The 57,671-nt window shown below is 55.6% G+C and carries 54 protein-coding genes and 1 tRNA gene (1 of these 55 running past the window's edge); 13 read left to right on the forward strand and 42 right to left on the reverse strand.

Annotation, left to right across the window (positions count from 1 at the left end; translation table 11 throughout):
- Positions 1-1,181: 1,181 nt before the first annotated feature.
- The gene (locus tag PHC90_01855; GenBank protein MDD3845086.1) at positions 1,182-4,310 is read right to left on the reverse strand and encodes a DUF3427 domain-containing protein; all 3,129 of its coding nucleotides are present in this window, start codon (positions 4,308-4,310) and stop codon (positions 1,182-1,184) included.
- Between the two features lie 1,023 nt (positions 4,311-5,333).
- On the opposite strand from PHC90_01855, the gene PHC90_01860 reads away from it, so the two are divergent.
- From PHC90_01860 to PHC90_01870, 3 genes are all read left to right on the forward strand, one after another.
- Positions 5,334-5,615: a BrnT family toxin gene (locus PHC90_01860; protein MDD3845087.1), complete on the forward strand. Its 282-nt coding sequence runs from the start codon at positions 5,334-5,336 to the stop codon at positions 5,613-5,615.
- On the forward strand, positions 5,602-5,859 hold the full coding sequence (locus tag PHC90_01865; GenBank protein ID MDD3845088.1) for a hypothetical protein: 258 nt from the start codon (positions 5,602-5,604) through the stop codon (positions 5,857-5,859). Before PHC90_01860 ends, PHC90_01865 begins: the two co-directional genes overlap by 14 nt.
- Positions 5,860-6,159: 300 nt before the next feature.
- Positions 6,160-7,182: a hypothetical protein gene (locus PHC90_01870; GenBank protein ID MDD3845089.1), complete on the forward strand. Its 1,023-nt coding sequence runs from the start codon at positions 6,160-6,162 to the stop codon at positions 7,180-7,182.
- Between the two features lie 181 nt (positions 7,183-7,363).
- Here the strand turns inward: PHC90_01870 and PHC90_01875 are convergent, their stop codons facing one another.
- The 13 genes from PHC90_01875 to ppcB all read right to left on the reverse strand — a co-directional run bounded on the left by PHC90_01875 (position 7,364) and on the right by ppcB (position 22,016).
- A complete protein-coding gene (locus PHC90_01875) occupies positions 7,364-7,822 on the reverse strand; it encodes a nuclear transport factor 2 family protein (protein MDD3845090.1) in 459 nt (152 codons plus the stop codon).
- A gap of 145 nt (positions 7,823-7,967) precedes the next feature.
- Entirely contained in the window at positions 7,968-8,528 is a 561-nt protein-coding gene (locus tag PHC90_01880) for a UbiX family flavin prenyltransferase (protein MDD3845091.1), read from the reverse strand.
- The gene (locus PHC90_01885; GenBank protein MDD3845092.1) at positions 8,525-8,911 is read right to left on the reverse strand and encodes a hypothetical protein; all 387 of its coding nucleotides are present in this window, start codon (positions 8,909-8,911) and stop codon (positions 8,525-8,527) included. The genes PHC90_01880 and PHC90_01885 overlap by 4 nt, the downstream gene beginning before the upstream one ends.
- Positions 8,912-8,927: 16 nt before the next feature.
- Positions 8,928-10,157, reverse strand: a complete 1,230-nt coding sequence (locus tag PHC90_01890) for a Tm-1-like ATP-binding domain-containing protein (protein MDD3845093.1) — start codon at positions 10,155-10,157, stop codon at positions 8,928-8,930.
- A 20-nt stretch (positions 10,158-10,177) separates the two neighbouring features.
- Positions 10,178-11,242: a PEP/pyruvate-binding domain-containing protein gene (locus PHC90_01895; GenBank protein ID MDD3845094.1), complete on the reverse strand. Its 1,065-nt coding sequence runs from the start codon at positions 11,240-11,242 to the stop codon at positions 10,178-10,180.
- Between the two features lie 93 nt (positions 11,243-11,335).
- Positions 11,336-13,177, reverse strand: a complete 1,842-nt coding sequence (locus PHC90_01900) for a PEP-utilizing enzyme (GenBank protein MDD3845095.1) — start codon at positions 13,175-13,177, stop codon at positions 11,336-11,338.
- 23 nt (positions 13,178-13,200) lie between these two features.
- The gene (locus tag PHC90_01905) at positions 13,201-13,848 is read right to left on the reverse strand and encodes a hypothetical protein (GenBank protein MDD3845096.1); all 648 of its coding nucleotides are present in this window, start codon (positions 13,846-13,848) and stop codon (positions 13,201-13,203) included.
- 16 nt (positions 13,849-13,864) lie between these two features.
- Positions 13,865-16,216, reverse strand: a complete 2,352-nt coding sequence (locus tag PHC90_01910) for a molybdopterin-dependent oxidoreductase (protein MDD3845097.1) — start codon at positions 16,214-16,216, stop codon at positions 13,865-13,867.
- Between the two features lie 17 nt (positions 16,217-16,233).
- Positions 16,234-16,704 (reverse strand): (2Fe-2S)-binding protein, encoded by a 471-nt coding sequence (locus PHC90_01915; protein ID MDD3845098.1) that lies wholly within the window; start codon positions 16,702-16,704, stop codon positions 16,234-16,236.
- On the reverse strand, positions 16,701-17,648 hold the full coding sequence (locus PHC90_01920) for a xanthine dehydrogenase family protein subunit M (GenBank protein ID MDD3845099.1): 948 nt from the start codon (positions 17,646-17,648) through the stop codon (positions 16,701-16,703). Before PHC90_01920 ends, PHC90_01915 begins: the two co-directional genes overlap by 4 nt.
- A 37-nt stretch (positions 17,649-17,685) precedes the next feature.
- Positions 17,686-18,933: a Tm-1-like ATP-binding domain-containing protein gene (locus PHC90_01925; GenBank protein MDD3845100.1), complete on the reverse strand. Its 1,248-nt coding sequence runs from the start codon at positions 18,931-18,933 to the stop codon at positions 17,686-17,688.
- A 2-nt stretch (positions 18,934-18,935) separates the two neighbouring features.
- Entirely contained in the window at positions 18,936-20,582 is a 1,647-nt protein-coding gene (locus PHC90_01930) for an AMP-binding protein (protein MDD3845101.1), read from the reverse strand.
- 27 nt (positions 20,583-20,609) lie between these two features.
- On the reverse strand, positions 20,610-22,016 hold the full coding sequence (gene ppcB / locus PHC90_01935; GenBank protein MDD3845102.1) for a phenylphosphate carboxylase subunit beta: 1,407 nt from the start codon (positions 22,014-22,016) through the stop codon (positions 20,610-20,612).
- 288 nt (positions 22,017-22,304) lie between these two features.
- Between ppcB and PHC90_01940 the strand changes: the two genes are divergently transcribed.
- Positions 22,305-23,201 carry a LysR substrate-binding domain-containing protein gene (locus tag PHC90_01940; GenBank protein MDD3845103.1) on the forward strand — a complete coding sequence of 299 codons (897 nt, stop codon included), beginning with the start codon at positions 22,305-22,307 and terminating at the stop codon, positions 23,199-23,201.
- 163 nt (positions 23,202-23,364) lie between these two features.
- On the opposite strand, the gene PHC90_01945 is transcribed toward PHC90_01940, so the two are convergent.
- Positions 23,365-24,483 carry an NADH:flavin oxidoreductase gene (locus tag PHC90_01945; GenBank protein MDD3845104.1) on the reverse strand — a complete coding sequence of 373 codons (1,119 nt, stop codon included), beginning with the start codon at positions 24,481-24,483 and terminating at the stop codon, positions 23,365-23,367.
- Between the two features lie 384 nt (positions 24,484-24,867).
- On the opposite strand from PHC90_01945, the gene PHC90_01950 reads away from it, so the two are divergent.
- Entirely contained in the window at positions 24,868-25,314 is a 447-nt protein-coding gene (locus PHC90_01950; GenBank protein MDD3845105.1) for a hypothetical protein, read from the forward strand.
- A 44-nt stretch (positions 25,315-25,358) separates the two neighbouring features.
- On the opposite strand, the gene PHC90_01955 is transcribed toward PHC90_01950, so the two are convergent.
- The 4 genes from PHC90_01955 to PHC90_01970 all read right to left on the reverse strand — a co-directional run bounded on the left by PHC90_01955 (position 25,359) and on the right by PHC90_01970 (position 28,109).
- On the reverse strand, positions 25,359-25,622 hold the full coding sequence (locus PHC90_01955; protein ID MDD3845106.1) for a SemiSWEET transporter: 264 nt from the start codon (positions 25,620-25,622) through the stop codon (positions 25,359-25,361).
- A 46-nt stretch (positions 25,623-25,668) separates the two neighbouring features.
- The gene (locus PHC90_01960; GenBank protein MDD3845107.1) at positions 25,669-26,649 is read right to left on the reverse strand and encodes an ADP-ribosylglycohydrolase family protein; all 981 of its coding nucleotides are present in this window, start codon (positions 26,647-26,649) and stop codon (positions 25,669-25,671) included.
- Positions 26,625-27,182: a dual specificity protein phosphatase family protein gene (locus PHC90_01965; protein MDD3845108.1), complete on the reverse strand. Its 558-nt coding sequence runs from the start codon at positions 27,180-27,182 to the stop codon at positions 26,625-26,627. The genes PHC90_01960 and PHC90_01965 overlap by 25 nt, the downstream gene beginning before the upstream one ends.
- A 108-nt stretch (positions 27,183-27,290) precedes the next feature.
- The gene (locus PHC90_01970; protein MDD3845109.1) at positions 27,291-28,109 is read right to left on the reverse strand and encodes an alpha/beta hydrolase; all 819 of its coding nucleotides are present in this window, start codon (positions 28,107-28,109) and stop codon (positions 27,291-27,293) included.
- Positions 28,110-28,145: 36 nt separating this feature from the next.
- On the opposite strand from PHC90_01970, the gene PHC90_01975 reads away from it, so the two are divergent.
- A complete protein-coding gene (locus PHC90_01975) occupies positions 28,146-29,816 on the forward strand; it encodes an AAA family ATPase (protein MDD3845110.1) in 1,671 nt (556 codons plus the stop codon).
- A gap of 16 nt (positions 29,817-29,832) precedes the next feature.
- Here PHC90_01975 and PHC90_01980 read toward each other — a convergent pair whose 3' ends face one another.
- The 7 genes from PHC90_01980 to PHC90_02010 form a co-directional block, all read right to left on the reverse strand.
- The gene (locus PHC90_01980; GenBank protein MDD3845111.1) at positions 29,833-32,715 is read right to left on the reverse strand and encodes a PAS domain S-box protein; all 2,883 of its coding nucleotides are present in this window, start codon (positions 32,713-32,715) and stop codon (positions 29,833-29,835) included.
- A 161-nt stretch (positions 32,716-32,876) separates the two neighbouring features.
- Positions 32,877-33,602 (reverse strand): flagellar brake protein, encoded by a 726-nt coding sequence (locus PHC90_01985; protein MDD3845112.1) that lies wholly within the window; start codon positions 33,600-33,602, stop codon positions 32,877-32,879.
- Positions 33,603-33,895: 293 nt separating this feature from the next.
- Entirely contained in the window at positions 33,896-34,417 is a 522-nt protein-coding gene (locus tag PHC90_01990) for a hypothetical protein (protein ID MDD3845113.1), read from the reverse strand.
- A 99-nt stretch (positions 34,418-34,516) separates the two neighbouring features.
- On the reverse strand, positions 34,517-34,816 hold the full coding sequence (locus PHC90_01995) for a hypothetical protein (GenBank protein MDD3845114.1): 300 nt from the start codon (positions 34,814-34,816) through the stop codon (positions 34,517-34,519).
- 270 nt (positions 34,817-35,086) lie between these two features.
- Complete coding sequence (locus PHC90_02000; GenBank protein ID MDD3845115.1) at positions 35,087-36,388, reverse strand: type II toxin-antitoxin system HipA family toxin; 1,302 nt, start codon at positions 36,386-36,388, stop codon at positions 35,087-35,089.
- Entirely contained in the window at positions 36,381-36,698 is a 318-nt protein-coding gene (locus PHC90_02005) for a helix-turn-helix domain-containing protein (protein MDD3845116.1), read from the reverse strand. The genes PHC90_02000 and PHC90_02005 overlap by 8 nt, the downstream gene beginning before the upstream one ends.
- Before the next feature lie 416 nt (positions 36,699-37,114).
- Positions 37,115-37,188: transfer RNA gene (locus tag PHC90_02010), tRNA-Arg, on the reverse strand.
- Between the two features lie 184 nt (positions 37,189-37,372).
- Between PHC90_02010 and PHC90_02015 the strand changes: the two genes are divergently transcribed.
- The gene (locus PHC90_02015; GenBank protein MDD3845117.1) at positions 37,373-37,465 is read left to right on the forward strand and encodes an AURKAIP1/COX24 domain-containing protein; all 93 of its coding nucleotides are present in this window, start codon (positions 37,373-37,375) and stop codon (positions 37,463-37,465) included.
- On the opposite strand, the gene PHC90_02020 is transcribed toward PHC90_02015, so the two are convergent.
- Complete coding sequence (locus tag PHC90_02020) at positions 37,430-38,263, reverse strand: deoxyribonuclease IV (protein MDD3845118.1); 834 nt, start codon at positions 38,261-38,263, stop codon at positions 37,430-37,432. The two genes, PHC90_02015 and PHC90_02020, sit on opposite strands and share 36 nt — an antisense overlap.
- 63 nt (positions 38,264-38,326) lie before the next feature.
- Here PHC90_02020 and pfp point away from each other — a divergent pair, with 63 nt between their 5' ends.
- Complete coding sequence (gene pfp / locus PHC90_02025; GenBank protein ID MDD3845119.1) at positions 38,327-39,589, forward strand: diphosphate--fructose-6-phosphate 1-phosphotransferase; 1,263 nt, start codon at positions 38,327-38,329, stop codon at positions 39,587-39,589.
- Between the two features lie 43 nt (positions 39,590-39,632).
- Positions 39,633-40,871, forward strand: a complete 1,239-nt coding sequence (locus PHC90_02030; GenBank protein MDD3845120.1) for a GAF domain-containing protein — start codon at positions 39,633-39,635, stop codon at positions 40,869-40,871.
- Between the two features lie 41 nt (positions 40,872-40,912).
- Here PHC90_02030 and alr read toward each other — a convergent pair whose 3' ends face one another.
- Genes alr through PHC90_02045 form a run of 3 tightly spaced genes read right to left on the reverse strand, consistent with a single transcriptional unit; the run spans position 40,913 to position 43,801 of the window.
- Positions 40,913-42,037, reverse strand: coding sequence for an alanine racemase (alr, locus tag PHC90_02035; GenBank protein MDD3845121.1), 1,125 nt, complete (start codon positions 42,035-42,037; stop codon positions 40,913-40,915).
- Positions 42,038-42,053: 16 nt separating this feature from the next.
- The gene (hemL, locus tag PHC90_02040) at positions 42,054-43,352 is read right to left on the reverse strand and encodes a glutamate-1-semialdehyde 2,1-aminomutase (protein ID MDD3845122.1); all 1,299 of its coding nucleotides are present in this window, start codon (positions 43,350-43,352) and stop codon (positions 42,054-42,056) included.
- Positions 43,349-43,801: a hypothetical protein gene (locus PHC90_02045; GenBank protein ID MDD3845123.1), complete on the reverse strand. Its 453-nt coding sequence runs from the start codon at positions 43,799-43,801 to the stop codon at positions 43,349-43,351. The genes hemL and PHC90_02045 overlap by 4 nt, the downstream gene beginning before the upstream one ends.
- 172 nt (positions 43,802-43,973) lie before the next feature.
- Between PHC90_02045 and PHC90_02050 the strand changes: the two genes are divergently transcribed.
- Positions 43,974-45,137, forward strand: a complete 1,164-nt coding sequence (locus PHC90_02050) for an LL-diaminopimelate aminotransferase (GenBank protein MDD3845124.1) — start codon at positions 43,974-43,976, stop codon at positions 45,135-45,137.
- A gap of 32 nt (positions 45,138-45,169) precedes the next feature.
- Here the strand turns inward: PHC90_02050 and PHC90_02055 are convergent, their stop codons facing one another.
- The 10 genes from PHC90_02055 to PHC90_02100 all read right to left on the reverse strand — a co-directional run bounded on the left by PHC90_02055 (position 45,170) and on the right by PHC90_02100 (position 53,359).
- Entirely contained in the window at positions 45,170-46,087 is a 918-nt protein-coding gene (locus tag PHC90_02055; GenBank protein MDD3845125.1) for a GGDEF domain-containing protein, read from the reverse strand.
- A 2-nt stretch (positions 46,088-46,089) separates the two neighbouring features.
- Positions 46,090-47,469, reverse strand: a complete 1,380-nt coding sequence (locus PHC90_02060; protein ID MDD3845126.1) for a TldD/PmbA family protein — start codon at positions 47,467-47,469, stop codon at positions 46,090-46,092.
- A complete protein-coding gene (locus tag PHC90_02065; protein MDD3845127.1) occupies positions 47,459-47,686 on the reverse strand; it encodes a DUF4911 domain-containing protein in 228 nt (75 codons plus the stop codon). Before PHC90_02065 ends, PHC90_02060 begins: the two co-directional genes overlap by 11 nt.
- Positions 47,687-47,715: 29 nt before the next feature.
- A complete protein-coding gene (locus PHC90_02070) occupies positions 47,716-48,720 on the reverse strand; it encodes a 2-hydroxyacyl-CoA dehydratase (protein MDD3845128.1) in 1,005 nt (334 codons plus the stop codon).
- A gap of 168 nt (positions 48,721-48,888) precedes the next feature.
- On the reverse strand, positions 48,889-50,019 hold the full coding sequence (locus tag PHC90_02075) for an AAA family ATPase (GenBank protein MDD3845129.1): 1,131 nt from the start codon (positions 50,017-50,019) through the stop codon (positions 48,889-48,891).
- Positions 50,020-50,202: 183 nt separating this feature from the next.
- Positions 50,203-51,258, reverse strand: a complete 1,056-nt coding sequence (gene thiH / locus PHC90_02080) for a 2-iminoacetate synthase ThiH (GenBank protein ID MDD3845130.1) — start codon at positions 51,256-51,258, stop codon at positions 50,203-50,205.
- The gene (locus tag PHC90_02085) at positions 51,248-52,024 is read right to left on the reverse strand and encodes a thiazole synthase (GenBank protein ID MDD3845131.1); all 777 of its coding nucleotides are present in this window, start codon (positions 52,022-52,024) and stop codon (positions 51,248-51,250) included. The genes thiH and PHC90_02085 overlap by 11 nt, the downstream gene beginning before the upstream one ends.
- A gap of 1 nt (position 52,025) precedes the next feature.
- Positions 52,026-52,226 (reverse strand): sulfur carrier protein ThiS, encoded by a 201-nt coding sequence (gene thiS, locus PHC90_02090; protein MDD3845132.1) that lies wholly within the window; start codon positions 52,224-52,226, stop codon positions 52,026-52,028.
- Positions 52,223-52,816 (reverse strand): thiamine phosphate synthase, encoded by a 594-nt coding sequence (gene thiE / locus PHC90_02095; GenBank protein MDD3845133.1) that lies wholly within the window; start codon positions 52,814-52,816, stop codon positions 52,223-52,225. Before thiE ends, thiS begins: the two co-directional genes overlap by 4 nt.
- A gap of 96 nt (positions 52,817-52,912) precedes the next feature.
- A complete protein-coding gene (locus tag PHC90_02100) occupies positions 52,913-53,359 on the reverse strand; it encodes an Rrf2 family transcriptional regulator (GenBank protein MDD3845134.1) in 447 nt (148 codons plus the stop codon).
- 201 nt (positions 53,360-53,560) lie between these two features.
- Here PHC90_02100 and nifU point away from each other — a divergent pair, with 201 nt between their 5' ends.
- From nifU to PHC90_02115, 3 genes are read left to right on the forward strand one after another with little or no spacing between them, the layout of a single operon-like run.
- Positions 53,561-54,397: a Fe-S cluster assembly protein NifU gene (gene nifU / locus PHC90_02105; GenBank protein ID MDD3845135.1), complete on the forward strand. Its 837-nt coding sequence runs from the start codon at positions 53,561-53,563 to the stop codon at positions 54,395-54,397.
- A complete protein-coding gene (gene nifS / locus PHC90_02110) occupies positions 54,394-55,575 on the forward strand; it encodes a cysteine desulfurase NifS (GenBank protein ID MDD3845136.1) in 1,182 nt (393 codons plus the stop codon). Before nifU ends, nifS begins: the two co-directional genes overlap by 4 nt.
- A gap of 12 nt (positions 55,576-55,587) precedes the next feature.
- On the forward strand, positions 55,588-56,541 hold the full coding sequence (locus PHC90_02115) for a hypothetical protein (protein ID MDD3845137.1): 954 nt from the start codon (positions 55,588-55,590) through the stop codon (positions 56,539-56,541).
- A 25-nt stretch (positions 56,542-56,566) separates the two neighbouring features.
- Here PHC90_02115 and larE read toward each other — a convergent pair whose 3' ends face one another.
- Entirely contained in the window at positions 56,567-57,376 is an 810-nt protein-coding gene (gene larE, locus PHC90_02120) for an ATP-dependent sacrificial sulfur transferase LarE (GenBank protein MDD3845138.1), read from the reverse strand.
- Between the two features lie 54 nt (positions 57,377-57,430).
- A protein-coding gene (cysK, locus tag PHC90_02125) for a cysteine synthase A (protein ID MDD3845139.1) crosses the window boundary here: on the reverse strand, positions 57,431-57,671 show its final stretch. It continues 755 nt past the right edge of the window; only the last 241 of its 996 coding nucleotides appear in the window; its start codon lies beyond the right edge, outside the window; the stop codon is at positions 57,431-57,433.

Consider the following 57,671-nt stretch of genomic DNA (forward strand, 5'->3'; position numbering starts at 1 on the left):
TCGCAGACACAGGAAGTGGGGGAAACCCGCAGATCTTAACGCAGCAAAGAAAGGCAGGAACAAGGAGGGAACCGACGGCCTATTGACAGATGAGGAAATCTTTATTGTTGACTTTGGTTAAACCGGAACGTCCCCTCCACGCCTCCAATTAGGGAAACTACGATCATTAGGGGGGTCTTATTGGGTATCAGGTACATCACTATCGCCCAAACCCCAAGTCCGCATGCTAGCAGCAGGTCAATACGCATAATATGCTATAACACTAGTCTACATTATCACGTTATGTCAAGCTAACAATCACCAAATTATCGACGGCATTTCGCTGTCCTGTCACTAATTCACTGCATTCCTGTATGTTTCAACTGAGGAAGAAATCAGAAACACGGGAAGCATACACAAGAGGGTTGTGATCCCGCAGTGGCGGATGGATGGCTTGTGAAATCTTCGGACCTCTTTATGAGCTTTTCGGAGGCCACAATTTGAATATTCCTCCAGCCCCCCCCTCAGCCATTATGTGACATTTCTCAACATATTTAAGGCTAACGGGAGATACTTAACTACTTGTTATTGTTAAATAACTGTCCTATGTCCCATAATCTTGTCTTGTCGCATAATCACCTGTCCCATTATTGTCCCACTATCCATTGACTATCAATTGTGCATAACAGCCACCATCAATGCTCTACAGATACACAACTGTCTTCAACTTTTCCAATTCCTCTGATAACGAACCCCACTTTTCAACCAAATTTTCCAAACCTCTCTTAAATGGGTTTTTCATCCAAGCCCAAGCGGCCCAAAATCCTAAACCCTTCTAAACCCCTTGTATTGTGAGGTATTTGTAAAGCAACCGTAAGATTAGTAAAGATCCAGTTCTTTAGAAATCAGGGATTTAGAAATTTTCCAACCCCCCCTGAGAAGATAAAGTGGGGCGGGTTTGTATGGAATATATTCTTTATCATCCCCCTTGCGGGATTGAAGGTTCCCGGGGATCCCTGCAGTCTCACGGAACCCCGGGAAGGTCTTTGCCTTCCTCGTTATGCTCTCTGTTATGCCTCCAGTGAGGAGCATAGCGACGAACGGGCGTGAGACAGGTCTTTTGTTTTTGGAACGGGGGGTTTGGGCAACAGGCCGTGAAAGATCTGACCGCAACTCAACCGTACAGTGGGGACCCCTGAAAACTATCCTCCTCTCTTGTTTTCCTCAAACATCTCAACCGGCATTGAATATCGTAATCGCCACACTATTCTGATTGGCCGTTCAGCTTCGTAACTTACCAACTCAGCTGGACCAAGATAGGTAAACGGAACCGTGAGGTTGTTTCGCTTTTTCTGATCGCGGGCAAAAACCAAAATCGTATAACCTTTTTCCTTATGATTGATAAGATTTTGTCCCGTCTCGGATTCTTGAGATGTGTTTGATTGCGATTCCCAATGAAGAAGCTCCCTGCTGATGGGGTAGTCCGCATACATGGTGCTCGGCGAAAATTCCCTTTCGGTTTTCTGATACGTAATGAGCAGCGCATAAGCCTTTATTTCCGGAAGATGAATAAGGCCCACTCCACGCAATCCTGCCGTTTGCAGCGTCGCTTTCCCCATATTGGCCTGAATGTCTTTCATACCATACTGCGCGTGCAACTCCATGGAACATAGAAATGGCAGTTCAGGGATTTCTCCTAAGACTCCAGTTCCTGACTCGGCCCATTCAGCGATTTCATTCAAGTCCTTTAGAATGGTGGCATTAAGAGTCATGCGTCTAAATGAGTCCTCAAATGTATCCATACCAAGAAGCGGCCCAGGTTTTCCCCAGATACGATAATGCATGGATAGGGCGGCATTGCCCACGAATGCGAGTGCACCCGCAGCATCACCTTCGGACAGCCTCTCTACAGTCTTACGCACGACCAACAGTTCCCTTGGTCCCGAAATGGAAAGTACCCGGATCAAAGCTGGTTTGAGCTGTGCGAGATCCGGATCGTTAGGAACCGGACAAAGCCGCGCTCTTGCCTTCCAACCAGACCACGTGTCTCTCGAGAGAAGAACCTCGGGCTCATAATCGTGATAGCGCACAAAATTACCAAACGTAAGTGGCAGGTTACTATCGTGTTCGAAAGTCTGAATTCGCTCGGGAACTGCAATTGCTATCTTTCGTAAATTGAAACGAATGTTCTCTAGAACATATTCACGCGCGATACGATCAAGTTGTATTGAACATCCTGGCGGAAGATGAGGAAAACCAAGTTCAACTTCCCGATCAACTCCGAAACGGCGCTTTGGCAGAAGCGCTTTCAGTTTCGTGTCAACCCGATAGCGGCGGTGCGCTTGGCCCACAAAATCGAGCACCGTAAGACACTCTTTTTTAGGTGCGTGCCTAAGACCCCGGCCTAGTTGTTGAAGAAAAACCGTAAGACTCTCTGTTGGCCGCAAAAAGAGAACAGTGTTTATGTCCGGGACATCAAGTCCTTCGTTGAACACATCTCGTGCGAAAAGAAACGTGATGTTTCCATCACGGAAATTACGCAATAAATTCGTTCTTCTTTCACTGCCCGTATCCCCTGTTATTACGTCTGATGGAATGTTTCTTTCATTAAACATCCGCGCCATATATTCTGCATGCTTTACCGAAACACAAAAGCCAATACCTTTTACCCGCGCAAGGTCTGGCTCGTAGCGCAACAGCGAATCTATAACCGTTTCGACGCGCTTCAACGCCAATGCATGGGCACCCGTATACACATTCTCCAGTTCTTGAATATCATACTTGCCGCCCTTCCAGAATCGATCGGCATTAAGGGCTACAGGATCGGCAACACCAAAGTAGTGAAATGGACAAAGCAATTTTTCTTCAAGGGCTTCCGGCAGGCGGATTTCGGCCGCAAAACGATTCTCGAAGTCGGCAGCAACGCTCTTTCCGTCCATGCGTTCTGGTGTGGCAGTCAGACCAAGAAGGATGCCCGGTTTGAAGTGATCAAAAATAGGTCGATAGCTGTCCGATGGACCATGGTGAACTTCGTCAACGACTATGAAGTCATAAAAACTAGGCCCTGTCTGTCGCCACAACTGACGAGAGGAGAGCATGTCCACTGAACAAAAAAGATGGTCGTTGCGAGAAGCCTCATAAGGCCCGACAAGTAGTTCACCGAAATCTCCTATGCGTAGAACATTTCTGAAAGTTCCCAATGCCTGTTCCAGGATTTCCTTCCTGTGGGCAACAAAAAGAAGCCTCGCTTGCCTGTGGTTCTCTTCAAAGAATCTCTTAAAATCGAAAGCTGCTACAACGGTCTTTCCTGTGCCGGTTGCAGCGATCACCAGATTTCGCCAACACCCATGAATTCGCCTTTCTACCGTTAGCAAATCCAAAATTCTTTCTTGAAAAGGATGCGGCCGCAGGTCAAAAAAAGTAGCAACCATAGACTTTTGCGGGTTTCGAGCATAACGTATTGCATCACGAAGAACCTGTGGAGTCTCTGGATCAAAAACAACGAATTCCGGACTGTTCCAATATGTTTCAAACTCGGCAGAAAACTTCTCCAGAATATGCGGCATATCTTGAGCGGTGACTTTAAGGTTCCATTCTAGACCACTAGTCATTGCCGCATTGGACATATTTGCCGAGCCAATATAGGCCGTTGAAAAACCTGAGTCTCGTTGATAATGATACGCCTTGGCATGAAGGCGTGTTCTTTCCGTATCGTAAGATACCTTGACTCTAATATTTGGCCTTTGTGCGAGCCACTCAATCGCACTTGCATCAGAGGCACCCATGTAGGAGGTCGTTATTAGCCTCACTGGGACATTTCTCCCTCTGAGTTCCTCAAAAGCGGCCATGAGAAGTCGTAAGCCCGACCACTTAATAAACGAAACCAGTATGTCCACCCTATCCGCCGATCGCATCTCCCTCTCCAACTCGTGAACTAGCTGGGGCTCGCGTGGTGAACCGGTAAACAAACTGCTTTCTACGATAGACGTTTCGGGGCGTGGAACGCCTTGTCTAGCATAGTGAGGCGGCGTTATTTCGGATAAAATCTGCTTTTCTGCAGACACAAGTTTATGCTTCTCAAGATAGGTTAGCCTAGAATCATCAGAGAGAAGGGTGGTTATACGATTACATAGACGAAGCCGCTCATCTGGTTCAGTCACCTGTCTCAAGGCGCTTTCAACAATCTTGGCTACAAACGCCGCGTAACGTGCCGGCTGTTCCTCAACGTCGAGTTTTGACAGAACTGCTCGGAGGTCTGGATTACGCCGAAGAACGCCAAGTAGTCTCTCGTCAAGCAACGCATCGTAAAGCCCATAGGAAAGATTGTCCATATTACGTGGCGCCTGTGGCATCAACATATTCCTTGTTGCGCAGCTTGCGGAATAGATCTGGAGGTCCTATCCGGCATTTGATTATTGAAAGCTTTTCTGCTCCACGATACAACACGCTGATTGTGGTTGCCATAGTGCTTCATCGAATCCTTCTCATCTAATGTGAAGGCTCGGATGTCTATCTTACGTTGAAATAACTGGCGAGCTCTTGTTTATATGGTACACAAACCGTGCACGAAATGCATCTCTATTTTGCCATGGGAGGGTGACAACAGTATGGCATACCAGCAGGCTCGTGTGGTCACCCATTAGAGGGCACTCTGTCGAGAATAATATTCCCCCGCTGCAAATAACTCTCGTTTTTGCAGGTTCTTTGGTTTTGTTCCAACGCACTGTCATTCCCATCCGTCGCTCCTTCCCTGCGCCCGCTTTCTCGAATGTTTCATGCTCATGGCCGGCAATCCGGTCTGCGTCAGTCACCCATCGGGATCAGGGTCCATCAGTGAACCCCTGTCGTTTCTCAACGACGCAGAGAATCGTCGGTTCCCTGCCGTGTCCAGGCGCTCCTGGGGTCAGGTCTTGTATTTGACCATTTCTGTTTTCTCTGCGGGGTCGGAGGGGACGTCCTGAACAATTAAGAAGCTCCTAATCCTTTCCACTTCTTTACGGCAAGCTGTGCAAAAGGATAGATGCTCTGTCCAGGGTAAAACCTGTAACTGCCTTCATCTAGTGCCGAAAGGACTTTTCGCGAACCGTGACTTCGAGCATGGCCAAAAGGCCACGCGCAGGGAGCAGGAAGGGAAATTAGTGTTTCGGCGGAGATGAAGGCCATGTTCTTTCCTTCCCGATTGACCACAGCTTCGAGCATCACCGAAGGCTGCATGCAGGAGCCGAGAAGACAAGAGGACGTCAAAAGGGAAACTCTCCAGGTACCTTTTTTTGCGTTTCGGAAGTAATACCCAAACAGGCAGGTGAGGTAGTCCTGCCAGTTGCCTATTTCACATATGATGGAGCCATGATATAATGAACGGCGTAACTTTTGAATGGGACCCAGGAAAAGCCATGTCGAACCTGCGCAAACATAACGTATCCTTCGATGAGGCCTCTACCGTATTTGGGGATCCTCTGGCAATAACATTCCATGATCCCGACCATTCTCTCGACGAGAATCGTTGTGTCACGTTCGGGCTGTCCGAGCACAACAGGCTGATCGTAGTAGCCCATGCAGAACGGGGACGAAGAACGAGGATTATCAGTGCCCGGCCGATGAACCGCAAAGAAAGGGAGATATATGAAGAAGGCTAAGAGCGATGACGAGCTTCGTCCACTATATACTCGTGAGGATTTTGGCAAAGGCATCCGCGGCAAACGTTTCGAAGCTTACCGCAAAGGCAGTAACCTCGTTCTCCTCAGTCCCGATGTGGCGAAAGTCTTCCCCACCGATGAGGCTGTCAACGAGGCATTGCGGTCACTGATCGACCTTGCCCGGAAATCGACAGGCCTCAAGAAACGCGCTCCCCGGACAACCAGGGATAAGACCACGGCATAACTCCGTCTAATTAAGAACCGTTCACGTCTTTTCTCGGGCGGAGGGGACGTTCTTGTCTTTCGTCGTTAACCCTCAAGCCATTCAAGCGATTCAAGCCGTCTTTTCGCCATCATCCTCTTAAGTTATGCCCGATGAAGGCGATACACGTTTTAATAGCGTTTCACCAAGAACAATGAAATAATACAGTGGAGCATGAACTTCGGAGGCGTTGGCGGGTCATCGACCGGGAGAACTGACTTATGCCTGTTCTGCCGGCAACAATGCTACCTTCATAGAATACACTTGTAATCCCGCCGGGACATGAAAAGCCAACTTCTCATACTGATCTCTGAAGCAATGATCGTCTATTTCCTGGTGCTGTGGGCGCATTCCTTGCGTGATCGATTCGGGCTGGCCCATTTTTACGCCCTGATGGGAGGGATCACCGCGGTCATGTCATGGGTGACCGATGCCGGCGTCACGGTGCAGGTTTCCGGTATCACTTTCATGGTCGGGTCCACCGTCTTTTACACGTCGCTGCTGCTGGGCGTATTTGCCGTGTACATATTCGACGGGCCCCACGCCACCCGCATCGCCATATCTACCGTCGCCGGGGTGTCCGCAATGGTGCCGCTGATTGCGCTCACGCTTCATCTGCAGACGAAGGTCATCGGCAGCAATGCCCTGGTATATGTTCCGATACCGAGTTTCAGGATCAATGCCGCTTCGGTGGCCACCACCGTGGCGGACCTGATCTTCCTGGCGATGGCATGGGAGTTTCTCGGCAAGACCAGGTTCAACCGGCTCTGGCTGAGGGCCTTCATCACCCTGCTCGGCGTGATGTGGCTGGACGTGCTCCTCTTCGCCACGGGTGCATTCCTCGGCAGTCCGGACTATGTGAACATCATGAAGGGCACACTGCTCAGCCGCCTCATCATCGCGGTCTTCGCCTTTCCCTTCCTGTACCTCTATCTGAACTGGCAGAACTCAAAGAAAGGCAACCCCATAGAGAACCGGCCCGTGCTCGCCATCCTCAAGGAGGTGGCTGAGGTAAGAATGGAACTGAACCTTGCACAGAAGGAGATCCAGCGGCGGCAGGAGGCTGAAAGGAAGAACGAGGAATTGGTCCGGGAGCTTAAGCAGACGCTCTCGGAGGTCAAAACCCTGCGCGGTTACCTGCCGATCTGCTCCCACTGCAAGAAGATCCGCGACGATCAGGGATACTGGCAGCAGATCGAGATATACATGCGCGACCACACCGAGGCCGAGTTCTCCCACAGCATCTGCCCCGACTGTGCAAAGAAGCTCTATCCCAATCTGGCCAGGAGAAAGCCAAAGAAATGATGCCACATAAACCTCACCCTTGATCGTCATTCCCGCGAAGGCGGAAACCCAGGAAAGTCGAAGGAGGGGAGAATAGCTCTGGATCCCGGACCAAACCCGGGGTGACGGCATGGGAAGGCTCGTGGGGTGCCCTCTGGGTGATTATCAGGTCTTGTATTTGGTCATTTTCATCCAGCGCGCATCACTCCCCGTCTCCGATCCGCTCCCATCTGGCCGAGGTGACTTTCCATCCGCCCGATTCCTTCTCCAGCGACACATCGAAGCGATAGACACCGAGCGATTCCGGGATCACGTCGGTCGGGGAACCGGTCTTCTTCCCGCTGGTCAGAACGGTCTGAAACGCGGCCCTGGCCGATGGGCCATCGACGGATATTTTCAGATACGTGATATATGCGGTTATCTTCGGATGCCCCAGAAAATATCCGAGCAGCACCCTCCTGACGGCGTCGCGATCGAACCCCTGAGGATCATTGTACGTATCCGCCAGATGATTGATGATCTTCTTGACGTCCTTCTCCTCAGCCGCCGCCTGCACGTCCGTGATGACCTTCCCGACCTTCTCCTCCTCGCTCTCCTTGCTGCAGCCAGGGACGGCAACAACCATAAAGAAAACAAGGCAGACCATCGCAAGACGTTTCATGGCACCACTCCTTACAATAGGGATACCTCACCTCATTATTCATCACAACATTTTTCTGCCAATGTGCCACGTGTGGCGCGTCTCCCGGGCTCCTGCAATCATACGTTTTGGCGGAAGACGATGAGGACTGTTGCTGTTGCCGTTCTTACTCTCCCTGCCACCTCTTGAACAGGCGGTGGTCGATATCCATAAGGTCCAGCATCTTCCCCACGGAGTGGTCGATAAGGTCTTCGATCGTGTGGGGATGGAAGTAAAAGGCCGGTATCGGCGGCAGGATGATCCCGCCAAGGTCCGCCACCTTTGCCATCAGTTCAAGATGTCCCTTGTGCAGGGGGGTCTCGCGGACCGCGAGGACAAGCCTTCTGCGCTCCTTGAGCACCACGTCCGCCGCCCTGACGACTAGATTGTCGTTGTATGAATTGGCTATGGCGGAGAGGGTCTTTATCGTGCAGGGGGCTATGACCATCCCATCGGTCCTGAAAGAACCGCTCGACACCGACGCCGCCAGATTGGTCGCGTCGTGGACCCTGGAGGCAAGCTTCTCCACGTCTTCCACGTTGCGGTCTGTCTCACATTTGATGTTCGCCTTCGCCTGTGCGGACAGAATGAGGTGACTCTCGATATTGAAATCCCTCAAGACCTCGAGGAGTCTGATCCCGTAGATCACCCCCGTCGCGCCCGTTATCGCCACGATGATCCGCTTCATTTCTTTCGCGCCTCCTCCATGATCCTTGCCGTCAGACCCCGGCACATCCCGATCACCTCTTCTATGCCTTCCGGCGTTATCCGGTCCCAGTGAAGACCTGCGATCACGACGACCCTGCATTCCAGGCCGCGGGACAACTCCTGCGCCATGGTCTTCGCAACATCGTCCTCTCTGTGTCCGGGGAACGTGTAAACAGAGGACGTGGCGCTCACCTTGCCGGCGTCGGCAAGGCTCGGCCTCGGTTGTGCCATGCCTACGGCCCCGATGTGCGGCTTGCCTCCCTCGAGGACAACGACCATGTCGTCTCCCATCCTTCGCAGGGCGGCCGATACCCTGAAGCCGCCCCTCTCTTCGACGAGATCCGTCATTGCCGTGCCTGTCATGCTTCCCCCTTACGTTTCAGACCGCCGTGCCGCGCCGCGCCCGGATCATCCCGTCGATGATATCAACGGCGCGGCGCGCAAAGGCGGGATCGCTGATGTGGACATCCATCTCTTCGAGGGCAATGTCCTCTCTGAGGCGTCTTTTCAATTCCCCGGAGAAGATCCTGTCCACCCCGGGATCGTAGAGTTCCTCTCCGGGCCTGTCCGCCTCCGAAAAACCGCCCAGCGGTATGAGCACAAAGGCCGGGCCCCTGGAATCGTTTAATCTTTCGGCGATGATCCCGGCAAATGCAATCATCTCTTCCCCTTCCATGCGAACGCAGAACCTGTCGTCGTGATCGCGGCGCCTTCTGCCCTTGAGCCTGTCGGGCATTGGATAGAATGGGCTGAAGACCGCGTTGTCAAGACCACCGGGGGCCACAAGGAGCGGCACGCCAGCCTCGCCCGCAGCCCGGAACCTCTTCTGTCCCATCCCCCTGCAATAGCCGCCGAACATTTCATCCGCTATCTCGTGGGACGTGAGATCAAGCACGCCCTCTATGAGGCCTTCGCCTGTCATCTCCTCCATGGCCATTCCACCCACACCGTTTGCGTGAAAACCGATCATCTCGTAACCCTTTTCCTCGAGAAGGGGTTCCACGTTCATGGCGCAGCGCGAGTTTATCCCATAGGCGGTCACGGCCACCATCGGCGCAGGCTTTTCCTTTGCGTCACCTGCTCCCACCATGCCGCATACGGCGCGGGCGGCCTGTTCAAGGATGCGGCGGATAAAATGGTTCCACCCCAGAAGGTCCGCGACACTGTGGAACATGACAATGTCTTTCGTCCCCACATACTGCCTTACGTCGCGTGAGGCAACGGTGGAAACCATCACCTTCGGCATTCCGAAGGGCAATGACCGCATGACGGCGGTGGCAATGGCGGTACCGGTACCGCCTCCAAGACCAAGGATGCCGTCTATCCTTCCTTCTTTGCAGAGCCCGCGGACAATGGCAATGCTGCCCCTTTGCATGGCCTCCACCGCCTCCGAGCGACCGAGTGAGGCGGATGTCCCTGCGGCCGTGCCCGAACCCGCCGCCGCCAGAACATCTTCGGAGGGAATATCGGCCTGCATCGGCGGCCCGGCCGTCGTTCCCACGTCCATTACGAGAGTATCCACCCCGGCAGACCGGACGCATTCCCTCACGCAGTCCGCCTCTTTTCCTTTCGTGTCCAGAGTGGCCATTATAAGCACAGTCTTTTTCACCGCCCCTCCGGCGTTCCTTCCTACTTCAGCTTGACACCTGTCAGCAGCTGGCCCAGGATCCTCTCCATGGGGTCTTTCTTCCTTTCCGTCCGGGCTGTCACTTCCTTCTTGCTCCAGACGGATTCGGGCCTCACCTGCAGTATGATGATGTTGTCCGGAAATTGCATATCCGCATCGATGCCAAATTCGATGTCGTATGCCTTCCCGTAGTAGTCTTCTATCAACTTGCCCAGGCGGCAGAGTTCCCGCACCTCCTCCGGGGAGACGCAAAGTCTCTGGCGCATGTCATCGGGCACATCCGCCTTTATGATATCGCTCCCGTCCCGGCGGTAGATGCACCTGACCTCCTTGCTCCCCACCGTCGTCTTCACCGGGTCGAGGGTGATCTTGTCCACAAGAAATGTGTCAGGGGTAACAAGGCCGCTCACCACCGCCTCGCCCAGGCCGTAGCTCGCGTCGATGGAGATCTTCGACGGATCTCCGTTAACTGGATTTATGGTGAATATGATGCCGGACACCCTGGAATTGACCATCTTGGGGATGCCAACCCCTATGTTGAAAAGAAAGCCCATTCCCTTGTTGGCGCGGTACATTATGGCTTCCACGTTGTAGGCGCTGCTCCAGCACTTCTTCACGTAGTCGATCAGGTCCCTCTCTCCCCGGATATTCAGGTAGGTCTCCATCTGACCCGGCATTGATATGGCCCCGCTGCTCCTCACCGCAACGGGAACATCGGTACCCCCCGACATTTCACGGAGCCTCCCGTAGGCGGCCAGTATCTCATCTTCGATCTGTGCCGGTATCGATGCCGGTTCAATGAGGCCTATGGCGTATTCACTCGCCTTTTTCGTCGTTTCGAAGGTCACGGGGCCAAGGTCCTTCAGGCGTGCCTCGATCTTTTCCTTTATCCCCGTATCGGTGATGAACCTGTCGTTGGCGTATATGGTAATGGAGAAGCCGGGGCTCACCCTGATGCCCGCCTTGATCATCTCGCCCAGGTTGGCATTTTTCTTCCCCACAAAGTTGAAATCCTCTCCCTGCGTTTCTTCATACCACAGCGTGTATCTCGTTTCTTTGCCTGACATCCTTTTCCTCCTTGTCAGATCCCCCCATGCGGGGCGGGAACCGGATGGTTTACGGCCGCCCCGCACAAAGGGAGAGGAAACAATAACAGCCGGTTAAGTCTTCTCGAGAATGGTCACAAGGCCGCTGTCGCCGTCTATCCTGATGAGGTCTCCCGTCTTGATGAGATGGGTCGCCTTTCCTGTCCCCACCACCGTGGGGAGACCATATTCCCTGCAGACTATGGCGGCGTGGCACATGGGCCCTCCAACGTCGGTCACGGCCCCCGCTATCTTTACAAAGGCCGGCGCCCAGCTTGGCGATGTGGTGGTGGCGATGAGGATCTCCCCTTCCTTGAGATCGGAAAGTTCCGAAACATTCCTGAGAACCCTCGCCCTTCCCTCCACAATCCCCGAGGAACCGGGCGAACCCTGGAGCTCTCTTTGTTCTCCTTCTCCATCGCCTCCGCCCTTGAGCCATTCACTCAGCACGTCGGTGGTAACCCCCCAGAGCACTATGGTGAAAGGCTCCGTCACGACATCGGGCGGCACCCCGAGTGCCGGAGGCGGCGCCCAGTCCCTGAACTTCTTGTAGATCTCCTTCCTCCACGAGATCTCCTTCGGCCAGTACGAAGGCCCCCGTGCCTTGACGCCGGTGGCCCATGCCGTGCAATAATCCCACAGCGCCTGCTTCACCTCATCCCTTTTCAGGTACCAGATGTCCTCGACGTCCTCAATGAAGCCTTCCTTCTGCAGAATCCTGCCGATCTGCCGCACTTTGTTCCAGAAGATGCTGTGGAACCAGTGCTCTATGTAGAAGAGGTGATCCTCAACATAGGGGAAAACGGTCCGTGCCACCGCCAGGGACTGCTCGAAAGCCTCCCGGTCATCGTCCGTCTTGATTAGCTTCCTGTATTCCTCAACGATCCTGTCACGCTCTTTCACGAGCTTTTCCGTGGGGCGCCCGACCTCTTTGCCTTCCTTAAGGCTCCTGATATGCATCCTTATGGCATCGAATGGGATGTCCAGATTGTCGTTCCAGCTGATATGGTGGTGGTACCAACCCGTTCCTGTCGATATGTAGAACCAGGGGTAGCGGGCTTTCTCCATCTCGGCGAGCCAATCCTTGCCTGCGGGAGACTTCTCCAGTTCCGCCGTCAGCCCGGCAGCGTCAAGCGGCCTCATGAACAGCTCTTCAAGTCCTGTGCCGATGGCAAGCCTCGCCAGCCTGATCAACTCCGAATCAGGCTTGTACATGACAACATCGATACCGGACACCATCTTGGTCAGGGTCGATATGGGGATGCCCGGAAAGATCTGGTTCGTGGTGTTGATGAAGGTCACGTACGCCGCATACCCGAGATTGAGGAACTCAAAATGGTATTGCCAGTTAAGGAGCCCCATATTGATGAGATCATCATACCTCTTGAGCAGATCGAAGCCGCTGCCCTTGCCTACGCCTTCGGTAATGACGGAGATGTCCTCCATTTCGGGCAGTTCGCTGAAGCCAAGCGCGTCCAGCTCCGCGATCAGCGCCGTCACCTTCTTCTTCCAGTTCTCGTAGAGCCTGTCCCAGTTCTGGTAATAGTACCCGGCCCTTTCAAGGAAATGGGGCACCCTCTTGGCCACCACGTCCTGGTCGGGTATGCCGACGGGGGTGATATACACATAGCCGTTGACGATGCGGTGGTCGATCCCGAGCGCCGGCGGGATTATGAAATGTCTCGTGTTGTACTGGGACAGCGCCAGGGACCACGCCTCGTCCCATATGAGGTCGAACGGGTAGTGCGGCTCAGGGTAATGAAGACCGTCATAATACCAGATCTGGCTGCTTTCGAACGACTCCCTTTCCGGATCATCCTTCGAGAACTGATACTGGTAAGGATACATCCTTTCCCATCCCTGCGTACCCTCAATAACCGGCACGTCATGGGGATCCATAAATCTTGATCCAGCCATAGCTTCCCCTCCCCTTTTTCGTGTTAAAGTCTGAACCATTTCGGTTCATCAAAGCGTTCCGTACAACGCAGGATCCTGCTCCTGTAGTTGATAACGTATTCCCCGCGCAGCTTGAGGGTGACTCTCCTGAAGTCCTCATTGTTGAGGAGCCTCCCGATGTCGATGGGGTCCATGAAGGTAAATTCCGCTATGATCTCGGAAAACCCCCCGAAGAGAACGTTCCACCCGCCGGTCACTTCCAGGTAGTCGAGCTTCTTCATCGCAGGAATGTGCTCGTTGACGATAAAATCCGCGTACTCCTTCATCACCCCCGGTTTCAGATCATAGTACTGGTTGAACTTCCATACCCCTTTCTGAATGGAATACTTCTCGTGTTTCACGTTCCCCGTGGGTTCGTAGACACCGGAGACATAATTGTACACGAGCGATTTCAGGGCCCTGGTCAATTCCTTGAACTTTGGAGCGGTCACAACCTCCGTGAGATGCGCGAGGCTTTCCGCCACATATACGGCAACGACCTTCGGCCCGAAACCAACCTCCACGTAATAGCCTCCCACGGGATAAAAACCCTTCTCCTCGGTCTCCGGTATATACCTGTCCGTGATGAATTGCGCGTATTCGCTCTCACTGCCGGGGATCAGGTCCCAGTGCTGGGTAAACAGGATCGACATAACGTCACACCTCCTTTCATTTTTGTTTCTTTGCCTTCATCGCGTTGAAGAGCCGCTCCGATGTGATCGGCAACTCCGATATACGCACCCCTGTCGCATCGCAGACGGCGTTCAGTATGGCGGGAATGGTGGGCATGATCGCTCCCTCACCGACCTCCTTCGCCCCGAAGGGACCATTCGGCTCATTGCTCTCAATGATAATGGTCTCCACATTGGGCATATCCAGGCAGGTTGGTATGCGGTATTCTCCGAGGGTGGGGTTCGCGACACGCCCGCCGGCGTCGAACTTTATCTCTTCGAAAAGGGCCTCACCAAGCCCCATGGACAGGGAACCCTGCATCTGACCCTCCACGTTGGTACGGTTGATGGCAAAGCCGCAATCATGGGCGTCGGTCATCCTGTCAACGGTCACCTGCCCCGTTTCCATGTCCACCGTCACCTCCACCACCTGGGCGGAACAGCCGTAGGCTGGAGACGTCCCCACCGCCGCCCCCTTGTACTTGCCTCCAAGTTCGCCCGGCTTGTAGGCCCCCGTACCCACGATCGTCCCCCGTGACAGGTACGCCATGCGCGCCGCCTCGACAAAGGTAAGGTGATCACCCGTCGGGGGATCGGCCCATCCTCGATGTTCCTTGACATAGCCGGTCCTGATCACTGAAAAATCCACACCGTCCCTTTTAAAAAGGACCAGGCCATCCTTGATATCCATTTCATCCACGGGTATATCCATTCTCTCCGACAACACCTCGAGCACCTGTCTCTTCGCATCCTCCGCCGCCTGTTTGACGGCATGGCCCGACATGAGCGTCTGCCGTGACGAATACGCGCCCAGGTCCACGCCGAAGTCAGTATCGCCGGATGCTATCTTCACGTCGCCATACCTGACCCCCAGAGCCTCGGCGGCCATCTGAGTCAGGACCGTGTCCGACCCCTGCCCGATCTCCGCCGCGGGGGTATAGACATTCACGGTACCCCCGTCCTCTGAAAGCTTGATCATCGCGGTGGAATGGAACGTCTCGGACCGATATATGGGAAAACCGGCGCCGGAGACAAAGAAACCGCAGGCAACCCCTATTCCCTTCCCTCTCTGGAGCTTCCCCTTCTTTCGTTCCCACCCCGAACCATCCCGCACCGCATCCAGGCATTCCTTCATTCCCAGGCTGCTCATGTTGAAATCGTTGCAGGTGACATCCCCCCTTTGCATGATATTCCTCAGCCGCATCTCGATGGGGTCCATCCCCAGTTCCTGCGCGATCATGTCAAGCTGCTGCTCCCATGCGGCGCGGGCCGCAACACCGCCGTGGCCCCTCTGCGCGCCGTTGGCCGGCTTGTTGGTATAAATACGGTACCCATCGTACTTCATGTTCGGCAGTTTGTAAGGAGCCCCCAGAAGTGACCCGGCGTAATAGACCGTGGCGATGCCGAAGCTGGAATATGCACCGCCGTCAAGATAACAGGTGTTCTTCAGGGCCATCAGGGTGCCGTCCTTTTTTACTCCCGTCGTCAATTCGTGGAAGAACTGGTGGCGTGCGCGGCTGTGAAGGAAGACCTGCTCCCTGGTGAAGGTCATCTTCACCGGCTTTCCCGTCCTCATGGCCATAAGGCATGCCGTCAGCTCGAGGGTGCTCGCAGACGCCTTTGGCCCGAAACCGCCGCCCACATACGGCTGCGTCACCCTCACCTTCCCCACGGGCAGACCGAGCACCATGGCAAGGGTCCTCTGGACATAGTGCGGCACCTGTGTGGACGAATGAAGCGTGAGACCATCGCCGGGATCATAGACGGCAAGGCACGCCTGAGGCTCGAGAAACGCCCCGTCCTGTTTCTTGTTCACGAATTTATCGGTCCTGATATAATCACATTCCTTGAAGGCCTCTTCCGTGTTGCCGAACTCCTGATGGACCTCGGCCCCTATGTTGTTGGGATAGTCTTCATGTATTGCCGGGGCCCCTTCCCGTATTGCCTCAAAAGGATCGAGAACCAGGGGCAGTTCCTCGTATTCCACCTCGATCAACGCGGCTGCCTCCATGGCCGTCTCAAGATCCTCGGCGGCAACCGCCGCGACCTCGTCCCCGACATATCTGACCTTGTCGACACAAAAAATGGTCTCGTCGTATCGCGCCGGGCTCACTCCGAATTTCACAGTCCCGGCCTCCCGCGCTGTTACCACATCTTTCACGCCGGGAACTCTTTTCGCCTTCGACGTGTCGATCTTCTTTATCCTCGCGTGGGCCACAGGACTCTGGAGAAGCACTCCGTAGAGCATCCCCGTCATGGAAAGATCGTCAGCGTAGCGTGCCGCGCCCGTCACCTTGTCACGGGCGTCCACCCGTGGGAGCCTCGTATTGATGACACTGTATTCCTTCATGGTCAGCTCTCCTCCTCCTATTTCTTCATCAGTTCAGCCGCAAGACCGACCGCTTCGACGATCTTCTGGTACCCCGTGCACCTGCAGAGATTTCCCGACAGCGCCGACCTGACCTCCGCTTCGGAAGGGTCCGAGCGCCTCTCGAGCAGCGTCTTCGCTGAAAGGACCATTCCGGGAGTGCAGAAACCGCACTGGATCGCCCCGTGCTCCACAAATGCCTGCTGGACGGGATGCAGATCCTTGCCCGCAGAGACACCTTCTATTGTCACAATCTCGCTGCCGCTGACCTGGACGGCAAGGACCAGGCAGGAATTGACACACCGGCCATCAAGAACGACCGTGCAGGCGCCGCAGTCCCCGATCCCGCAGCCTATCTTCGTTCCCAGGAGACCAAGGTCTTCCCTGAGCACCTGCGCCAGCGTCCTGTTCGGCTCCACCGCTATTTCATAGGCCTTCTTATTCACAACAAGGGTTACCAGTTTCTTCATTCTCCACCCCTTTCACCGGATTGACCGATTGCCTCGTTGAGGGCGCTCCGCAGCGTTCGCCTGGTCAGCACCTCCACCATGTCACAGCGGTACTGCGCGCCGCCGCGGATATCGTCTATCGGCTTGCACTCCTTTGAGGCGATCTTCGCCGCGTGGTCAAAGAGTTTTTCCGTCGGCCTTTCTCCTATCAACGCCTTCTCTGCACGAACGGCATGAATGGCCTTCGGGGCCACGGAACTCAAAATGATCCTTGCGTCCTTGATGGCTCCTTCGGGGCCGTCAAGGGTGATCCTCGATGCCACCGCCACGATGGCGATCTCCAATGACCTGCGGTGCATCAGCTTCAGGTAATCTCCGCCGGTAAAGGGAGGCGGCCCATCTATCACGATCTGCGTCAGTACCTCCGCCGGCCTGATCACCGTCTCACCGGGACCTTTGAAGAATTTGTCCAGGGACACCTCCCTCTCCTGCCTCCTGCTTTTCAGTATCACTCGCGCGCCCATGGCCATAAGCGGCGGCGGCAGGTCCGCGGCGGGTCTCGCACTCACGATGTTCCCTCCTATCGTCGCCCGATTCCTGACGAGGGGAGAGCCGAGCACCGAGGCCGCCCTGGACAGTATGTTGAACTTTTTCCTGATAAGATCGAACTCAACGAGCTTTTCGACGATAAGGTGAGCGCCTATGGAAACTCCCCCGTTCACAGGCTGGATCTCGGACATGCCGGGTATCTTTCCAATGCCCACCAGGCACCCGGGAGCGATCAGGCCCTTCTTCATGTTCACCAGGATGTCGGTGCCGCCCGCGATTATCTTCGCGGACGTCGCGGACGTCTTGAACTGGTAGAGCAGCTTGCATGCCTCGGCAATGTCCCTGGGTTCGTAATAATCAAATTTCGGCAGCACGTGCATCATCGATACCTCCTTCTTCGTCCCCGTCGTTCGCATCGTTCCCCATGAAAGACACCGGGCCTTCCAATGTTCGTCAGGCGCACTTGAGCCCCCCGCCGGATTGGCCAAGAATCTCCATCCCGGCGCTTATGACGGATCTTGCGAACGCCGGCTCCTCCATGTTGGCGTCTATCTCCATTATCTCGATCTTCGCCGTCGCGTGCTTTCTGAACTCATCTACAAAACTCCTGTCTTCTTCGGGATCATAGGTGGCGCTTCCCGGCACGTCGACGGACGACCAGCCCCTCATGGGTATGATGACCTTAACCGGGCCGCCCGCCGCGTTCAGTTTTTCCGCAAAGGCGCGTCCAGCGGCCCGAAGTTCATCGGGCGAAGCCCTCAGCCACGTTCTGAACCTGTCGATGTCGTATTTCCTTCGCGCCTTGTGGTCCTCGGTGTATTTTGATTTCGGCGGCGTTATGTGGTTGACACCGCAGGTGGAAATGATCTGCGGTATGCCTGCCTTGCCCGCGGCCTCCATCCTGTTCGGCCCCGCATCCCTCATTCCGCCCACGAGGTGCTCCATCACCGCGCCCGGTGCAAGGTCAATGACCGCGTCGAAGAGACCCTGGGACACCATGGTCTCCATCGCCCGATCGCCGATACCTGCTGCAGAAAAACCCGTCACCTGGTGCCCCTTCTCTTCGAGGGCAAGCCTCACGGCGCTGGCGCATTTATCACAGGGCCCCAGCATGGTAATGGCAACCGCTTTCGCGCCCCTGCTTTTCTCTCTCGATGAAAGCGGCGCCGCGTCGGCCATTGCGCATATCCCCCGTGCCGCCCTGTCGATGACGTTTCTGAGCACATCGCCAAGTCCGGCTATCTCCACCACCGAGTGCATCAGCGCGATATCTCCGGTATCGATGTACTTTGTGGACATGCCGGGCAGGGCCGCCGTGGACGACACCATCAGCTTGGGAACACCGAAAGGCAGTGCCCGCATCACGTCCGTCGCCATCAGGGAACCGGTGGACCCTCCTATACCTATGATCCCGTCAAGCCTTTTCTCCTTGAACATGCCAAGCGCTGTTATCGCCGCCCCCTTTGTCATTATGGCGGTGTTCTTCGCCCTCTCGCCGGACGCGGCGATCTCCTCCATGGTGCTTCCCGCTGCCCGAGCCACCTCGTCGGGGGTGATATCGGCGGAGGCCTCTCCTCCGCCCGGCCTCATCGAGATGTCAAGCACGACAGGAGATCCACCGAGGCGACGTATCATATCGCGCAGGTAAAATGTCTCCACGCCCTTGGTGTTCAGGGTGGAGATGATAAGGATCGTCTTCATTGTTATCCCCCGGAAACCTTTCTTTCCATCTCGGCCTTGAGCACTTTCTTGTCCACCTTGCCGGAATCACCGACGGTGGGAAGAGAATCGACCGTCTCGAGCCTCTCGGGCAGCTTGAAAGCCGCCAGTTTTTTCTCTTTGAGGAAGGTGACCATCTCGTCTTTTGTGAAGGTCTGACCCGCCTTGAGCACCACGCAGGCACACGCGCGCTCGCCCATTTCCCTGTCGGGATACCCGACGATGGCCACGCTCGCCACCTTCGGGTGTTCGTTGAGGATGCCCTCTATCTCGGCGGGATATATGTTCTGTCCTCCCCTGATGATCATGTCCTTCGATCTGCCCATTATCCACAGGCAGCCGTCCCCGGATTTCACAATATCGCCGGTCGTCGTCCACCCGTTCTTGTCGAAGACCGGCGCCGTCGATCCGGGGTCGCGATAATACCCGGCCGGTGCATGCGGCCCACGGAACCAGAGCTGCCCGGGTTCTCCGTCGGGCACCTCATTGCCCTCATCGTCAAGGAGCCTCAATTTGTTGCCTGGCAGCATCCTTCCCACCGTCCTGCGGCGTATCTCACCCGGGTCATCGATTGAACAGCCCGACACGGAACCGACGTCCTGGGTACCCAGATCGCTCGTTATCGTCGCCTTGAACCTTCTCTCCGCCTCTTCGGCAACCTGGGGAGGCAGATAGCCGCCCGCGCTCCTGATGAACCTCAGCGAGCTCAGGTCATACCGGGTCTCGTCCACCTCGAGCATGCGCACCAGATGGGTGGGCACGACCCCTATGGCGGTGGCCTTCTCTTTCTCTATAAGCTTCAAGGCCCCTTCCGGGTCGAACTCCTCCATCATGACCGTTTTCGCTCCCACCAGCGGGGCGGCGAAATAGGTGAGGGTCCCCGCGGCACCGCCTGCATGGGGGGCAATGGCCACCGTGATATCATCCCTGGTCAGGCGCCATATATCGACCCTCGCCTTTGACGTGCAGACCCTTGAAGCGATGGGCCATTCCACCAGCTTGGGCAGTCCCGTGGTGCCCGTCGTGCTCGTCAGAAGGCCTACATCGTAATAGGCGCTGAACTTCCTCTCATCGAGCCTTGCGTATTTCGACTCGTCGACGTTCTCGTTCGCCAGTTTGAAAAGGGAATAGGAACCGTCGGGAGCACCCTCGGGCACCTCTTCGTCGAAAAGGAAGAAATACTTCAGGTAGGGTGACGTCTTCTGCAGTTCCCTGTACATCTCAAGGTAATTGAACTTGCGGTAGATATGGGGAATGGCCACGGCAACCGCCTGGGTCCTCTCCACCATGTAGACGAGTTCCTTCTCTCTCAGGTAGGGATAGACCGTGAGCGATATGAGCCCGGCCCTGTCCGCCGCTATCCTGGAAATGAAGCCATAGACGCTGTTGGGTGCCTGGATTATTATCCTGGAATCTTTGGGTATCCCCATGTCGACCCACGCGCAGGCAAGGTTGTTGAGCATCTTCCATGCCTGTTTCCATGTCACCCGGTACCTTGAGTCGATAAGGGCCTCACGGTCTCCCAGCTCCATGGCATTGCGCCTCCAGAAATCGGAGAAGACCTCATCCGTCCAGTAGCCGTCACGTTTGAATTCGTCGATCATTTCATCGGTGTATCTGATTGGCCTCATGATAACCCCCCTGATCTTAAAAGTACTTTACAGCCCCAGTTCCTCCCACCTTCCCTGGATCTTCTTCACCATCTCCGGGTCCAGTTCCACCGGCAGGGGCTTCTCCTTCCATTCATAGGGAATGGTCGCATCCATGATGATCCTGCCCGTGATGTCCCTGGAATCTATGGGAAGCGAAGGGTCAAGGGGTGTCGAACGGCCCCGTCTGATGATCTGGCAGCGGTTGGGCTGGAACCTGAAACTGAGCGCGTAGAGCACCCTCGGGATGTCCCAGGGATCGATGTCCTCATCGACAACGATGACCGTCTTCAGACCGTACGCACCCATCTCCGTGGAGATTGCGGCGGTGCCGACCTGGTCGGCGTGCCCGGGATACATCTGCTTCACGGATATGATGGCAAGGAACCTGCCCGAACCCTCCGGGGGGCAGTACACAGCCTTGATGCCGGGGATTTTCATGTCCGTCAACTGCTGCCACAGCGTTGCGCCGTAGGTGAGGGCCATGGTCATGTGTGTGTCCGTAACGGCACGCCCAACGGTTGTCCCCCAAAAGACGGGGTTGTTCCTGTACGTTACGCATGTCACCTGTTCGAAGTTCCGCTTGTCCGTCCCCACACCGGAGTAGTAGCCGGTGTACTCACCGAAGGGACCCTCGTCCATGAAGGTCTCGGGGTCCACGAAGCCTTCGATGACGATCTCCGCCGTTGCGGGAATGGGAAGGTCGACCGTCTCGCCCTGCACCACCTCGATGGGTCTGCCCCGTACGGCCCCCGCAAAGTCGTACTCGCTCACGAAGGCGGAAAGCCGCGCGGCGCCGGTGAGAAAGAGGAGCGGGTCGCAGCCGACGATGGATGCCACCGGCATAGGCTTCTTCAAGGCGGCATATTTTTTCAGCATGATATCGGAATGCTTGCCCTTGATGAACTGGGTGCCGATCTTGTCTTTCCCAAGAAGCTGCGCCCGGTATGTCCCGAGGTTGACCCAACCCGAATCGGGGTCTTTTGTGATGAAAAAGTGGGCGGTACCCATGAACCTGCCCCCATCCCTGGGGTAGTAATGGGGCGCAGGGAACTTGAAAAGATCGATGTCGTCACCCTTCATGATATTTTCCTTGCAGGGCGCCCGCGACCTGTCCACGAATTTAGGCGGAACAAGCGTCTTTCCTTTTTCTACCCAGTACCGCATAAGGTCCACGAGACTGGATTCCGAGGGCGCACCCATGATCAGGGCAAGCCTCTGCGTCGTGGTGCAGACGCTGGTGATGACCGGCGAGGTATAGCCCTTGACGTTCTCGAACAGAAGCGCCGGTCCGCTTTTTTCTTCGTTCAGTTTGGCAATATGGGAGAGCTCGAGGTTCCAGTCAACTTCGGCCTTCACCCTTTTGAGCTGGCCCACATTTTCGGCATCATGGATAAAATCTCTCATGTCCTTCATGGGTGGCCCTCCTGATCGTTTTTTCACATCATGGAAAGATAACGGAATAATGTCAAATACATATAAATTATGTTGCGCATAAGAAAAACTTATGTATACTTGTTCATATAGCACTCAATAGAGGTTGCCGCCCGCAGCGAACAGACATAAAGACTGACGTTGCGAACCACTCTTCCTGAAACCACCGGCCCCTGAAGCGATCCTGAACGGGCGGACATGGATTATTCAACTGATATCTGAAAAGCAGCCTTTCTTCTGTCCGATCGCAACGACTGCAGGATGGTGGTCATGAACCTGAACCAGTTGAGAATATTCTACGAGTCGGCAAGACAGCACAGCTTCACCAGGGCGGCGGAACACCTTTGCGTAAGCCAGCCGGCCGTCTCGTCCCAGATCAAGCAGTTGGAGGCGATAACACGCCTGAAACTCTTCACCAAGGTGGGAAGAAAAATATACCTCACCGAAGCGGGTGAGGTGCTCTTCGGTTATGCACAGAAGATCTTTCAGCTTGAACTCGAGGCCGAAGACACCCTCGACAGGATAAGAAGGGTACAGACGGGGGCGCTGCATGTCGGGACAACAAAGACATACGCACGTTTCCTGATGCCCAACTACATTTCCATGTTCCATGCACTCTATCCCGGGATCAGTATTCATCTCAGCGAAGGGAGTTCAATGGAGATGATGCAGAGTCTTCTCCACATGAAGAACGAACTTGCCATCGTCGCCAGTGATGAGAACCCGAGATTCCTCAACAGCATCATTTTCCGGAAGGAGAATATTCTTCTCGTCATCTCACCGGACCACCCCCTTGCGAAAAAGGGGTCCGTCAACCTTGAAGATGTTTCGAAGGTACCGCTCATCATGAGGGAAGAAGGGTCGGGAACAAGGAAGATCGTCATGGAGGCGTTCAGGAACAAGGGATTGACACCCACAATCCTCTACGAGGCAAGCAACCTCGAGTTTACCAAGGAACTGCTCAAGCGGGGAGAAGGCGCGTCGTTCATCGTCGAGCCCGTCGTGCACAATGAACTGAAACAGGGTGTCCTGAGGGAAGTGAAGATAACGGACACACCGCTTTCAATGGATGCCTACATCGTTTTCCTCAGCGAAAAGAACCTGTCAAGGACGGCGAGCTGTTTCATGGACATGCTGGTAAAGAGATCGCAGGAAACAGTTCACTGACCCATGCCCTTTCGGTTGCTGGGATCAGGTCCTGCAATCACACATTTTCGCGGAAGATCATAACGTCTGCGAGCCTATCGCTCCACGGGAAGATATTGTGTGCTTATTGTTATCAAATACTCCTTTTTCCGGAGGCGTGGAATGGGTAATTTGAACAACGCATTCAATCCGGAAAGCGCTCTTTGTATCTTTCTATCTTCTTCTGCGGCCATTGCATACAGACGGCGGGTTTTGCCTTCATGACCTGGCGCATGCAGGCGTCGTTGCATGATGGATCGCAATGGATCATGTCACTTTCCCTTCCCTCCCTCAGCTTGTTCGGCCACTCGGGGTCTGCCCAGAGAACTCTTGCAAGGCCTAACAGGTCGGCTTTGCCCGTTGCCAGTATCTCCTCGGCCGTCTTTCCGGAAGCGATCCTGCCTGCGGTTACGACCGGCACCGCGACATTCTTCCTGACAGCTTCCGACAGGTCGGCCATGTAACCTTCCGTCTTTGACCTCGCTACGATCTCGGGTAGGGTAAAGGATTCGTAGGTACCGCCCATCACGGAGATATAGGCGATGCCGGACTCGGACAGGACCTTTGCGAATTGCGTGGATTCCTCAAGTTTGAGACCGTCGGGGAGCCACTCGTCCGCAAGGAAACGGTAGCCTACCGGGAGATCTCCCACCGCCGCCTTCACCTCACTCAAAACTTCGAGGGGAAATCTCATCCGGTTCTCGAGGGTGCCGCCGTAGGTGTCGTTTCTCCTGTTGGTCCGAGGGGAGACGAACTGCGACAAAAGATATCCGGTGCCTCCGTGAAGTTCCACCATGTCGAAACCGGCCTTCTTTACTCTTACGGCAGCCTCGACGAACTTTCCCCGCACATGCCGAATATCGTCAAGGCTCATGGCCTGAGGGATCTTTCCGAACGTGTCCACCGCGGACGGAGCGAGCGAAGACTTCCCGATGGAAAAGCGGCCCGCGTGGTTTATCTGGATGCAGGCAACAACGCCTTCCGCCCTGATAACCGAGGCAAGCTCCGAGAGATCCTGGAGATTGGCATCCGTATCGGTCCTCAGCATCCGGCTGGCCCCGCTGCCGGCGGGATGGTCGATTGTTGTGTTCTCCACAACGATCATAGCGGCACCGCCCTTCGCCACCGCCCGGTAGTGCTCCAGCATGACAGGAGACACGCCGCCGTCCTCCGCGGCGTAACCCGCGTAAAGGGGCGCCATGGTGATACGATTCTTCAACACAATGCCTCCGACAGACAGAGACGAGAAAACATGGGGATACATCATCACACATTCCTCCCTTGAACTATGATAGAGAACTCCCGCGGCACATTCAACTTATATTTCGATACGAACAGCGATCTTCAGTTCGCTTCAGCCTTATCTCACAGGACTTGCGTCATTCCAAGCCTCTGCCATTCGCAAGAGGGGCTTTGCCGTCACCGCGGGGCAGACCGGACTGACAGCCTCTTTTCCTGCCTGGCTAATTATTCGCTTGTCATTTCTCGCACCTGATATTAGAATCTCCGCAATAAGCGAAACCACCGGACTGTGCCGGAATCCAATAAAGCATCCATAAAGAAGAGCGAGGCTGCAATGAAGACAGAGATCATCCTGACAACATAGTGGAAGGCCAGCACTGATGCAGTATCAGACAAAGGGGAAATCATGAAGATCACTTTTACCAAGCAACAATTTGAAACATTATTGAAGGCCGTATATCTGGGAACGAGGATGGTCAACATCTACGAGGATGAGCCGCAAGATAACGAATACTTCGATCTGCAGCGCTACGTCTTCGGATCCGCAAAGGATTTCGGGCTGCAGGAATACGCGGACTACGATGAAGAAGAAAAGGGCGCCGCGCCTTCCGAGGCATTTGAAGAGGACGAATCCCTGAACGAACTCATCGAGCGTTATGACGACTTCACATTCCTCGACAAGCTCATCTACAATCTTGCCGGGCGGGACATGCTCAACAAGCATGGACAGAAAGGAGTAGAGAAAATGTCCGATGACGAATTCTTCAAGGAAGAGGAGTCGCTCGTGCTAAAATACCAGAACGAATTCGCTAAGAACGGAATAAGGAACCTCATCGTGTCGAAGGGGAAATAGGAAAAGGCGCCTGGCCTTCGCCGGGATGACCCGACAGGACCCGTTTACCTGTACTTGATCGTGAAGAAGATGGTGATCACAGCGATAAACAAGGAAACAGAATTTGCCGCAATGACCGGGGCGGACCCGATGATGATCCCGTATATCAACCACAAAACCGAACCCACGGCAATCATGAGCGGCAGGAAAACGGAGACGTCCCGAGCTTCTTTCAGCCTCCGGATGCGCAATATCTGCGGCAAAAGCGAAAATGTGGTGAAGCAGGCGGCAATGTAGCCGATAAGGTCGGTCATCTCTCTATTTATCATCACTCACCCGAAAAGGAAAGAGACAGGGGATGGGCCATGGGCACGGTCACCTGTGACCAATCCTCTCCACCAACTCCTCGAACAACTCACCTATATCCTCTTTCTTCACTATCATATCATGCCAGTGCTTCGGGACTGCCTCAAGACCATAATGCGTGCCGGCCATGCCGCCCGTTACAATGGCAGTCGTGTCCGTGTCCCAACCGAGATTGACCGCCCTGAGCACCGCCTCTGTGTAGGAGCCCGTCGTCAGCAGGCACCAGAGGGACGCCTCCAGGGTATGGACCACGTAGCCGTCGGATTCGATGGCATTTTCGGGAAGGGCATGGATATCACCGGAGAGAAGGCGGGAAAAATGGGGGGTTTCCTTCGAAAAAGGCGGCGCGCTGTAGAGCTGCCTCGTCCTTTCCATGGCAAGCCGATATGCGTCGCGCGGCGCCATCCCCTCCAGAAGGGCTGTCACCACGAGATAATACATCCCGCAGGCCATCATCGATCGCGGGTGCCCGTGTGTTACAGCTGAAGCGCGGTGGACAAGGCGGAGCGCTTCCTCATCGTCCATGGCGGCACAATGGATGACGACAGGGAGAATGCGCATCAGCGAGCCGTTGCCGTTGTTGCCTTCCTCCTGTCCTCCGGCTAGCCCCGCCGGCGTGCCGAGCTGCATCCTGCTTATTGCCTGCCACGTCCCCCGGCCCACATCAAAGGCCTGTCCGTGAGGCGTCCAGAAACCTGCCGTGAACCAACTGACGAAAAGATCCCCCATCCGCTCCGTATCGAACCCGTCGAGGAGACCCTGCGCGGTGCACAGCATAAGGGAGGAGTCATCAGACCAGCTTCCCGGCGGCAGACCGAATGTTCCGTATCCCCTCATATCCGTGACAGGGTCGCCCTTACGGACATCCCTTCCCTTGAACTCCACCGGGACGCCAAGGGCGTCTCCAACCACAGCCCCCCAAAGCCCGCCAAGAATCCTGTCCTGTCTGGAGATCCCCGCCACGTTCACTCTCCTATCCTCCACGAGCATACCATATCCCGCTGCTCCTGCGTCTCCGGCGACAAACCATCGGCCCGCGCCCTGAGTTCCCCGATCATATGAAGCGCTGTTTTGCCGCTGGCAAAGGCATGGCGGACCAGGTAGCACCCGACAACGGTACCGGTTCTGCCCTTTCCTCCCCAGCAATGCACATAGACCGGCCTGCCCGCCCTAATGGCGCTATCGATCTCATCGAGGATACCGATCATCTCCTCGCGGGATGGGACCATAAAATCCCTTATGGGCCTGCGCACACAGACAACATCGGCCTTCATCAGCCCTCCCCTGCGACTCAGTTCTTTTTGATAATCCGCAAAAGGCTCTCCGTCCCAATTCGTCTCGGTCTCTTCCATGAGATTGACAACGCGCCTGATCCCGGCCTTGAGAAGCCCCTGCAATTTCTTTTCCGCCTCTGCGGCATCGAGGTCCCCCGGATAGCACCCGGCAAGAAGCCTCCCCGGCACAACCCAATAACACTGATCAAAAGGAACCGATGGGTACGACATGTTCTCCCTGGTATACATCGACCACCTCCATGAGCACAATATTACCTCATGATGGTGACAACAGCCTGACATACCGAAAGAAGACAGTTTCAGGTTTCAGGGAAGGCCGCGGCCTGAAGCCCTCTTCTAGGCCAGGCAGGACATCGACGGGCGGTCCGCTTGATCTTCGCCTTCTTTTGTCCGTTTCAGAAAGTCGAGGATAGTGCGCACATAGTCCTCCGGGCGTTGCTCGTAGGTGTTGTGGCCGCACTTCGGAAAAACAGCAAGCTCCCCCTTCGGGAGGCCCCGATAAAAGGCAAGAGCCTGCTCCGCATAGAAGATGGAACTGCGATCCGGATAAAGGACCAGGGCCGGGCAAAACACTTTCGCCAGGATTGGTCTCAGGTCGAAGTACTCCACGCCATACTCACCGCCGCACCTCGCGAACTGGTCGTATTTCGCCTGGGCCGTCTCTCCGTGCCAGTCTATTATCTTGGCTTGAAGTCTCGGTTCGAGGTCCGTGAAATTGACGACGAGCCTTTCGATATTCAACTGCGTCATGGGGACTTCGCTGTAGCACTGGGTGCTGGCCGCTGTAATGCTCTTCACATCTTCCGGGTAGCGGGCCGCATAATCGACGCCCACAACGCCGCCTTCGCACTGGCCCACCAGGTGACAGGGACCGATGCCAAGGCGCTCCTTGACCGAGCGCAGCTCGCCCAGGCTCTCCTCCCTGTACCGGTCGCTCACATAAAAATCGAAGAAATCAGGCCCGTCCTCGGAGCGCCCGAACCCCCGGCGGTCATACATGACTACCCGGTAGCCGGCGTCTACAAATTTTGGGAAGATGTTGCGCCAGATCTTGACACATCCGAAACCATGATGCAAAAGGACGATCGTCTCCGTCGCCCCTTCCCCGTGAACCTCATAATAGACCTTGAGACCATTGATATCCTGAAAAGGCATGCGCTCTCCTTGAACGAATTATTGGGTAAGCCCATTTTGACACAATCGACAGGCTCTTTCAATACCAGAAGACTGTCTGCCGCCCACCTCGCCGCAGACAGTTTTTCCTATCTTCTCCGCCATCACATGGGTTATTTTTTACGCATGCGCAGGTCGTTCATAGAGATCAACGCCGAGTTCCAAAAGGCCCTCGATGTCATGGAGGGCACCAACCGGCATATCTTCATTACCGGCAAGGCGGGCACGGGAAAATCGACGCTCCTTGAGTACTTCCGGCAGAACACCCGCAAGGAGGTGGCCGTGCTGGCGCCCACGGGGGTCGCCGCCCTCAACGTTCAGGGGCAGACGATCCACTCCTTTTTCGGTTTCAAGCCCACCATCACCCCGGAAAAGGTCAAAAGGATGGCAGGACCCGAGGCCAGGATCTACAAGGAGTTCGACACCATCATAATAGATGAGATATCGATGGTGCGGGCCGACCTTCTCGACTGCGTGGAAAAGTTCTTACGCCTCAACGGGCCCTATCGCAAGCAGTGGTTCGGTGGTGTCCAGATGATCTTCGTCGGAGACCTCTACCAGCTTCCGCCAGTGGTCGCGTCTTCGGAAAGGGAAATATTCACCCATCGCTATGACTCGCCCTACTTCTTCTCGGCACAGGTCTTCAAGGAAAAGTCATTCGAAATCGAGTTCATCGAGCTTGAGAAGGTCTACCGTCAAACAGAGCAGGATTTCATCGAGCTTCTGAACGCCATACGGAACCGCACCTGCACCGACGACGACATCGAGCGGCTCAACAGGAACCATCGACCCGATGCCCCCTACCCGACGGACGGGTTCTATATCACCCTGACAACCACGAACGACCTCGCCGCCAAACGCAACCTGGAGATGCTCGAGGCCCTCCCCGACCGGGCCTTTACGCTTCCCGGAAAGACAAGCGGCGTCTTCGACCGCTCGTCCCTGCCGGCGGAAGAGGCGCTCATTTTGAAACCAGGAGCCCAGGTCATGCTCGTCAATAACGACAAATACGGCCGCTGGGTGAACGGCACGCTTGGGACGGTCAAGGGCCTTAGCAGGATGGACGGCGAGGACGACAGGGTCCTCGTGCGCCTCGACGACGGGAAGATGGTGGAGGTGACCCCGAACATGTGGGAGCTCTTTGAGTACCAGTACGACAGGAAGACAAAGGGTATCTCGACGAGGACGACGGGAACATTCATACAGTATCCTATCCGCCTGGCCTGGGCAGTGACCATCCACAAGAGCCAGGGAAAGACGTTCGACCGCGTCATAATAGACATGGGCCGTGGAGCCTTCGCCCACGGCCAGGTCTACGTCGCCTTGAGCCGGTGTACGAATTTCAACGGCATTTTCCTGACAAAGATGATCAGCAAGGGTCATATTCGTATGGACTGGCGGGTGGCAAAATTCCTCACCACCTTCCAGTACGAGAAGGCCGATGAGCGCTCAAGCTACGACGAGAGAAGCGCGATCATCATGGATGCCATCAGGCGCGATCTCGCCATTGAGATCATCTATTTGAAGCCCAACGACACAAAATCCTGCCGCACCATACGACCCCTCTCGATAGAACCAATGGAATTCAAGGGCAGACAATTCGAAGGCCTTCGCGCATACTGCGAGCTGAGGAAAGAGGAACGCACCTTCCGGATCGACAGAATACTGGAGATCAACTACACCACCTGAAACCCGGATTGGGCCTTCAGGCCCGATCCAGTATTTCCCGTATTGTCTGGAGCAGTTTTATGGGGGAGAGAGGTTTGGGGAGGAAATCCACTTCTTCGTCGGCGATGCCCCTGTCAAGGCGGGTGTCGCGGGTGTGACCGCTGATAAAGAGGACCTTCATACCGGGGTCGATCTTTCGTATATCTTCACAGGCCTCCCTGCCGTTCTTCCTGGGCATGACGGAATCAAGGATGACGAGATCGATTCCCTTGTTGTCCCTGAATATCTCGACCGCTTCTTCACCGTCGCTCGCTTCCAGGGTACGGTAGCCATATTTTCTCAGGACTTCCTTGATGAGGGTCATGACGGACTCGTTGTCTTCGGCGATCAGGATGGTCTCATCCCCTCCGTTCACGTCGACGGCAGGCGGCTCCTCTTCCTTTGCCGCCGGTGCCGCAAGGGGGAAGAAAATGCGGAAGGTGGCGCCTTTGCCCGGTTCACTGTAAACGTTGATGTAGCCGTTGTGCTGCGACACGATCCCATAGACCGTAGCAAGACCGAGGCCCGTCCCCTTGCCGATCTCTTTCGTTGTGAAGAAAGGATCGAACATGCGCTCCCGCGTCGCCTCATCCATACCCGTACCGGTGTCCGAAACCGCGATGGAGACATATTTCCCCGGCTGCCCGAACCCGTGGGCTTTCAGGTAGTAGCTGTCCATCTCGACGATGCCCGTCTCGATGGTGAGCCGCCCGCCCCGCGTCATCGCGTCGCGGGCGTTGCTGACAAGATTGAAAAGGATCTGGTCGATCTCTGTGGCATCGGCGAGGATGGTCGTGTCGCCGTCGGTGAGTATCAGCCTGAACTCGATATCCTCCGTAAGGAGTCGCTTCAGCAGTTTTTCAGCACTCTTCAGGGATTCGTTGAGGTTGAGAGGCTTTAAGGAAACCGTCCTGTGGCGGCTGAAGGCAAGGAGGCTCTGGGTCAGATTGGCCGCCCTCTGGGAGGCGGAGAGTATCTGCTCCACGTGGGACCTCGCCCTGCTGTTGTCGCCGGTTTCCTGCTGAAGAAGGCTCGCGTATCCCATGATGGTGGTCAGGATATTGTTGAAATCGTGTGCCACCCCTCCCGCCAGGTTGCCGATGGCCTCCATTTTTTGAGACTGACGAAGCCGGTCTTCGAGGCGCTTGAGTTCCGTCATGTCCTCACAAACCATGAGATGTTCACCCGAGGTAAGCCTCATGGTCACGAAGGTTATCAACCGCTGTTTTCCACTGGAACAGGTCACGGTGAATACACGGGGCTTTCTTTCACCGGGCTCGTTGCCCACGAAATCGTTGATCCATGCGGATATCACCGCAGTCCTGTACTGCTTGTCCGGATACGCCTTTCTGAACCAGGTCCTGCCGTCCGGCACATGGCCGAGGTCATAGCCGAACATTTCCCTGAACTTGGTGTTCACATAAGTAAAACGGCCTTCCGGGCTGATGAGCACCATCCCGACAGGGGCATTCTCGGAAAGGGTCTGAAGCTTTTCCGTCTCTGCGCGGAGAGCTTCTTCCGCTTTCCTGCGGTCCGTTACGTCCTCGATGGTGCCCTCGTAGTGTAACACCTTTCCGTCTTTGTCCTTTACGGCGCGCCCGTTCAGGGAAACCCATATGATCTTCCCGTCGCGGCGTCTGAACCGGACCTCCTGGTTGGCGACAACCCCCTCTTTTTCGAGAGTCCTCTCAAAGATACGCCGGTCCTCGGGATCCACATAGAGTTGTTTTCCGATGTCCGTTATCTCCTGCGTCAGGTGTTCGGGGGAACCATAACCGGTTATCCGCGAAAAGGCGGGGTTCACACTCATGAAGCGGCCATCCGCGGTAGACTGGTAAATGCCCTCCACGGCATTCTCGATGATGGACCGGTATCTGGCCTCGCTTTGAAGGGATGCTTCCTCGGCCTCCATCCGCTTATGGGCCTCCTTGAGAACCGCCCAGGACTTCACTGTATAGAACACAAAGACAAACAGACCAACAACAAAGAGCCCGATAATGGCAAACAAGCGGTTGCGGAACCCCTCCATGGCGGCCAGGGCCTCATTCTCCGGGGTTGCCACGACGATGGACCAAAAGGTGTCCCCGATGACTATCGGCATATAGACCGCATGCTTTACGATCTTCTTCGTTTCCTTGTCGGCAATATAGTCGTAATCGTACGTGGTGACGCCCGCCTTCCCCTTCATCATCTCTTCCGCCATGGCAATGACGGAGGGGAAGCGGCCGGAGGTCTCATATATGGACACGCCGATATGGCCGGGCACAGGGCAGTACATCTCCACACCCTTGCGGTTCAATACCCAGGCATAGCCGGTGCGCGCGATACGGATCGGTTTGAGATACTTGTCCGCGAGGTCGTCGATGGAAACAATGATTGCGACGGAACCGACGAATCTTCCATTCTTCACTATGGGGTGATGAAGGGCCATGGACCTCTCTTGACCTTTCACGGAAGTGATAACATCGCTGACGACGGGTTTGAGGTCCCCCTTCATTGCCTGAAAAAAATCACGGTGGGATATGTCCGCTCCCCGGTACCTGTCACCATCGGGAATAGTGTAAACAAACCTGCCTGCGGCATCGACGCGCGTGATGGACCTGATGTCTTCCCTGCTTGCCTCGTAGAATTCTGCGATGGCCCGCTTGCCATCTTCATTGAAATTGATGATCTCATGGTGTCTGGCAAGATGGTTAAGTATCTTGAGATAGTGTTGGAAAAAGCCTTCCATCCCGGCCCGTGCCTGTTTGGCGTGGGCCATCTGCTGCTTGTTCAGTTGCTCTATTTCATCATTCTTCACCCGCTGGTAGGTGGAATAGAACAGGTAGAAGCACGCTGCCATGAAGATCAGTACGGAGGTCAGGAACACCCAGCGTTTCAAAACCTTTTCCTCTCTTCCCCACAAACCCCACATAAAGCGGCAATCATCGGCGGCCCTGCTTTTTCAGCGGGACCCGTTACCGGCTGAGATGGTTATGACGATTCTAAACAAAATCGCCGCAAATGCCAACCCAATTCCACTGGCGCCTCTCGTCGTACCCGTCAGGACACATCGAGGCCTCCCACCTTTTCCATGTACGTGCGGATGGAACTGAGGAGATCGCCGCCGGGGTCCTGGAACTGCGTACCCACGGACATGCTTTTCCCTATCATCCTGACGCTCCTTACGGTGGCCCCGATAGACCTCACTTCCGACGAACCGATGAGACACACCGAAAAAGTGACCTCCTCGCCGAGACCCGGGCCGACGTCGGATGCCGCGCCGGACTGATCGAAAAGGAAACTGCATCCGCCTTCACTTACGTCAGTGAAGACGCCGTGATACGACCCCCCGTTCAGTGAGACCACGGCCGGGATAAGACACGGCACCCTCTGGAACTTTCTCAAGTTCACTATCTCGATCTTTTCGGGATAGGAGAGAAAAGTCAGGCGAAATGGTTCATCCATGGCACCGACGAGCGTGGAATAGAAACCGTAGACCTTTCCATCGTGAAGATAGCGAACGATGATATTGTTCACCTGATGGAGCTTCACCCAGAGACCCGGTATGGGAGGCACCTCCACGATAAGATACCGGTCCGTAACCATACCCACGAGAGTGCTCTTCCAGGTATCCTTCGATCCCCTGAGTTGGATCCGCAGAGCAACGCCGAGCTTGATACCGAGATGCTCCTTATTGTGCTTAATTGTCTGTTTGCCCGTCTCTTCCATGGTGAATTCCGGGTGTGTCCTCTCCTTGAGGAGTTTCCCTGAATTATATATCGCCATCGGTACCATTTCATTAAGGCAAAACAAGATCGCGGGCAGGGTCTGCCAGCGCAAAACACTTTTCCGGCAGCGTCAAAACATACGTTCTAAAGGGAGCGAAAGGCGAGATCCTGTACTACAAGCTATTTTTTAATCGTATGAGTATCCGGTTAAAACGGGGGCTACCACATCGTTACATGAATGCACGAAGGAGAACCTCACCTCTCCCCGATATTTCAGAACCGCGCAAAGCAACCGGGATCAGATGCGGCATTAACGAGGGGTCTTCAAATGTTTTGGTGGGCCGATGCCCCTTATTTTGAAGGGATAATTGTGATTTTGATTGATGCTGCGCCGCCGGCGCCGAAGCCGATAAATTCTCCGGCTGCGTTGAAACTCACCGTCAGCTCAACCTTGCCAATATTGTATCGGCTGGTCATAAGGGCAGATATTTCGTCACACACACCTGCTATCTCATCCTTTGCCCTCTCGAACCCTCTTTTCAGGGCGGCCGATGAGACTGTTTTTTGCTGTTCCTGCGGCAACGGCCTTTTATCGTTGGATGCAAATCCAAACTCCCTTTTTGGCCGGTCAAAGGAGGGAAAAGATTTTCCTTCCCTGTGTCCCCGTAAATCGCCACGGCTTCGATCTGCCTTCTCGGGCAGGTCTCTTGTCCTTCCTGATGGAGCAAAGTATTCAGATGATCTGTCTTTGCGCCCGCGGGAAGCGTCAGCGCTTCGGTCTGCCTTATCAGGCGGGCCCCTTCGCGGCCTTTTCGGTGGACTCAATGGTCCTGATTTAGCTTCGTGTCTATCTTTTCCGGATCTTTTGGACATGGCGGCATAGTATCGTCTATTAGCGGCTGGTTTGCAAGGTAATAAAGAGAATGTCTCTTTTACTTTCAGTAAAACAAGGTGGTCGCGTGAACAAGGGGGTCACCCACGCCGGGGAACCACGATCTGACTTTGGTATTCCTTCAGCAGTCTGTCCATCTCTTGCCGGTAAAGGACCTGAAACTCCGGGGACTCGTATGTGAACCCCGGGTTATTGCGGAGGATTTCGGAGGCGACCTTGTCCCTGTAACCGGACTGACGCTCTGCGTCACCGGGATACATCACTTCCGCGACATCACACCGCTTGCCCTTGTTCTTGATCAATTGAGCTATGGGAATGGCCAGGTAAACAACAAGAACGACGACGGCCAATCCTGTCAAGGTGTATATGAATATTGTCATTGTGCCTCCTCACAGGCATGCGATCTTCCAGGCAATTATATGATGGATCACACGCCCGGAGCATCGAGTTCAGATTGGCTGAGCACGACGACAGGATAGCCCGAGAGGAAACGGGAGTCAAGAACTGCCTGGAGATGAATCTCTATTGCGGCCGATGCTGGCTTGATGCCAGGATGACCTTCCCTGGTCTGAATGTGTCACCTCTCAATACGCGCATTATGAACATATTTCGTGCAGGGTCAACAGATGGGCGCAGATCCCTGTCACTATTTAAAGGATTTTCGCTGACAGGAGCGGCTGGTGATGTCCGTGAACACGTCCGATATCACCTTCGCTGATCCCGGCTTCTGCGGCAAATTCCGGCCAGGCTTCCACGGCCTCCTGGACCTGACCGAGTATCTTCTTCGGGTTGCCGATCATGAAACGCTCGGCGACCAAGAGAAAGTCCTCGAGTCTGATATCGCTGAACTTCCCGTTGACGGCCATGAGGTGCTGGTATGTCCATTCCCCCTTCGGATTGTACGCATGGGTTATGTCATAGGCCGGGGCAAGCTCCCACGACCCTCCCTGTCGAAGAATGAAGGAGAAGTTCTTCGTGTGGTCATCGCAATTGGCGGCCATGACATTGAACGCTACCCGACGGAAAGCCTCTTCCAGGGCAGCATGGCCCAGCTGCAGCTGCTCGATTGCCATGAAGAACTGGCTGTAGTCGTGAGTCGCTTTTTGCTTGAAGTCCAGGTGCTTCATGGCGCAGAGGGTCTGCATGTGGTGCCTGGCGTTTCCGTCACGATCGAAGCGGCGTGTCATGAAGTGGGCACGGCCGTTCTCCTCCATCAGCCGGCATGGTGATATGGATATGCCTGCCCTGCGGGCCATGAGGTAGTATGCGTACTCGATGCGGCCGTAGTTCCGGGATCCCCCGAGTTCCCGGTCGGCTCCTACGCCATCAAACTTCAGTATCCAGTGCTCGAACCCCGGTTCGACATCGAACTGTCCTGACCGGATCTCGTCCGTTTTCGGGTTCCAGGCTATGGCTGCCTTGGCCCTTGCCCCGCCGGCGGATGTTCCGACCTGGATGATCTGCTGCAGGGCTGCCTTGGCCGTGTTGTCCGAACCTATATCGCCCTGGACTGCGCGCCGGGCGCTTTCGACAAGGCGAGAGAGCTTTATAGCGGTGCTCCTTTTTACCTCCGGTCCAATTACCGGCCTGAACTCCAGCGCGCCTGTGCCTCGCCTGCCCATGTAAGCCAGGCGGTCAAGGGCTGTTATGTCCAGCCTGTCGATGCCTTTGCCTGCCATCCATGCGTCAATGAGGGCATTTCCGAAGTCATCCGGCAGGGCGTCGGCGATCATCCCCGGCAACCGCTTGAAGGTCAGCTCCGGCAGATCGGTGAAAACGAAAGGCGCGCGTGCGTTCGCGAGCGGCATGGTCAACGGCGCAAGCTCGATGCCGGCCGCAGCGAACGCGGGATCATATTCGAAAGCATAGTAGCCAAGTCTGGGGTCGACCGCCAGAGCCCCGGCACGTTTTCCCCACACACGAACTTCGATCGCCCGCACCGGTCTATGCATTGGGCGTCCCCTTCCTGCGGGAGGCGCGCTGCCTTGGCGATTTCTTCTTTGACTCAAGGATCTGCATGGGGCTGATAGAAACCTCCGGGGAGAGAGAGGTCAGCCATTCCGCCCTGCCCAGGGCGCGCAGAACCCGGACGAACGACCTGACTGTGGCGCCCTTGCCTCCTTCGAGATTCTTCAAGGCGTTCAGGGATACCCCGGCGCGCTCGGCCAGAACGCGCTGGTCGATGTCCTGCAGAAGCCGCATGCGGCGAAGTTGTTGCCCAATCTCCTGTTCCCATTCCTCAGCTGTGTGAAACATATCCATAATAGACCTCTTTAGGGTTGCTATAATAGATAAGTATACACAATGGATTTAAAACAGTCTACTGCAATTATCGGATTGTTATGCTGTAATAGCCTTTATCGAATTCATTATATCGCGATGGTCTATAGTGTAGCCCTCTAAAAGTCCATTATGTCAACGTAATGGCAACTCAGGCAAGCGGGCCCTGTCGCTTTGCATAATCGATGCTCAGCCGTTTCCTGGCAGGATAGGTATCCAGTAAAAGTCGCACGGCACTTTCTGCCAGCATATAAGACATATATAATTGATGCCGCGGATTCGAGAGGATGTCCGGTGTGAAGGCCGTGATATTCGTGCCGTCGGCCTCCGTGCCGGCGTCGGCCAGGAACAGCATCCAATACGTAGTCACAGCGTAGTCACGTACTTTCTTGTAAGAGCGCGCCTGCCGGGAATCGAACCCAGAACCTACGGATTAGAAGTCCGTTGCTCTATCCAGTTGAGCTACAGGCGCGCGGTCAGTTATTATAGCGACTTTGCCTTCTTATTTCAACATAATCGGTGAAGCCTCGAGGGGCGTTCAAAAAAGCGGCCTTGTTCATTATGTTCTTGAAAAAAAACCTGAGTGGGGTTATGTTGTTAGCGTTTACGAACTCTGGATAAACAGTTTTTGACTTTCACATACCAACGAGGTGAGCATGGGCAGTGTAATGAAGTGGAGGAAAAAGAAGATCAGGAAACATAAATATAAAAAGCTAAGAAGAAGGACGCGGCATCAGCGGAGGAAATAGCGAGCGCATAACCTTCATATTAACTTCGTCCATATTGCCCATCTTCGGCGTTTCCATAACGCCCGCCAGATGGGCAAATCTTTTATCCCTCATAAGCGTCCTGAAGAATCCGAGGCCGATCTCACCCTGGCCTATATGCCAGTGGCGGTCAGTGTGCGTACCGGCGGCCGCCTTTGAATCATTGAGATGAAAGAGACCTATTTTCTCCCGTCCCAGTGTCTTTTCGAAATCCTTCATGAACCCCAGCCAGACAGTACGTTCCTTTATATTGCATCCCGCTTCGAAGAGGTGCGCCGTGTCAATGCAAAAGAAGGTCTTGTCCTTGCGCGAGACGCCCTCATAGATGCGCGCCAATTCTTCAATGTTCCTTCCCAGGGTGTTCCCCTGGCCGGCCGTGTTCTCGATAAGGATCGCGATGTCATGCACATCGTGAACACGATCGATCGCCTCAGCGATCAGCCTCACGCCTGAGCGCCTGTCAGGGCGCGATCCGGGATGAACGACGAGGAAGTGGATTCCCAGTCGTGCGCACAACGAGGCCTCATGGAGCAATCCCTTCAAGTTTCGCTCGTCCTCGTCGATCTTCGCTAGATTGGGAAGATACGATAGATGGGCAAAGACAGGCAACTGCGCCGACAGGCGGTCAAAGGCCTCCATGTCTGCCTCCGATAGTTCCCTTTGCATCCATGACCGCGGGTTCTTGACAAATATCTGCACCGCCTGGCACTCGAGTTCGTTCGCCCTTCTCAACGTATCATCAAATCCCTTTGATATGGAAACATGAAAACCAATCTTCATGACCGCTCCGATGCATACAGGATATGACAAAAAGCCTTGCAAATAAAGACGGAAAGATGCACAATGTACGGCATGAGCAAAGAGACCATAGGGATCATTGTCGGCGGCGGACCCGCACCTGGCATCAACGGAGTCATCAGCGCCGCAACTATCGAGGCGATCAACTCGGGGAAAAAAGTCGTCGGTATCAAGGGTGGTTTCAAGGCCCTCTTCGACGGGCATAAGGACATATTCATGCCGCTCACGATCGACGACGTGTCGCGGATACACGCCTCGGGGGGCTCCATTCTGCGAACCTCGCGGGACAAGCCGGAGAATGCCAAGGCAAAGTTCAAGACCCTTATGTCCACCCTGAAAGGGGCGGGCATCAAGTATCTCATAACCATCGGCGGCGACGGCACCCTCTACATGGCAAACTGGATCGAGCGAGAGGCCCGCGGCTCGGTAAGCGTCGTGCACACCCCCAAGACGATCGACAACGACATACCGCTTCCCGGCGGTTTCTCCACCTTTGGCTTCCAGACCGCCCGCCACGTCGGGGTCTACATTGTCAACAATATCATAGAGGATGCCCGCACAATGGGCCGATGGTATTTCATCACCACCATGGGGAGGCACGCGGGGCATCTGGCGCTTGGCATGGGCAAAGCGGCCGGCGCGACGATATGCCTCATTCCCGAGGAATTCCCCGAAAAAAAGCTTTCCTTCAAAAAGGTTGCAGACATCCTCACCGCTTCCATACTGAAACGGCGCAGCATGGACAGGGACTACGGCGTAGCCATTCTCGCCGAGGGGATATCGGAGAAATTCGACCTCGAGGAACTGGGCAAGCACGAGGAAGTGGAACGCAACGAAAAGGGCGAGCTCAAGCTTTCCGAGATACAGCTGGGAAGGGTCCTCAGGGACTTCGTCAACAAGACCCTTTCCGAAATGGGCATCGAGGGGGTCGGCATTGTGGACAAGAACATCGGCTACGAGCTGCGCGCCGCCAACCCCATACCTTTCGATGTGGAATATACACGCAATCTCGGTTACGGCGCTGTCAGGTACCTTCTCAAGGGTGGCACCGGCTCCATGATAGTCGCCTATGAAGGCAATCTGAAACCCGTTCCCTTTGTCGAGATAATCGACTACAAGACGGGAAAGGTCAAGATCAGAAGGGTGGATATGGCAACGGAGACTTACGAGGTTGCCAGGAAATACATGATACGTGTTGAAAGGGAAGATTTCGAGGGCCCTCATCTGGCGCACCTCGCCAGGGCTGCCAACATGTCGCCGGAAGATTTCAGATCTCGCTTCGAATATATTCTCGGCCCGCCTCTCTAGAAACGTCTTCCGAGACATATGTGCTCAATCGCGCGCGAATAATATGATAGACGAGAGGAAGAAATTTCAGGAAGTCCTCAACGTCGGCCTTGAAGTCATCCAGACCAGGGACATCGATATCCTTTTGGAGCGTATCCTCACAAAGGCGCGTCACCTGACGAACGCCGATGCCGGGTCCATTTACATCAAGGAAGGCGAAACACTGCTTTTCCGCTATACCCAGAACGACACGCTGCAGAAACAGCTCCCTGCCGGCAAAAAACTGATCTATTCAACCTTCACAATTCCCGTCAGCAATCAATCAATCTCGGGTTATGTCGCGAACACAGGAAAGGTCCTCAACCTGGACAACGTTTACACTCTCGCCGGCAGCGTACCCTTTTCCTTTGATCCTTCATACGACAAGATCTCGGGATACAAGACGCGGTCCGTGCTCTCCTTTCCGTTGAAAACCCACACCGATGAGGTGGTCGGGGTGCTTCAGCTTATCAATGCCACAGATCCGGGCGGAAATATCATTCCCTTTCAACGCGAGGACGAACCCTTCGTCGTCCACTTTGCCAACAACGCCGCCATAGCTATCGAACGGGCGACAATGACGCGCGATATCATATTGCGCATGATAAAGATGGCGGAGCTTCGAGACCCCATGGAAACGGGCGCCCATGTGAACCGCGTTTCATCTTATTCCGTCGAACTCTACGAGGTCTGGGCGGCCAGGAAAGGCATCGGCAAGGCGGAACTGGAACAGAACAGGGACATCCTCAAGATGTCAGCCATGCTCCACGATGTGGGCAAAGTCGCCATAACGGACCTCATCCTCAAGAAACCTGCCCGTCTCGACAGCTATGAATACGAAGTGATGAAACAGCATACCTATCTTGGAGCGCAGCTCTTCTCCCATCAGCGCTCCGATTTCGACAAAGCCGCCTTCCTCGTTGCCCTCAACCATCACGAAAGATGGGATGGCAAAGGTTATCCCGGCTATATCGATTACGCAACGGGCGAACCCCTGCCTGGTTTTGAGGACTTAAGCGGCCGGGCCATAGGCAAGAAACAAGAGGAGATTCCCGTCTTCGGCCGCATCGTCGCCATCGCCGACGTCTTCGATGCGCTGAGTTCGGGAAGGTCCTACAAGGAGCCCTGGGAGGAAGAACGCGTCCTCGAAACAATGGACCGCGAACGAGGCCGGCACTTCGACCCCGAAATGCTCGACGTCTTCTTCTCCATCCTCGATATGATCCGCAATATCATGCACCGCTACCCGGATAACAGCGAATAGAAAACCGTTTCAGCGTGAAACTTTAAACCTTCGGAAACCGGCTAGACGTAGACCCGCAATACCCTTCTCGAGATCTTGCACAGTATTTCGTAGGGGATCGTGCCCGCCAGTTCGGCCATCTCATTGGCGGAAATGCGCATCCCTTCACCGTCGCCTTCGCCGAGTAGAATCGCTTCATCTCCACTTTCGACACCATCGAGACCGGTGATATCGGCAAGGATCCAGTCCATGCAGACCCTTCCGACGATATTGCATTCCCTGCTGTTTATTAACACCCGACCCTTGTTCGAAAGCGACCTGGGATATCCGTCCGAGTATCCAACGGGTATATAAGCAATCCGCGTGATGCGGGGGGTCTCGTAGGTCCTTCCATAACTCAGGGGCACTCCGGCGGGCAACTCCCTGCAAAAGGCTATGCGGGCCACGACCTTCATCACCTGCCGCAGAGGGAGGACCTCTTCGAGGGACCGCGACGGATGGGAACCATAGAGGCTTATGCCGGCGCGCACGAGAGAGAAATGGGCCTCGGGGTAGGTGACAATAGCGCCGCTGCTGCTCATATGCACGTATGCCGGGTCGAGGCCTGCCGTTTTGAAGATATCCACCACTTTAGCGAACGTCCTGATCTGGGAAAGCCCGAAGTCGTCTCGCACCTCCGACGACGGGAAATGGGTCATGACGCCTTCCGTCTTGAGTCCCGGGGCTCCCGCAAGAATGGCGGCGATCCTTTGCGCATCTTCCGGTCTGAAACCGAGCCTCCCCATGCCCGTGTCGAACTTTATGTGCACCCTGAGGGGCCGGGCAAATTCCTTTGATCGATCCGCCAACCTTCCAAGAAGCGCATCATCGTAAACTGCCGGTGTCAGATCATAGCGAAGGACCGGCTCGACCTCATCCCAGGAAAACACGCCGCTCATGACGAGGAGGGGTGCTGTGATGCCGCCTTTTCTGAGATCCACGCCTTCGTCGACCGTTGCCACACCCAGGTAATCGATGCCGATCGACTCCAGTCTCCTCGAGACCTCAAGGGCCCCGTGACCGTAAGCATCGGCCTTGACGACGCCAAGGAGCCCGGCGCCCGGGCTTAGCCGCTGCCTGATGGACCGGTAATTGTACTCGAGGGCGCCAAGGTCGATATAGGCGACCGCCCTCGGAGAGTTCGACATTGAAAGGCCTCCTTAATTATTGCATGGAACGGATGCCGCGGAACACCTTTTCATATGCCCCGACGGTTCGATCTATCTCGGCCTGATGCAGTGTGAGCGTGACGAATGACGCCTCGAACTGGCTGGGGGCGAAAAAGATGCCCTCATCCAACATGGCCTTGAAGAACCTCTCGTAGAGGTCCCTGTCGGACGCCGCTGCGGCGGCGCAGCCGGTCACGGCGTTCCTCGAAAAGAACCCCGTAAACATGCCGGTTATGGAATTTATGCGGTAGGGAATCTCATATCGGCCTGCAATGGCCGCTATCTCCTTCGATAAGGTCAGTCCCGTGCTGTTAAGACGCGCATAGAGTTCATCGGAATTGCGCCTCAGGAAGTCCAGCACGTGAAGACCGGCGCGCACGGCAACGGGGTTCCCCGAAAGAGTGCCAGCCTGGTACACATCTCCGAGCGGGGCAAGGCGTTCCATGATATGCCTTTTCCCGCCGAAGGCGCCTATGGGGAAACCTCCGCCGATTATCTTGCCGAGACAGGTTATGTCGGGATCGATGTCATAGATGTGCTGGGCACCGCCGAAGGTGACACGGAAGCCCGTGATAACCTCGTCGAAGATGAGAAGGATGCCCTTCCGTCTACACAGGGCCTCGAGCCCTTTAAGAAAACCCTCTTCAGGAAGGATGACTCCCATGTTCCCCATGATGGGCTCCACGATGACGCAGGCGATGTCATCGCTGGCGTCCATGATGCTTTCCACCGTTCCAAGGCTGTTGAACTCTGCCACGTAGGTGTGCTTCGCCAGGTCCGCAGGCACCCCGGCGCTGTCGGGAATGCCGAATGTCGCAAGCCCTGACCCGGCCTTGACGAGCAGGCTGTCCACATGCCCGTGATAGCAGCCGCGGAACTTGATGACCCCGTTCCTGCCTGTGTATCCCCGGGCAAGTCTCAGGGCGCTCATGGTGGCCTCCGTGCCGGAAGTCGTCAGGCGCAGGCAGTCTATGGAGGGAAAGGCCTCCGTGATAAGACGGGCAAGGTCTATCTCGTGAGGATGGCAGGCCCCGAAGCTTGTCCCGTCGAGGAGAGCCCCGGTGACGGTCGCGATAAGGCCTTCGTCGGCATGGCCGAGAATGATGGCTCCCCAGGAGGACACATAATCCACAAAGGCATTCCCGTCGACGTCATAAAGCCAGGATCCCTTCGCCCTCTTTACGAAAAAAGGCCTGTCGTGAACGGACATGAAGGCCCTCACGGGGCTGTTCACTCCCCCCGGAATGCATTGTTGCGCCTCGTCGCAATATCTATCGGATGTTGCCTTTATCATATTCTCACCGTAAAAGATGTCTTCTTGAATTCCTTTAAGCTGAAAAGCACCCGGTAATCCCCGATGCCCGATCGTGATGCCATCCCTTCGATGACGGCCAGGCACTCTTCTTTCGTCCTGCCGTGCACCATGGTATAGAGATTATAGGGCCAATACCCGCCGGTGTCACGTTCATAACAATGGCTGACCTCGTCAAAGCCTGCCATGATACCGCCCACCTTTTCCATCTCGGCCGCGGGTACGCGCCACACGACCATGGCGTTGCCTTCATAGGAGACAGCACGGTGAGACACCATAGCCGCTATCCTCCGGATGAACCCGGCCTTTTTTAACGCCTCAAGCTCGTCGATCAGTGCCTGCCCTGTCATCCCCATCGACTGCGCCATGTCCTCGTAAGGCCTTTCGGTCACCGGGAAATCGGCGGGCAATCCGTCCAGATGGTTATTCATGTGGTCTATTCTTACATATCAGGAAAAACGTTTTCAAACAAATTCGGACCCAAAAAAGTACTTTACATTGCACCCGCTAACATGTTGTAACTATCAAATTCACCACTATTTGTGTAAGGGTCATGATATCAGGGCGTTCAGGCGCTGTCATTATTTCTAAGGAGCTTGAGAAATGGTAAAACCCGCGACCAGAGTAGAACAGATCCCGCCGTATCTTTTTGCCAGGATCGATAAGAAAAAGGAAGAGGTCAGAAAGAAAGGGATGGACCTTGTCGATTTCGGAATAGGCGATCCTGATATCCCAACTCCGGCCAACATCATCGCCAGGATGCAGGCGGCCTCGCAGGACCCGAAGAACCACCGGTACCCCAGCTACGAAGGGATGCTTGAATTCCGGCAGGCAGCGGCATCGTGGTACAAGAAACGTTTTGACGTGGACCTCGACCCCGGAACGGAAGTGGTCACCCTCATCGGCTCCAAGGAAGGCATAGCCCACATACCCTGGGCATACGCGGAGGAAGGCGACGTGGTGCTCGTCCCCTCCCCCGGATATCCCGTTTACAGGATAGCGACCATGTTCGCCGGGGCGACGCCTTACATCATGCCCCTCAAGGAAGAGAACGGATTCCTTCCCCGATATGAAGACATTCCCGAGGAAGTATTGAAAAAGGCGAAGCTCCTCTTCATAAATTATCCCAACAACCCCACCGGCGCATGCGCCGACGACGGCTTCTATGAAAGAACGCTGGAGCTGGCGAAACGCTACGACATCCTTGTCTGCCACGATGCCGCATACAGCGAGATCGCCTACGACGGCTACAGGCCGCGAAGCATCCTTGAATTCGACAAGGAGAAAAAACACTGCCTCGAATTTCATTCCCTTTCCAAGACCTATTGCATGACCGGCTGGAGGATTGGTTTTGCCGTTGGCTGCGCCGATGGCATCTATAATCTCGGCAAGCTGAAGACCAACATCGATTCCGGGGCCTTTCAGGCCATCCAGTATGCCGGCATCGAGGCATTGACCGGCAGCCAGGCATCCGTCGCCGAACTCAACAGCAGACTGGAAAAAAGACGCGACATGGTGGTCGAAGCGTTCAAGACGCTGGGCATCGATGTGCCGAGACCAAAGGCCACATATTATATCTGGGCAAAGGTGCCTAAGGGATTCACCTCTTCCGATTTCTGCGAGAAGCTCATCGAAGAGACGGGTATCGTCGTCACCCCCGGGAGCGGGTTCGGCGACGAGGGAGAGGGATACTTCCGCATCTCCATCACCATTGGAGAGGAACAAATAAGAGAAGCGGCAAAAAGGCTGAGGTCGTTCAGGATCTGAACGACCGTTTCAAGAAAAGAAAGTTTCTTCCCTCACATCGAGACGCGGTTTCGGCCTTCCTTCTTGCTTCGGTACATGAGGGCATCGGCTCGTTTTATGAGGGCTGCCGCGGAATCTTTTTTTCGGGCGAGGGTGGCTCCGATGGATATGGTGACATGCCTGGTTTCGTCTTCGAGAGAGATGGATGACCTTTCAACGAGAGCCCTGATCTTCTCCCCTACGTGACGCAGATTCTCTTCGTCCACGCTGGCGACGAATGCCACGAATTCCTCGCCGCCCCATCGGCTGACCACATCGGAGGCCCTCAATCCGCTGCTGATGGTGGCGGCCACGAGACGAAGGACCCTGTCACCCGCATCATGACCGTATGTGTCGTTGACGACCTTGAAATTGTCGATGTCGATGAAGAGGACACCGAAAGGCCAGCCGTAACGTTTAAATTCCCTGAGCTTCCCCGCCAGGTTCATCTCCCCGTAGCGCCTGTTTCCGAGTCGTGTGAGTGGATCGAGGAGCGCCATGCGCTCAAGCTCACGGACCTTGCGGCCCAGGTCCACAGTCGAGGAATTATCGCTGAAGACCTCCACGGCGCCGACGATCCTGCCGCGTTGATCGTGCATGGGCGAGGTCCGGACAAGGACCGGGGCCTGCCGGCCGTCTCGATGGTGGAAAAAAAGTTCCCCTTCCATGCTCTTACCCTGTTCCATCGCCTGGCGAAGAAGACATTGATCCGCGCAGAGACTATCTCCGCGGTCATTGACGTGCATCAGGAGGCTGTCCCAGCAATGTTTTCCGAGGACCTCGCTGCGCCGGTAGCCGGTCATCTGCTCGGCGGCATCGTTCCAGTAGAGGATGGTGCGGTCCCTGTCGACAAAATAGACGCCCTCATAGAGGCTGTTGAGGAGCTTGCGGTAGAACCGGTCAGTCAACAGGTTTCGCGTCCCGTCTTTCATCTCTACCCGCCGCGTCCCCCCACGATGATCCCCGGTATTCTCAGTGTGGGCTGCGCATCGGCCACGGGAACACCCTGGCCGTCTTTGCCGCAGGTGCCTATCCCGAATCCCAGGTCCGTGCCCACCATGTCGATGTCCTTGAGAACCTTGAGTCCGTTCCCCATCATCGTCGCGTTCTTTATCATGGGTCCCACCGCGCCTTTTTCGATCATGTACCCTTCGGATATCTCAAAGACAAAGTCTCCCCGCACCGTATCCACCTGCCCGCCTCCCATCTTGACGACGAGAATGCCGTCGTCCACGGATGCCACGATCTTTTGGGGATCGTCGCCGCCGGGAAGGATCATGGTGTTGCTCATCCTGGGGATGGGCCTGAACCGGTAGGACTCGCGCCTGCCGTTACCCGTGGACGCCGTTGAGTGCTTCATGGCATGAAAGCGATCGAAGAGGTAGTTCGTGAGGACCCCTTTTTCGACAAGGACCGTCCTTTGCGACGGAACACCTTCGTCGTCGAAGGCATAGGTCCCCCGCATATGGGGCAGTGTCGCGTCGTCGACAACGCTTACAAGGGGCGAAGCTATCCTGCTGCCGAGAAGTCCCTTGTAGCAGGAAAGCCCTTCCATGGCAAGGTCCGCCTCCAGACCGTGGCCGATGGCCTCGTGGATCATTGTACCGCCCGCCTCGGAGGCGATGACAACGGTCTTCATTCCCATGGGCGCCTCGCGCGCCGCGAGAAGACCCTGGAGGCGTTTGACCGTCCTTCGTGCGAGCCCTTCCATGAGTTCCTCTGTGAAATACTCGAAACCGTAGAAACCGCCGACAGCCTCGTAGGAGGTCTGCATCTCGGAGCCGTCGCGACCGACAAGCAGCACCGTGAGAACCACCTGCGTGCGGCCATCGTTCCGGGCGCCTTCAGCGCTGGTCACGATCCTCACACTCTGGCGGGTGTCCCGGTACATCACCCGGGCCTGTACGATCCGCGGCTCCATCTTGCGGGCCATGGATTCGAAGTTTCTCACAAGGGCAAGCTTGTCCTCTACCGCAACACCGACGGGATCGCCGGCGATGGAAAAGCAATAGGCTGCCGCGCTCTCGCCTGCGGCAATCTCTACGGTCCGCGGCGACCCGTCTTCCCCGTAGCGCGAAAGCTGCCGCGCCAGGTCGGCCAGATGACTTTCGTCGAAGGAATTCGTCGAGGCATAATAGCCTTTCCAGGGTGTGATGACCCTCAAGCCCACCCCGGCGTCCTCACCGCGCTCGAGCTTTTCTATCCTGCCCGATTCGAGTTGAATGAGAGTATAGGCCCGTTCGTCGATGTAAATGTCCGCGTAGACACCCGCGCGCTCCATGAGCGTCTCAAGTATCCTTCTCTCATTGAACATCGAGAACCTCCCTGAACTGTATATCATAGTTTATCATATCCGCCACGATACCCCGAACATCTTCTTCGAAGCTCGATGAGTAGATGATCTCGATGAGCCCGCGGTCTCCGTCAATTACGGAAAAGATGGCAACATCCTCGTAGGATTCCAGCACGGCCTTAAAGAAACCGATACCGGCGCGGTCCATGAGAAATCTTTTCGTTCTCTCCTCAGGCATGATGGCCCCCCTTGCGGCAGATCCTTTCGTCAACGCCGCATCCCTTCCAGCATCTCCATGAAGGCCTCGACGCGCAGTTTCGTTCTCGTGTCCAACGCCCTCGGCAAGTCCCCCTCGATGGTGAGAACGGGTACGGAGATGCTCTCCCGAAGGATAACGTCCTCGATGCCCCTGAAACAGAAGGCCTGTACGTAATGGATGATGCCCTCTATTCCGCGCCTGGCGATCTCATGGTCTATGTCGCTCAGGCGGGCGAATATCCCGTAGGGGTACGTATAGAGGAGGTACCTCTCTACAATATCCCCTGTCTCGTAGGGCAGGGCGAACTGCCTCTGGGTTTCGTTATAGACCACATGGCCGCCCACGCTTTCTATGAACTCGTAGAGGCCGGTGACTATCGGAGGAACGCCGATGTATCCAAGGGGTATTCCCTGCAGCCTCTCCCTCCGTCGCGCCGCGGAAATGAACTCGCCGGCTGCGGCATGATATCCCTCTACATCGCCGAGCATGTCCGAGGAACCCACAAGCCAGCGATGATTCTCCGCCCCCGTTACGTTGCGTTCGCTCCATGTCATGGTATCGATCTCGGAAAGCCTCGCTCTTGCCGCGGTGATCTGCGTCTCGACACCCGCAAGGGATCCCGTATCAGCGGAAAGTTCATCTTTAAGCTTCTCTATCTCCCGGGAAAGCACTTCGCGGTCGCGATCGTAGGGGAAGGAAAATGGTATCGTCCGGATGCCGCGATAGCGAAGGATCTCGGCAAGCGCCTGCGTGTTGCTGCAATCGCCTTCCATGACGGTGATGACCCCGGTGGGCCGGCGTTCCATGATCACCCCGTAGATACCCTTGATCCAGTTGCACATGCTCTTCGGAAACCCATCCCGTTCCGCACGCTCGATGAACCGCACCGGGTCGGGGTCTGTAACGAATACGTTGTTCAGGTCACAGGGCTCATAACCCGAGGCGAAGACGACCTCCACGGGGATCGTAGTGGTAAAGCCGATGGTTCCCTTTGATGTCCGCGATTGTGTCATGTTCCTAAAGATAATACGTTTTGCCGCACCGTTGCAACCGTTTCAAGGACACAGGAACAGCGCGGCGTGGTCTTTATTGTCTTGTATTCAGACTATGCTAATAGTCATTTGTAGTTTTATAGCACTAATACATCACCAACAAGTGTCAAATAGCTTTCTCAAACGTTCTTACTTTCGCCGAGCCAGGGTCCTGTCGGCATAACGCGGGTCGTTGGTCACCTTTCTTCCGATGGTGACGAAAGGCGGTATGGCGGTCGGTCTTCCCCCGTCCGGCCCGGGAGACTCCGCGAGGAGCACCACGAGCCCTTCGTGCCTTCCCTTATACCTGTCCAACTCAAAATACTGGTTGTTCCAGAGAAAACATATGCGCTCCTTGCTGAGAACCTCCGCCCTGGGGTCCATGAGACGGGTGAGGCTCAGATATTGCTGTTCGGGTATGAGCTCTTCTTCTTCAACGGGGAGACTGCCTCCGCCTGCATACCGCGTCCGTGCCAGAAAATGGAAATAGACGCCGTCCTGCCCTCTCCTGCGTATCCTCGTCACCTCCCTTTTGTCCCTGGAGCGAAGATACGCCTGTTCCATATCGATCCTCTGATGGGCCGGGAGGGCTGCAAGCTCGACATGACCGACGATGTATTTCTCCCCCGTGGGAGGCACATCGGGGATACCGAGAAAACGCGCTATCGCAGAGAAGGTTCTCTTGATCTTCCCTTCGAAATCGGTGCTGTTGTCGATAATCTTGAAGCGGGGATGACCGAGCCAGCTCTCCTGTGTCCTGAGGTCAATGTACAGGGCCTCCTCGGGCGTCTCAAGCCGGGCCGAGTTGTTCTCCCCGGTGTAATATTCGGCGGCGCCGTCCGCTGCCGTGACAAGGTGGATGACGCCGTCATAGCGGTGGCGGATGGCGGCCCGGGTCAAGCTCTTCCTCTTCAAAATGCCATTGAAGACGTCATCGGCGAGGAAGGCCCTGATGTCCATAATGCCTCTGTCGAGGAGTATGACCTTCCTGCGTTCGGGGAATATCCGTGATACGGCCTGCTTGTATGTGTCCTCGAAGGACATCTGCATGTCGAAGATGGCCTCCTCGAAGACCACGATCTGGCCCGGTTTGTCCATCTTGCGCCGGTCGATGCCGTTTCCCGTGATAAGCGTCGCCGTCTCGGGCACCACAAAGACCATGAACCCGTGGTCCGAAAGTTTTTCCGTGAGGTAAGCGAGGGAAGAACTCTTGCCCGAACAGGGCCCCCCGGTAAGAACGATCATACTGACAGGCTGCAGCAAACGGGAACTAACTGGCAAAGAACCTCCGGCGAAAACTGGTTGCTTTAAACGCGCTTCATCTTTGACCGTCATCCCGGACCTGATCCGGGATCCAGAGTCTTTTCATCCCCACTTTTTTCCTGGATTCCCGCCTGCGCGGGAATGACGAAGAACACTTTCTTGCTCTCTTCTTGTAGCGCTCAAGCGATTCAATCCGTCTTCTCAGCTGTTCACTATGTTCCGCCAGTCGGTCACGACGGGGTCGAAGCCTTTTGCCCTGAGCATGGCCTTGATCTCATCGAAGCTGCGCGGGTCGAAGACGTGGAACTGGCCGTCCTCGTATTCCGTTGTCCCCTCGACGTATCCCCCTACCCGCGTGGAAGACCCGGCCGACATCTTTGTGACGCCGAACTCGATTATGCGGTCCCTGAACTCGGGGACCTCTCTCGTCGAGATGCTGATCCCTGCCCGGGGGAAAAAGAGCCGCGCGGCAGTCATGATCTTCAGCATCTCCTTGTCGGAAACCTCAATATAATGATGTTTGTCGTCGGCCACGCGTCTCAGCCGCGGAAAGGCAAGACCGAACTCGACACCGGGGTATTTCTTCTCCAGGTAACGGACGTGCTCGAAAAGGGCCACGACATCCCTGCGCCAGTCCGTGAGCCCCAGGAGGGCTCCCATCGATATATGCCTGATGCCGGAGCAAGCTATGCGGTCGGGAGCCTCAACACGGTAATCATAAACCTTTTTCGGACCCGAGAGATGAAGCTCGTCGTAGCGGGCCCTGTCATAGGTCTCCTGGTACAACGTCACCCCGTCCACTCCGGCAAGGTAGAGTTCCCGGTACTCTTCCTCCTCCAGGGGGTAGACTTCCAGGGCAACATAGGAGAAATGGCGTGATGCTATCCTGACGGCGTCGCGGATATACTGGGGAGAAGAGTGGAATCGTGACTCGCCCGTCAGGATGAGGACGCTGCGGTTCCCCGTGGCGGCGAGCGCCGCGCACTCCCGGTCTATCTGCTCCATGGTGAGCTTGCTCCGCGGCATACTCCTCTGAGAGGCATGGAAACCGCAGTAGACGCACTCATTCTGGCAGTAATTCGCTATGTAGAGAGGGGCGTAGAGACTGATGGTCCGGCCGAACTGACGCCTCGTCAACTCGCGCGCGGCATGCGCCATCTCTTCGAGGAGGCCCCTGTCCTCCACCGCAAATATGCGGCGAATGTCATCGATGGTCAGATGCGACAGGTCTATGCCGCGCAGATTCCTACTCATCATAGAGGAACCCCGTCAGCGGCGAGGAAGCGGTTGCTGCCGCCCTTTCCTCTCCCATCTTTGCGAGGTAAGCCATCCTGCCAGCCTCAACACCTCTCGCGAAGGCGGCGGCCATGAGAGGCGGGTCCTCGGCATCGGCCACGGCCGTGTTTGCCAGCACGGCATCGGCCCCGATCTCCATGGCCTCGGCGGCGTGCGACGGACGTCCAATGCCTGCGTCGACAACTATGGGAACCTTGGTGATCTCCTCTATCAGCACCTCAATGAGGGCCCGCATTCTCAAACCCTGGTTCGAGCCGATAAGGGAACCAAGGGGCATAACCGCGGCCGCGCCAGCGTCAACAAGCGCCTTCGCCACATAGAGGTCGGGGCTCATATAGGGAAGCACAACAAAGCCTTCAGAGGCAAGCATCCGCGTTGCCTTTATCGTTTCCTGGTTATCGGGCAGAAGATAGCGGCTGTCGTTGATGACCTCGATCTTTATCCAGTCCCCGTATCCCGCTTCCCTTGCTATATGAGCGATGCGGACGGCCTCCGCCGCGTTGCGCGCGCCCGATGTGTTGACCATGATGGTGGTGCCCTCGGGGATGAAGGAAAGGATGTTCTCCTCCGTCTCGTCGAGATCTATCCTGCGCAGCGCCACCGTCACCAGTTGTGAACCGGAGCGTACGATCGCCTGCCGCATGGCCTCCTTATCGCCAAACTTCCCCGTTCCCAGAAAAAAACGGCTGTTGAACTCCCTGCCGCCTACTATCAATTTGTCTGCCATATCACCCTCCTCCCACGAAGGACACCAGCTCAACCCGGTCACCCTCAGAAAGGACGGTCAGAGACCACTGGTCGCTCTTCACGACGCCATCGTTGAGGACAAGGATCACCTTGTCGGGGTTCGCCTTGCCGGAATGGACAAGCCTGTGGAGATCCATGCCTTCCGCGATCTCCGTCGACCTGCCGTTGACTGTTATCTTCATTTCACTGCCTTCTTTATTCTCTTCAATAATTCCACCGCGTCCGAGCAGGCCCTCACGACCCCGATCGTCTTCGCCCCCGCGGCCAGCACGTCGTCGATGTTTGAAAGGTCGATGCCGCCGATGGCCACGGCAGGGATGTCGAGATGCTCCGCCGCTTCCCTGACGTAGGCGAGTCCCACGGCGGGCCTGCCGGGTTTTGTAGGCGTGGCATAGACGGGCCCGGTGGATATGTAGTCGGCGCCATCCTCTATAGCCTGTCTGCCCTGTTCGAGGTTGTGGGTCGTTTTGCCCACGATCATTTCTTCACCAACGATGGCCCGCGCCTCCCGCGTGGACATATCCTGGCCAACATGAACACCGTCCGCTCCGACCTTCACCGCCAGATCGGGGTCATCGTTGAGGATGAAAATAAAGGGCTTCACCTGCCTGTAGCTTGCAAGCTCACGCGCTTTCTCGAGGATGGCACCCTCATCGCTCGTCTTGTCCCGAAGCTGGACGATGGCGGCTCCGTCATCGACCGCCCGCTTCAGTTCCCGGACGGATGACGACACGATGTACAGGTCATTTGCAAAGGGTCGTTTCCGTGTCATTACTGCTATTAAATTACATCAAAACGGACGGTAAGTCCAAGGTCTTCTTGAAGACAGGCAGGTGGTTGATATTGTGGGCGGGGACCACCCGGGGCTCTAGATGTAGTACATCATGGAGTCCTGCCGGCGCTTGACCTGCTGCATCTCAACAAGCGATGCAAGCGTGTAGCCGCTCAGGACTTCTTGTATCTTACTGCCCAGTTCTCCCCAGACATCGCGCGTAACACACGCATCCGATCTGGAGCAGGCCGATGTGTTATTGACGCAGTCAACGAGATTGCAGGGACCCTCAAGTACGGTAATGATATCATTGAGCGTTATCTGATCGGGTGACCGGGTCAGAAGATAACCGCCCCTTCTACCCCGCTGGGCCTTGACAATGCCGCCCTTGTGCAAAGCTGAAAAGATGTGCTCCAGGTATTTCTCGGAGACTCCCTGGCGACGGGCGATCTCGGAAAGGAACACGGGTGTCCCGCTGGCTCCGTTCAAGGCAAGGTCGATCATTGCCCGTAATCCGTATCTTCCTTTTGTAGATATCTTCATTTTATCGCCTACTAACTTTATGGGAATAGTATAGATATTGTGTTGACATGTGTCAACGGGTTTCTTATATTGCTACAGTCCTCAGGGAAAGATACGCTGCTACCTTTGATAGTGAGCGACAATAAGGTAGAATACAGTTATATACCGGGTGCCGGAGGAATCGCCGCCACCTTCATGACAGATCAAGGAAAGGAGCTTATCATGTGGGAATATACGGATAAGGTGAGGGAACATTTTCTTAACCCCAGAAACGCCGGTGAGATCGAGAATCCCGATGGCGTTGCAGAGGTAGGCTCCATTGCCTGCGGCGACGCTCTCAAGCTTACCTTCAAACTTGACGAGAACAAGCGCATCGCCGATGCAAAGTTCAAGACCTTCGGTTGCGCAAGCGCCATCGCCTCGGCCTCGGCACTGACGGAAATGCTTAAAGGAAAGAGTGTCGAAGAGGCGATGAAGATAACGAATCAGGATATCGCCGACTACCTGGGCGGGCTTCCCCCCGAGAAAATGCACTGCTCCGTGCTCGGCCAGGAGGCCCTCGAAAAGGCCATCGAGAACTACCGGGGCGTCTCTCACAAGAAACCGGACGAGGAGATCGTCTGTGTATGCTTCGGAGTCACCGACGGCGAGATAGAACGGGCCGTCAGGCAGAACCACCTCACCACCGTTGAAGACGTCACGAACTTCACAAAGGCCGGGGGCGGCTGTGGTAATTGTCATGAAAAGATCCAGGCCATCATCGACCGTGTTTACGCGACACAGAAACTCGAGCAAGGCCCCGTGGAGAGACCGAAGCTCTCCAACATCCAGAAGATCCGCATGATCGAAGAGACGATCGAACGGGAGATACGGCCCTCCCTCAAGCACGACGGCGGTGATATCGAACTCGTCGACGTGGTAGGTAACAGGGTGCTTGTCGCAATGCGCGGCGCCTGCGCCACCTGCCAGGCATCCCAGGCCACCATGAAGGGGTTCGTGGAGTGGAAGCTCAAGGAATTTGTCTCACCGGAACTTGTTGTCGAGGAGGTGGCATCATGAAAACGGTCTATCTTGACAATAACGCTACGACCATGGTGGCCCGCGAAGTCCTCGACGAGATGCTTCCCTATTTTCACGATTATTACGGGAACCCGTCGAGCATGCACTCCTTCGGCGGGCAGGTGGCACGCAAGCTCGCCGATGCCCGCCAGAAGATCGCATCGCTCCTCGGGGCCGACCCGGAGGAGATCATCTTCACAAGCTGCGGCACCGAAAGCGACAACACGGCCATAACGTCGGCCCTTTCGAACAGTCCCGGAAAAAACCACATCATCACGAGCAGGGTTGAACACCCCGCCGTGAAGGTGCCCTGCGAGCACCTTGCGCAAAAAGGATACCGCGTGACCACGCTCTCCGTGGACACGGAAGGCAGGCTTGACATGGACGAATACGAGGCAAGCCTGACCCCGGACACGGCGCTCGTGAGCATCATGTGGGCCAACAACGAAACGGGCGTCATCTTCCCCGTGGAAAAGGCCGCCCGCCTTGCCCGTGAGCGGGGAATTCCTTTTCACACCGATGCGGTTCAGGCCGTGGGGAAGATACCCATCAATATGAAAGGCAACTCCATCGACATGCTCTCCCTTTCGGGGCATAAGCTGCACGCGCCGAAGGGCATCGGAATACTTTACGTCCGTAAAGGAACCCGTTTCTCCCCCTTCCTCATCGGCGGCCACCAGGAAAAGGGCCGCCGCGGGGGCACGGAAAACGTCCCGAGTATAATCGCCCTTGGCAAGGCCTGTGAATTGGCCGGCGAAAATATGCAAAAGGAAAACACTTATGTCAGGTCGCTGCGCGACAGGCTGGAGACAGAACTGCTCAAGGCCATCCCCAACAGCAAGGTGAACGGCACCAGCGATGACCGCCTCCCCAACACGACAAACATCAGCTTTGAGTTCATCGAAGGCGAGAGCATCCTTCTGCTCATGGACCAGTTCGGCATATGCGCCTCATCGGGTTCCGCCTGTACATCCGGTTCATTGCAGCCGTCCCATGTCCTGAGGGCCATGGGCGTTCCTTACACGATGGCTCACGGATCCGTCCGGTTCAGTCTCAGCGTCTACAACACTGCGGAAGATGTCGACCTCGTAATCAGGGAACTGCCGCCCATCATTGAGAAGCTCAGGGTGCTTTCACCGTACTGGACGGCACAACAGGGCGCTTGCGCCACCACGTGAGGAGATGGGAAGATGAGTGAAGAACGGAACGCAAAGGACCGGTGCAGGGAAGACATCGCCGCCGCACATGATCTGCGGGCGCGCATCCCTTCCCTTGTCGCCCGGGTGGTCTCACAGTACGACAAGGACGGCCGGTTCCACCATATCGGCCCGGAGCCGATACCCTCTCGCAAGGGGATAATCGATATCATATACAAGACCGTCCCCATCCTCTTTCCGGGGTTCTTCTCCGGAAGACGTCTCGATGACATAAATGCGCAGTACTACCTGGGCGAAGAGATAACCGAACTCTTCGAGATGCTCGCGATACAGATACAGCACGCCATACGTCACGACTGCATCCGCTTCAACCGGCCTTGTATCCGCTGCGAGGAACGAAGCCAGGAGATCTCGCTGAAATTCATCGAAGAGATCCCGCAACTTCAGGAAACGCTCTCAAAAGACGTGCGCGCCGCCTTCGAAGGCGATCCAGCCTCCCGCCATTTTGACGAGATCATCTTTTGCTATCCGGGACTTTTAGCCGTGGCCGTTTACCGTGTAGCCCACTGGCTGCACACGCATGAGGTCCCGCTTGTTCCCCGGATCATGACGGAATACGCTCACAGCCGCACGGGTATCGACATCCACCCGGGCGTTGTCATCGGCGAGAGCTTCTTCATCGACCATGGCACCGGCGTCGTCATAGGGGAAACAACGGTCATCGGAGACAGGGTCCGCCTCTACCAGGGCGTTACCCTGGGAGCGCTTTCGCTCAGCAAGGATGAATGCCCCGTCCTCAGAGACAAGAAACGCCATCCCACGATCGAGGACGACGTGATCATCTATGCCAACGCAACCATCCTGGGCGGCAAGACGGTCATCGGCGCCCGCTCGACCATCGGCGGCAACGTGTGGCTCACCGAATCCGTTCCCCCCGACACGTCGGTATTCCTAAAAAAACCCGAACTGGTGATGAAGAACAAGTAAAGACGGTTTCACGTTTCAGATAATTCTATCCTTCATTCATACTGCCCGTCCTGTACCCGTGAAGATCAAGAGCGATATATGTGAATCCGATGCGCATCAATTCCGCCGCTATTCGGTCTCTGTGTTCGAGAATTACGGGGAAATCTCTTTCTTCGGCTTCAATGCGGGCGGTATTGCCATGGTGCCTTACGCGCACCTGGGATACACCAAGGGCCTTTATGAATGCTTCCGACAGTTCTATATCTTCAAGCCTCCTGGCCGTTATGGCCGTCCCGTACGGGATTCTTGACGACAGGCATGCCTGGGCGGGCTTGTCGTGCGTCCTGAGTCCCAGTTCCCTGGAAAGCAGCCTGATCTCCTCCTTCGTCAGAGCGGCTTCGAGAAGCGGACTTTTCACTTCAAGCTCCACGCATGCCCTTCTGCCGGGCCGGAAATCCTTAAGGTCGTCCACGTTGGAGCCCTCGAGGATCAAGAGATACCCTTCCCGTCCGGCGATGTCCCGGACGGCCTTGAAAAGACGGGTCTTGCAGTAATAACAACGGTCGCGCGTGTTGGCGAGGAAGTCTTCGTCCTCCATCTCCGTGGAGTCGAACATGACCATGCGCGCGCCCAGGTCGGCGGCCAGTTCCTGCGCCTCCTGCCTTTCCGCGCGGGGATATGACGGCGAGACAGCGGTCACGGCAAGCACGTTCTCGCTTCCCAGCACATCGATGCTCACCCTGAGGAGAAAGGTGCTGTCCACACCGCCCGAGAACGTGACGGCAACCTTCTCCATGGACCTGACGGATCCTCTCAGGTCTTCGTATTTCCGCTGAAGTTCATCTGTTATCTGCATGCCGTCGCCTCTATCTCCACCGGGGCGCCGCGTGGAAGAGCACCTACCGCCCCTTTAGATCGGGACATCCGAGGCACCGGCCGATTCGATGCCGCCAAGGAGCCCTTCAAAGAGCACCGTCGAAAGGTAACGTTCGCCTGCATCGGGCAGTACGACGACGATCGTCATCCCGGCGCTTGCCGGCTCTCTGGCCAGTCTCACGGCAACGTGTGTTGCGGCCCCGCAGGATATGCCGCTTAAGATCCCCTCTTCCCGGGCAAGGCGCCTCGCCATTTCAATGGCCTCATCATCGCTG

This window comes from Syntrophorhabdaceae bacterium (assembly GCA_028698615.1).
Taxonomy (GTDB): Bacteria; Desulfobacterota; Syntrophorhabdia; order Syntrophorhabdales; family Syntrophorhabdaceae; genus Delta-02.

Excerpts from the sequence above, each read along its gene's own strand:
- PHC90_01860 (MDD3845087.1), top strand. The coding sequence starts at position 5,334 with ATGAACGGCGTAACTTTTGAATGGGACCCAGGAAAAGCCATGTCGAAC.
- PHC90_02045 (MDD3845123.1), bottom strand. The coding sequence starts at position 43,801 with ATGAATAACCATCTGGACGGATTGCCCGCCGATTTCCCGGTGACCGAA.
- PHC90_01895 (MDD3845094.1), bottom strand. The coding sequence starts at position 11,242 with ATGTCAGGCAAAGAAACGAGATACACGCTGTGGTATGAAGAAACGCAG.
- PHC90_01905 (MDD3845096.1), bottom strand. The coding sequence starts at position 13,848 with ATGTCGATCCTGTTTACCCAGCACTGGGACCTGATCCCCGGCAGTGAG.
- PHC90_01970 (MDD3845109.1), bottom strand. The coding sequence starts at position 28,109 with ATGCCTTTTCAGGATATCAATGGTCTCAAGGTCTATTATGAGGTTCAC.
- PHC90_01930 (MDD3845101.1), bottom strand. The coding sequence starts at position 20,582 with ATGAGGCCAATCAGATACACCGATGAAATGATCGACGAATTCAAACGT.
- PHC90_02015 (MDD3845117.1), top strand. The coding sequence starts at position 37,373 with ATGGGCAGTGTAATGAAGTGGAGGAAAAAGAAGATCAGGAAACATAAA.
- PHC90_01910 (MDD3845097.1), bottom strand. The coding sequence starts at position 16,216 with ATGAAGGAATACAGTGTCATCAATACGAGGCTCCCACGGGTGGACGCC.
- PHC90_02115 (MDD3845137.1), top strand. The coding sequence starts at position 55,588 with ATGAGTGAAGAACGGAACGCAAAGGACCGGTGCAGGGAAGACATCGCC.
- PHC90_01995 (MDD3845114.1), bottom strand. The coding sequence starts at position 34,816 with ATGACAATATTCATATACACCTTGACAGGATTGGCCGTCGTCGTTCTT.
- thiH (MDD3845130.1), bottom strand. The coding sequence starts at position 51,258 with ATGATGAGTAGGAATCTGCGCGGCATAGACCTGTCGCATCTGACCATC.
- PHC90_01885 (MDD3845092.1), bottom strand. The coding sequence starts at position 8,911 with ATGACAGGCACGGCAATGACGGATCTCGTCGAAGAGAGGGGCGGCTTC.
- PHC90_01900 (MDD3845095.1), bottom strand. The coding sequence starts at position 13,177 with ATGGCTGGATCAAGATTTATGGATCCCCATGACGTGCCGGTTATTGAG.
- PHC90_02065 (MDD3845127.1), bottom strand. The coding sequence starts at position 47,686 with ATGCCTGAGGAGAGAACGAAAAGATTTCTCATGGACCGCGCCGGTATC.
- PHC90_01945 (MDD3845104.1), bottom strand. The coding sequence starts at position 24,483 with ATGTATCCCCATGTTTTCTCGTCTCTGTCTGTCGGAGGCATTGTGTTG.
- PHC90_01965 (MDD3845108.1), bottom strand. The coding sequence starts at position 27,182 with ATGTATACCAGGGAGAACATGTCGTACCCATCGGTTCCTTTTGATCAG.
- PHC90_02005 (MDD3845116.1), bottom strand. The coding sequence starts at position 36,698 with ATGGATATGTTTCACACAGCTGAGGAATGGGAACAGGAGATTGGGCAA.
- nifS (MDD3845136.1), top strand. The coding sequence starts at position 54,394 with ATGAAAACGGTCTATCTTGACAATAACGCTACGACCATGGTGGCCCGC.
- PHC90_02050 (MDD3845124.1), top strand. The coding sequence starts at position 43,974 with ATGGTAAAACCCGCGACCAGAGTAGAACAGATCCCGCCGTATCTTTTT.
- PHC90_01985 (MDD3845112.1), bottom strand. The coding sequence starts at position 33,602 with ATGGCGATATATAATTCAGGGAAACTCCTCAAGGAGAGGACACACCCG.
- PHC90_02100 (MDD3845134.1), bottom strand. The coding sequence starts at position 53,359 with ATGAAGATATCTACAAAAGGAAGATACGGATTACGGGCAATGATCGAC.
- PHC90_01925 (MDD3845100.1), bottom strand. The coding sequence starts at position 18,933 with ATGAAGACGATCCTTATCATCTCCACCCTGAACACCAAGGGCGTGGAG.
- PHC90_02085 (MDD3845131.1), bottom strand. The coding sequence starts at position 52,024 with ATGGCAGACAAATTGATAGTAGGCGGCAGGGAGTTCAACAGCCGTTTT.
- PHC90_01855 (MDD3845086.1), bottom strand. The coding sequence starts at position 4,310 with ATGGACAATCTTTCCTATGGGCTTTACGATGCGTTGCTTGACGAGAGA.
- PHC90_01880 (MDD3845091.1), bottom strand. The coding sequence starts at position 8,528 with ATGAAGCGGATCATCGTGGCGATAACGGGCGCGACGGGGGTGATCTAC.
- PHC90_01870 (MDD3845089.1), top strand. The coding sequence starts at position 6,160 with ATGAAAAGCCAACTTCTCATACTGATCTCTGAAGCAATGATCGTCTAT.
- ppcB (MDD3845102.1), bottom strand. The coding sequence starts at position 22,016 with ATGAAGGACATGAGAGATTTTATCCATGATGCCGAAAATGTGGGCCAG.
- PHC90_01920 (MDD3845099.1), bottom strand. The coding sequence starts at position 17,648 with ATGCGAACGACGGGGACGAAGAAGGAGGTATCGATGATGCACGTGCTG.
- hemL (MDD3845122.1), bottom strand. The coding sequence starts at position 43,352 with ATGATAAAGGCAACATCCGATAGATATTGCGACGAGGCGCAACAATGC.
- PHC90_01950 (MDD3845105.1), top strand. The coding sequence starts at position 24,868 with ATGAAGATCACTTTTACCAAGCAACAATTTGAAACATTATTGAAGGCC.
- PHC90_02030 (MDD3845120.1), top strand. The coding sequence starts at position 39,633 with ATGATAGACGAGAGGAAGAAATTTCAGGAAGTCCTCAACGTCGGCCTT.
- PHC90_02060 (MDD3845126.1), bottom strand. The coding sequence starts at position 47,469 with ATGTTCAATGAGAGAAGGATACTTGAGACGCTCATGGAGCGCGCGGGT.
- PHC90_01865 (MDD3845088.1), top strand. The coding sequence starts at position 5,602 with ATGAAGAAGGCTAAGAGCGATGACGAGCTTCGTCCACTATATACTCGT.
- PHC90_02070 (MDD3845128.1), bottom strand. The coding sequence starts at position 48,720 with ATGACACAATCGCGGACATCAAAGGGAACCATCGGCTTTACCACTACG.
- PHC90_01960 (MDD3845107.1), bottom strand. The coding sequence starts at position 26,649 with ATGCTCGTGGAGGATAGGAGAGTGAACGTGGCGGGGATCTCCAGACAG.
- pfp (MDD3845119.1), top strand. The coding sequence starts at position 38,327 with ATGTACGGCATGAGCAAAGAGACCATAGGGATCATTGTCGGCGGCGGA.
- alr (MDD3845121.1), bottom strand. The coding sequence starts at position 42,037 with ATGTCGAACTCTCCGAGGGCGGTCGCCTATATCGACCTTGGCGCCCTC.
- PHC90_01955 (MDD3845106.1), bottom strand. The coding sequence starts at position 25,622 with ATGATAAATAGAGAGATGACCGACCTTATCGGCTACATTGCCGCCTGC.
- thiS (MDD3845132.1), bottom strand. The coding sequence starts at position 52,226 with ATGAAGATAACAGTCAACGGCAGGTCGACGGAGATCGCGGAAGGCATG.
- PHC90_02020 (MDD3845118.1), bottom strand. The coding sequence starts at position 38,263 with ATGAAGATTGGTTTTCATGTTTCCATATCAAAGGGATTTGATGATACG.
- thiE (MDD3845133.1), bottom strand. The coding sequence starts at position 52,816 with ATGACACGGAAACGACCCTTTGCAAATGACCTGTACATCGTGTCGTCA.
- PHC90_01875 (MDD3845090.1), bottom strand. The coding sequence starts at position 7,822 with ATGAAACGTCTTGCGATGGTCTGCCTTGTTTTCTTTATGGTTGTTGCC.
- PHC90_01915 (MDD3845098.1), bottom strand. The coding sequence starts at position 16,704 with ATGAAGAAACTGGTAACCCTTGTTGTGAATAAGAAGGCCTATGAAATA.
- nifU (MDD3845135.1), top strand. The coding sequence starts at position 53,561 with ATGTGGGAATATACGGATAAGGTGAGGGAACATTTTCTTAACCCCAGA.
- PHC90_01940 (MDD3845103.1), top strand. The coding sequence starts at position 22,305 with ATGAACCTGAACCAGTTGAGAATATTCTACGAGTCGGCAAGACAGCAC.
- PHC90_02000 (MDD3845115.1), bottom strand. The coding sequence starts at position 36,388 with ATGCATAGACCGGTGCGGGCGATCGAAGTTCGTGTGTGGGGAAAACGT.
- PHC90_01990 (MDD3845113.1), bottom strand. The coding sequence starts at position 34,417 with ATGTCCAAAAGATCCGGAAAAGATAGACACGAAGCTAAATCAGGACCA.
- PHC90_02055 (MDD3845125.1), bottom strand. The coding sequence starts at position 46,087 with ATGAAAGACGGGACGCGAAACCTGTTGACTGACCGGTTCTACCGCAAG.
- larE (MDD3845138.1), bottom strand. The coding sequence starts at position 57,376 with ATGCAGATAACAGATGAACTTCAGCGGAAATACGAAGACCTGAGAGGA.